Origin of the sequence: Streptomyces calvus, assembly GCF_006782915.1 — a bacterium.
Taxonomy (GTDB): domain Bacteria; phylum Actinomycetota; class Actinomycetes; order Streptomycetales; family Streptomycetaceae; genus Streptomyces; species Streptomyces calvus.
This window is the reverse complement of record NZ_VCNP01000006.1, coordinates 56,361-98,696: the sequence shown is the minus strand read 5'-3', so window position 1 is coordinate 98,696 and position 42,336 is coordinate 56,361. Positions and strand designations below refer to the sequence as shown.

Sequence of the window (42,336 nt, the reverse complement as noted above, 5' to 3'; positions counted from 1 at the left end):
GCCGCCGGGGGGGCGGACCCCCCCGCCGGTCCGCCGCGCCGGATGACACACTGACGCCATGGACGAGCGCACTTTCGACAGGTCGGGCCAGCACGCTTCCGTGATCGGTCTCGGCACATGGCAACTCGGGGCGGACTGGGGCGACGTCGACGACAAGGAGGCCCTCGCGGTACTGGAGGCCGCCGCGGAGTCGGGCGTCACCTTCTTCGACACCGCCGACGTCTACGGCGACGGACGCAGCGAACAGACCATCGCGTCCTTCCTGAGCGGACGGCCCGACCTGCACGTGCTGGTCGCGACCAAGATGGGCCGCCGGGTCGACCAGATCCCGGAGAACTACGTCCTGGACAACTTCCGCGCCTGGAACGACCGTTCGCGCCGCAACCTCGGCGTCGACCGCATCGACCTGGTGCAGCTGCACTGCCCGCCCACCCCCGTCTACTCCACCGACGAGGTCTTCGACGCCCTCGACACCCTGGTGGCGGAGGAACGCATCGCCGCCTACGGCGTCAGCGTGGAGACCTGCGCGGAGGCGCTCACCGCGATCGCCCGGCCGAACGTGGCAAGCGTGCAGATCATCCTCAACCCGTTCCGCATGAAGCCGCTGCGCGAGGTGCTGCCCGCCGCCCGAGCGGCCGGCGTCGGCATCATCGCCCGCGTCCCGCTCGCCTCCGGACTGCTCTCCGGCAAGTACACCAAGGACACCGTCTTCGCCGAGAACGACCACCGCACCTACAACCGGCACGGCGAGGCCTTCGACCAGGGCGAGACGTTCTCCGGCGTCGACTACGCGACCGGCGTCGAGGCCGCCGCCGAGTTCGCCGACCTCGCCCCCGACGGATACACCCCCGCCCAGCTGGCGCTGCGCTGGATCGTCCAGCAGCCCGGCGTCACCACCGTCATCCCCGGCGCCCGCTCGCCCGAGCAGGCCCGCGCCAACGCGGCCGCCGCCCGGCTGCCGGAACTGTCCGGGGCGACCCTCGACGCCATCCGGGACCTCTACGAGCGGCGGATCCGGGAACAGGTGGAAAACCGCTGGTAGCAGCGGACGGACGGCCGTTTCCGGCAAGGACGGCGGCTTTCGGGGAACCCTGGTGTGCGGACGTATCGACGACGCACACCAGGGAGGCACCGTGTCGGACACGGAGCGGGGCGAGAGCAGGCGCCGGGGACGCAACGAGACCGAGGAGGAGAGAGCGGACCGGATGTGGCAGGAACTCATCCAGGAGGTCCGCGTCGCCCAGATGGGCGTGCAGATCCTCTTCGGTTTCCTGCTGACGGTCGTGTTCACCCCGACGTACGCCAAGCTGTCCGACACCGACCAGACGATCTACATCGTGACGGTCGTGCTGGGCGCCTGCGCCACCGGCGCGCTCATCGGCCCGGTGTCGCTGCACCGGCTCGTCTCGGGGCGGCGCATCAAACCGCAGGCGGTGCAGTGGGCCTCCCGGCTCACCCTGCTCGGCCTCCTGCTGCTGCTCGCCACCACCAGCTCCTCCCTGCTGCTCATCCTGCGGGTGGCCACCGACGACGACTTCGTGCCGTACCTGGTGACCGGAGTGGTGTGCTGGTACCTGCTGTGCTGGTTCGGCCTGCCGATGTGGACCCGGTACCGCCACACGTCGCGGTGACGGCGGACGGGCCCGGGGCCGTCCGCCCCGGGCCCGGACTCACCCGGCGAGCACGTCCGCGAGGAAGTCGTCGACCCGGACCTCCTCCTGACCCGGCGCCACCATCCTGCGGGTCTCGTGCAGGAACTCGCCGATCGTCTCCGCCCAGGCGAACACCACCGCGTGGTGCCGGCCGCCGTCGGCACGCGCCTCACCGAGGAACTCCATCCGCAGCTCCCGGCCCACGCCACGGGACTGCGGCGCCAACCGCACGTCCCCGATGCCCACCGGACGGGTCAGCCCCTCGGTGACCATCTCCCGGTCCAGCTGCCAGCGCGCCAGGACCCGTCCGTCGTGACTGAAGACGATGGTGACGGCGAACGGGTCGGACGGGTCGTAGCTCAGGTGGGCGAGCACGGGGAAGCGATCCGTGTCGCCCGCCTGGAGCTCCACCACCAGGGTCTTGTGCACGAACGAGTTCACTACGGGCCTCCGGGAAGTACGACGTAGAGCCCTCTAGTACCCCGCATCCCCACGAGATGCTCAGCCCTACGGGTGAATCACCCACCGCCCCGGCCCGCCCCCGGCGTCAGCCGAAGGCGTCCCGCAGGGCCGGCAGCAGCGTCTTCTCCGACCAGTCCAGGTACCGGAGCTGCGACTCGCCGCCGATCTGCACCAGCGCGATCTCCGTGAAACCGGCCTCCGCGTACGGGCGTACGGCCTCGACGAAGTCCGCCGGGTCACTGCCGCACGGAATGGAGCCGGCGACGTCCTCGGGCCGCACGAACTGCGTCGCCGACGCGAAGGCGTCCGGATGCGGCAGTTCGGAATTGACCTTCCAGCCGTTGCCGAACCAGCGGAACTGGGAGTGGGCGCGTTCGACGGCCGCGTCCCGGTCGGGGTCGTAGCACACCGGCAGCTGCCCCACCCGCGGCTTGCCCCGGCCGCCGTGCCGGTCGAAGGCGTCCAGCAGATCCGCCTTCGGCTCGGTGGCGATCACCAGGTCGGCGAGCCGGCCGGCGAGGGCGCAGGACCGCTGACCGGACACCGCGATGCCGATCGGCGGCGGCTGCTCCGGCAGATCCCACAACCGGGCCGACTCGACGTCGAAGTGGGTGCCCCGGTGGTTCACGTGCCCGCCCTCGAACAGCGCCCGGATGATGTCCACCGCCTCCTCGAGCATCTCGTGCCGCACGTCCACCGACGGCCAGCCGCCGCCCACCACGTGCTCGTTGAGGTTCTCGCCCGAGCCGAGCCCCAGCCGGAACCGGCCCTCCGACAGCAGTTGCAGCGTCGCCGCCTTCTGCGCCACCACCGCCGGGTGGTAGCGGAACGTCGGGCAGGTCACGTACGTCATGAGCGGAATGCGCGACGTGGCCTGCGCGGCCGCGCCCAGCACGCTCCACGCGTACGGCGAGTGGCCCTGCGTGCGCAGCCAGGGGAAGTAGTGGTCCGAGGTCACCGAGAAGTCGAAGCCCGCCGCCTCGGCCCGCACCACGTGGTCGACCAGCTCCCGCGGCCCGGCCTGCTCGGTCATCATCGTGTATCCGATACGCACCATGCCGCCCGGGTCCCCGCGCGCGGCCCGTGGGAAACGAGGGATCACCGCCGCGCGCCCCGGGCAGGATGCCCCCATGACCGTCCGACCGCTGCCCACCGCCGCGCCCGCCGACCGGGGCGTCGACGCCGCCGGCGTCCACGCCTTCCTCGACGCCCTCGAAGCCGACCCGGACATCGAGCCGCACAGCCTGATGATCCTGCGCCACGGCCGGCTGGTGGCCTCCGGTTGGTGGGCGCCGTACACCGCCGGACGTCCCCAGCTGCTGTACTCGCTCAGCAAGAGCTTCACCGGCACCGCCGCCGCCCTCGCAGAGGCCGAGGGCCTGATCGACTTCGACGCCCCGGTGCTGTCGTACTTCCCGGAGTTCGCGGCCGACATCACCGACCCGCGCAGCCGCGCGACACTGGTCCGGCACATCGCGTCCATGGCCAGCGGACACGTACGCGAGACCGTCGACGAGGCATACGGCACCGACCCCGCCGAACCCGTGCGGGGGTTCCTGCTCCAGCCGCCGCAGCGCGACCCGGGCACCGTCTTCGCCTACAACCAGCCCACCACGTACACGCTCGGCGCGATCGTGCAGCGGGTCACCGGCCAGTCCCTCACCGCCTATCTGCGGCCCCGGCTGTTCGAGCCGCTCGGCATCGGCGAGGCGTGGTGGCTGCGGGACCGCACCGGCCGCGAGATCGGCTTCAGCGGACTGCACGCCACCACCGATGCCGTCGCGCGGCTGGGTCAGCTCTACCTGCGGGACGGGGTGTGGCGGGGCGAGCGGCTGCTGCCCGAGGGATGGGTCGCCCGCGCCTCCCGCCCGCACATACCGACCGCCGGGGCGATGGGCGAGCAGGACCGGCAGGACTGGGACCGGGGCTACGGCCACCAGTTCTGGATGTCCCGGCACGGCTACCGCGGCGACGGGGCGTACGGGCAGTACTGCCTGGTGCTGCCCGAGCAGGACGCGGTGATCGCCGCGACGGCCGCGACCGAGCGGATGCAGGAGTACCTGAACCTGGTCTGGCAGCACCTCCTGCCCGCGTTCCGCCCCGGGCCGCTGCCCGGCCGACAGGCCGCGGACGCCGCCCTGCGGGAGCGCCTGGAACGGCTCGCGCTGCCCCCGGCCGACGGCGGCCCCGTGCCGAGCGACCGGGCCCGGGAGTGGTCCGGCGCCGTCTTCACCCCGGACGGCGGAGTGTGCGCGGACCAGCCGGGACTGACCGGGGCCGAGGTCACCGAGGACGCGGACGGCGGCTGGACGGTCACCCTCACCGACGGCGGACGGCGGCTGGACCTGCGGCTCGGCGCGACCGACGGCCGAGGCGGTCGGGACGGGCACGGCTGGACGGTCACCGAAGGGGATCCGGCCACGGCCGTGAGCGGCGGCTGGACCGACGGCGACACCCTCGCCGTGGACGCCGTGTTCCTGGAGACGCCGCACCGCCTCCGGGTGACCTGTACCCTCACCGGCGGCACCTTCACCGCGCACTGGCACACCCGTCCGCTGCACGCGGCACCCCTGCACGCGCTGCGCGCCCCGCGCGGCCCGCGCTGACCGGCGTCTTTCGGCCGGACCTGCCCGGACCCCGCGGCCCCGCCACGCTCCGCATGACAGGCGCTCAGGGCCGGAACGTCCGCAGGAAGGTCCGCAGCGCCTCCCGGCTCCCGGGTTCCGCCCAGCCGTCGGCCGGGGTCGTCCAGCGCAGCGAGAAGCCGCGCCCGCCGCCGAGGAGGAAACCGCGGCCGAAGGTGCGCACCCGGGTGCCGTCGGCCGCCGTGAACCACTCCATGTCGGCGGCCTCGCGGCCCCGGTACGTCGTCGCCCGGATCCCGCCGATCCGCCGGTAGCCGCCGGACCGCCGCAGCAGCGGTTCCACGTCGTCCCGCCACACGGCGACGGCGTCCGTCCCGACGCGCTCGCTGTAGGTGACGGCGAGCCGGCGGGGATCGTCGTCCGCGCCGAAGGTGACGCGGTAGGCGAGGCCGGACACGCCTGAGGTGTCCAGCCGCTGCCAGCCCGCGGGCAGCGCGACGGAGAAGCCCTCCGGAGCGTGCAGGGTGCGGTAGCCGGGCGGGAGGCCCGCCGACCCCGGCGGGCCGGTCGGGGCCGGGGCGGCACCCCGGCCGCCGGGCTCGGGGTCGTCCCGCCCGGAGTCCGGCGGTCCGGACCCGGTCGGCCCGGACGCCGAGGCCGGTGGCGGACCGGACGAGGTGCCGGTCGCGGTGCCGGGCAGCCCGCGCGTCGCGGCGAGCACGAGGGCCGCCACGCCCGCGGCGGCCGGCACGGCCCCGAGCACCACGGCCCGCCTGCTCACCTCCCGGCCCGCACACAGCAGAGCGGGGGAGTGCCCGCCGCGCGGCCGGATGTCCGGCCCCGCCGTCGGGGCGGCACCGGCGTCCTCGCGGACCACACGGGCGAGCGCCTCGCGCACCGCCGCACCGGTGGGCCGCTCCCGCGCCTCCTTGCACAGCAGCCCCTGGACGACCGGCGTGAGCGGCCCGGCCCGCACGGGCGCGCGAAGCGGCAGCCGGTCCACGCCCCTGAGCGTGGCCTCGAACCGGCCCCGGTCCCGGAACGGGGCACGGCCCTCGCACAGCGCGTAGAGGATCGCGCCCAGCGCCCACAGGTCCGCGGCCGGCCCGGCGGGTTCACCGCGGGCCTGTTCCGGCGCGGCGTACGACGGTGCCGTCAGCCGGGGCGCCGGCGTGGTGCCGGTCAGGCCGTACCCGGCGACGACGAGCGGGCCGCCCGGGCGCAGGAAGACCTCGCCGGGGCTCAGCTCGCCATGGGTGAGGCCCCCGGCGTGCGCGGCGTCCAGGACGTCGAGCAGGTCCAGCCCGGTCCGCGCCGCCCGCACCGGGTCGAACGCGCCCTCCCCGGCGAGGACGTCGTCCAACGGCGTGCCGTCGATCCAGGCGGTGACGATCCACAGGAAACCCGCCTCCACGGCCGTCTCGACCACGGTGGCGGTCCGCTCAGGGCACAGCCGGGACACGATGCCGGCCGTTCGCAGGACACGGGACGGCGCGCGGCGCACGGCGTCACCGGCGTCGGGCGGGAGCCCGATCCGGGTGACCAGGAACGGGCGGCCCGTCCGCAGGTCGTCGGCGTACCAGCGGACGCGGTTGGTCTCGCGGTGGGTGATCTCGACCGGCCGGAACCGTCCGGCGACCGGCCGGTCCGTGGAGACGTGCGCCCTGCCCATGGCCATCCCTCGTCGCACCGCTGCTCGACCCTGCACCCCGGAGGTACGGGGGAGAGGCGGGGCCCGTTCAACGAGGCGGCCCGGATCCGTCCCGGCGGCCGCGACGGTCAGCGCAGCCGGAAGTGCTCCGCCCAGGCGATCATGTCGCCGGTGGTGGCGTTGCCGCCGCACACCACCAGCCCGAGCCGCGCACCCTCACCGACCCGCTCCAGCACCCGCCGCGCGGCGGGCAGCAGACAGCCGGCGGCCGGCTCCGCCCACACCTTGGCGTGGTCCGCCAGGTCGAGCGAGCCCCGCACCGCCTCCCGGTCCGGCACCACCAGCACCTCGTGGACCAGCGCCGAGACATGCTCGTACGTCAGCCGCGACACGGCGGGGGCGCTGAGCGTGGAGACGATCGACGTCAGCTTCACGGGGACCGGGCCGCCCGCCGCCAGCGCCTGCGACATCGCCTGCGCGCCCTCCGTCTCCACGCCCCAGATCCGCACCCCGGGCCGCAGGGCCCGCAGCGCCGCCGCCACCCCGGAGATCAGCCCGCCGCCCCCGATGCTCACCAGCACGTCGGTCAGTTCACCGGCGTCCGCGGCGAACTCCAGGCCCACCGTGCCCTGTCCGGCGATCACCACCGGGTCGTCGAAGGGGTGGACCAGGGTCAGCCCTTCCTCTCGGAGCCGGGCCGTCAGGTCGAAGGCGCCGTCCATGTCGTCGGTGAGCCGCACCGACGCGCCGGCCGACTCCGCGATCTCCACGGCCCGCGCCGGCGCCGAACGGGGCATCACGACGGTGGCCTTCACATCGAGGGCGGCGGCCATGACCGCCAGCGCGATGCCGTGGTTGCCGCCGCTGACCGCGACGACCCCGGCGGCCCGCTCGGCCTCGCCCAGCGACAACAGCTTCGCCGCCGCACCGCGCACCTTGAACGAACCGGTGCGCTGCAGCAGTTCCAGCTTGGCCGTGACCGGGACGCCGAGCAGCGCCGACAGCCCGGGGCTCGGCACGGTCGGCGTCCGCACCACATGTCCGGCGATCCGCTCGGCCGCGGTTTCGATGCCGGCGATCTCGATCACGACTGCCACCTCTCCGGCACGGGGCGTGATCCGTGCCCGGACCCACCCTGACCCGCGCCCCGGCCGAGGTCAACATCGTTCAGTGCTGCTGGGCCTTCTGCGGCGTCGCCTCACTGGGCCGGACGACGACATGGCCCTCACCCTGCAGCATCAGCTGCACGGCCTCGCCCGACCCGCCGCGCAGCATCGAGCCCAGTGACTGCGACCGGTGCAGCGAGGTGGTCAGGCCGGCGGTCCAGCCGACGATCGCGTCCGTGTCCACGTGGACCGGGTACTGCGGCGACACCGGGATGACGAGCGGCTCGCCCTCGCAGACCAGTCCCAGCCGGCCGTGCCCGCTGAACACGCTGTTGAACAGGCCGCCACCGGTGATGCCGGCGCCCTTCACCGTGGCGATGCGGTACGACAGCGTGGCGTCGAAGCACAGCACGTTGCGGCCGTTGACGGTGAACTCGTCACCGGACTCGACCTCCACGACGAAGCAGTTCTGCGCCTCGTGAGCGAACCAGGCCTCGCCCTGTCCGCGCACCGCCATCAGCGGCAGCCCCTCGCCGGTCACCGCGCGCTTGAGCATGCCGCCCACGCCCTGGCCCTTGCGTTCGAACTGCAGGTTCCCGCGGTAGGCGATCATCGCGCCCTGGCGGGCGAGCATCTCGCCGTCGACCGTGTAGCGGACGCACTTGGTGTTCTCGACCGTCATGCCCGGCGCCGTGGCGGGCCGGATCATGTGCCGACTGGAAAACAGGTCACCCTTCATGGAGGCATCCTCGCCCGGAGCCCCGGCTTCCGCCAGGACCGCCCGACTTCGCCGGGTACTCGGCCGGCTCCCGTCAGGCGCCGAGGAGTTGCGTCCAGTACGTGCCCGCCCGGCCGCCGCCCGCGAAACCGACGCCGATGTGGGTGAAGTCGGCCTTGAGGATGTTGGCGCGGTGACCGGGGCTGTTCATCCAGCCCTGGACGACCTCGGCGGCCGAGCGCTGGCCGCAGGCGATGTTCTCGCCGATGGTGCGGCGCGTGGAGCCCGCCGCGGCGGCCCGGTCCCAGGGCCGGCTGCCGTCGGGCGCGGTGTGGGAGTAGAAGTCGCGGGCCACCATGTCGGCGCTGTGCGCCTGGGCGGCCGTGGTCAGCAGGGGATCGCGGGACAGGAGCGGCAGCCCGGCCCGCGCGCGCTCCCGGTTGGTGAGGTCGACGACCTCGGCGGCCGTGCGGTCCAGGCCCTCCGGGGTGAGCGGACCGGCCCACAGCGCCGTCCAGTAGGTGTCCCCGAACCCGCCGCCGCCGGCGCCCGCCAGCGCGGCGTGCGTGAACGCCGGGTCGCACACGGTGCGCCGGGCCGTGTCGTGGCGCAGACAGTGGTCGACGAACGCGGAGACGGTGAGCGGGCCGGAGACCAGGTGCTCGCCGACGGCCAGGTACGGGTATCCGGCGGCGACGACGCGCTGGTACACCGAGACACCGTCCACGCCCTCCACGCCGAGGCTCCCGCCCCGCGCCATCATGGCGGCGTGCTCCCGGGCCGCGTCGGCCAGCCGCGCGTCATGGGTGACCGGCGGGGAACCGGCCGCGGCCCGGGCGGAGTTGACCAGCTCGAAGAAGCCGTCACCGGCGGGCGCGGGGGAGGCGGGCGGTGGCGGCGCCACGGGGCGCGGCGGGACGGCGGGGCGCGGCGGGGGCACCGGTCGTGCGGGTGCGGCCACCGTGCCCGGCGGGCCCGGTACGCCCGGCGCACCCGGTGGTCCCGCCACGGCCGGTGCCGTCCCGCCGGCGGCCGCACCGTCGTCCTCCACGTCCACGCCGAAGTCCCGGGCGAGTCCGGCCAGTCCGTCGGCGTACCCCTGGCCCAGCGCGCGCAGTTTCCAGCCGGTGCCGCGCCGGTAGACCTCCGCGAGGAGCAGCACGGTCTCCTGCCGGGGGCGGGGCGGGGCGAACCGGGCCAGCGGGCGCCCGCCGGCGTCGGCGACCCGGAGGACGGGCGCGGGCAGGGCACTCAGCGGGGTGCCGGGTTCGGCGGCGCTGACGGCCACCGTGACCCGGGTGGCGCCGGGGCGCAGCGACGGCGGGTCGACGGTGAGCGTGTCACCGGCGAGCCGGGCTCCCGGGGCGGCCGGCTGGTTGTAGAACACGAAGTCCGCGTCGTCGCGCACCTTTCCACCGTCGTCCGTGATCAGCGCGGAGACGTCGAACGGCCCGGGCACCCGGACGGTCACGGCACCGCCCGGCAGGGGCAGGTTGCCGCCGGGGACCAAGTCGCTCATCACGCCGCCCTGATGTCGTCGTCCACCCACCGGTGAGGGTGTGTCCGGACAACGAGGAGCGGTACGCCGGGGTTCCCGACGTGCGCGCGGTCGCGGCGGCGGCTCAGCGGTGCAGCGCCCGCGCCCAGTCCTCGGGGACCCGGCCGGCCGGGCCGGGCGACGGCTGGTCGGCCGGGTGGCTCAGGGGCGGGGCGAGTTCGTGACCGGACTCGTGCAGTGCGTCGGTGGCGTAGTTCCAGAACCAGTCCTCGCCCGGCTCGTAACTGCGCACCACCGGATGCCCGGTGGCCCGGTAGTGCGCCGTGGCGTGCTGCCCGGGCGAGCTGTCGCAGCAGCCGACGTGTCCGCACTGCGCGCAGCGCCGCAGATGGAACCACCACCCGCCGGCCGCGTCGCAGTCGGCGCAGCCGGGGCCGGTCGGCGGGATGCGGGGGTCGATGGCGTGCTCACCGGTCATGCGGACTCCTCGGGGATGCCGTCGGGTGCGTCGTCGGGGGCCGGGGCGGTGAGCGGGAGCAGCACCTGGAAGCGGGTGTCGCCCGGCTCGGACTCGAAGTGCAGGCTCCCGTGGTGCTTGTCGACCACGATCCGCCAGCAGATGTCCAGGCCCAGCCCGGTGCCCTCGCCGACCGGTTTGGTGGTGAAGAACGGGTCGAAGACCCGGTCGCGGACCTCCGCCGGGATGCCCGCACCGGTGTCGCGGAACTCCACCAGCAGCCGGTCGTGGTCCCGTGCGGTGCGCACCGTCAGCGTGCCCTCGGCGTCCTGGCCGTCCGGGCCGCGCATGGCGGCGACCGCGTTGTCGATCAGGTTGGTCCACACCTGGTTCAGCTCCGCCGGGTACGCCGGGATGCGCGGCAGCGTGCGGTCGTACTCCTTGACCACCTTGATCCGCGGACCGGTCTTCCCGGACAGCATCAGCAGGGTGCTGTCGAGGAGTTCGTGCACGTCGGCGACCTGGAACGGGGCGCGGTCGAGCTGCGAGTACTGCTTGGCGGCGTCCACCAGGTGCGAGATGCGGTTCGTGGAGTCGGCAATCTCGTCCATCAGCAGCTCGGTCTCGACGGTGTAGCCGATCCAGCCGATCGCTCCCGGAAGGGTCTCCTCGTCCACGGCGGCGGCGATCTGCTCCAGCCAGTCCGAGTCGAGCCCGGCCTGCACGAAGACCGGCGCGATCCGCCAGCCCTCGGTGATGCCGTGGTCGTCCAGCCAGTCGGAGAGCGCGTCCTCACGGTCCGCGGCCTCCAGGGGGCCGAGCACGGGCGCCTTGGCGACGCGTTCGGCGGTGCGCTCCTGGAACTCGATCAGGTTCGCCAGCGTCTCGCGGTCGTAGGTGCCCGCGGAGATCATGCGCAGCTTGTGCCGCATCTTGCCCACGCGTTCACGCAGCGTCGCGGTGGCCCGTACGGCCGCCGCGGCCGGGTTGTTCAGCTCGTGCGTCAGCCCCGCCGACAACGAGCCGAGCGCCAGCAGCCGCTCCCGCTGCCCGATCGCCCGCTGGGTGCTCTTCGAACCGAAGAACAGCCCCTCCAGGAGGTGGACCGCCATCGGGAACCACTCCTGCATGATGCTCGCGAACGTGTCCGCGGGCAGCACGAAGAACCGCGTCGGCTCGGTCACCCGCATCGAGATGTTGTAGACCTGCCGCACCCGGTCCCCGAGGTAGGCCTGCATGGCTCCCGCGTACACGCCGCGCTGGGAGGTGCGGCTGACCTCCACGTCGTCGCCGCCGACCCGGCGGGACAGCACGACCGTGCCCTCCAGCATCACGTAGAAGCACGTGGCGGGCTCGCCCTCGGCGTACACGGGCCCGGGGCCGAAGCCCTCCACGCGGCCCTCGGCGCACAGCCGTCCGAGCTGCTCGGGAGCGAGCTTCTCGAACAGGAACAGCGAGCCGATCTCCCGCGGGCTGCACGGCAGGGGCCGCCCGCTCACGACTGCTCCAGATACCGGTGGACGAGCATCACGGCCATGGCTCCCTCTCCGACGGCGGACGCGACCCGCTTGGCGGACTCCGCGCGGGCGTCGCCCGCGACGAACACCCCGGGCACGTTGGTCTCCAGGTGGTACGGCGGCCGGTCCAGTTCCCACCCCGCGGGCGGCCGCCCGTCGGCGGTCAGATCGGGCCCGGCGAGGATGAAACCGCGCTCGTCCCGCAGCACCGTCCCGTCCAGCCAGCCGGTCAGCGGGGCGGCGCCGATGAACACGAACAACCACTGCGCGTCCACGAGTTCACTGCGCCCGCCGGCCGTGTCGCGCAACGTCAGCTGCCGCAGCCGGCCGTCGCCGTGCGCGCCCTCGACGACCGTGCCGCACCGCACCGAGATGTTCGGCGCCTGCTCGATCTGCCGGATCAGGTAGTGCGACATCGACGCCGACAGGTCCGGCCCGCGCACCAGCAGCGTCACCGACTTCGCGAACCGGGCCAGGTACATCGCGGCCTGCCCGGCCGAGTTGGCGCCGCCGACGACGTACACGTCGTGGCCCTGGCAGGCGGCGGCCTCGGTCAGCGCCGAACCGTAGAACACGCCGCAGCCGTTGAGCTCGTCGCAGCCCGGCGCCGCCAACTGCCGGTAGCTCACCCCGGTCGCCAGGATGACGCTGTGCGCGGCGACCGCCGAGCCGTCGGAGAACCGTACGATCCGGGCGGAGCCGTTGACCTCCAGACCCGTCACCTCGCGCGCGGTGAGGATCTCGGCGCCGAACTTCGCCGCCTGCCGGCGCGCCCGCTCGGTGAGCTGGGCCCCCGACACCCCGTCGGGGAAGCCGAGGTAGTTCTCGATGCGCGAGCTCTGGCCGGCCTGCCCGCCGGTCGCCGACCGTTCCACCAGCACCGTCCGCAGCCCTTCCGAGGCCCCGTACACCGCCGCGCCGAGCCCCGCCGGGCCGCCGCCGATCACCACCAGGTCGTAGAAGTCGGCCGTCGGGGTCGTCTCCAGTCCGACCCGGGCGGCGAGGTCCACGGCCTCCGGTTCCACCAACGGCGTCCCGTCCGGTGTGATCACCACCGGCAGCCGCGTCCCGTCCTCGCCCGCGGCGGCCAGCAGCCGTCTGCCCTCCGGCTCCTCGGACGAGTACCAGCGGTAGGGCACCTGGTTGCGGGCCAGGAACTCCCGTACGTCCGAGGAGCGCGCCGACCAGCGGTGGCCGACCACCTTGGTGCTGGGCACGGGGCGGTGGTCGCTCGACCGCCAGGCGTCCAGCAGGTCGTCGACGACCGGGTAGAGCTTCTCCTCCGGCGGGTCCCACGGCTTGAGCAGGTAGTGGTCGAGGTCCACCACGTTGATCGCGTCGATCGCCGCGTCGGTGTCCGCGTACGCGGTCAGCAGCACCCGGCGCGCGCCCGGGTGGATGTCCATGGCCTGTTCGAGGAACTCGATGCCGTTCATGCGCGGCATCCGGTAGTCGGCGAGGATCACGGCCACCGCGTCGCCGCGCAGCTTCAGCTCGCGCAGCGCGTCCAGCGCGGACTCCCCGGACTCCGCGCGCACGATCCGGTACGACGCCCCGTAGCGCCGCCTGAGGTCCCGGGCCACGGCGCGGGACACCCCGGGGTCGTCGTCCACGGTCATGATGACGGTCCGTGCCGTGTCGGCGGCCTGTGCCATACGTCCCCCACGTCCTGCGTTCGGTCCCACGGCACGGCGGGCCCGATGCGTCCGAGGCCGCGCCGGCCCCGGCCATCGTATGGCTGTTCGTGCCCGCGCGCTCGGCCACGGTGGCCGCCGCACCGCGGCTGCCGAGTCACCGCGGGCCCGTGGGGAAGACTGGACCACGCGGAAGAGACACGACCCCCGGGAGGACAGCCGCATGACGCGCCCGATCACGGCAGGGATCGACGGAACCGAGCAGAGCCTCGACGCGCTGGCCTGGGCGGCACGGGAGGCGGTCCGCCGGGGACTGCCGCTCAGGGTGGTGCACGCCTGGCGGGTCGAGGAGCACGACGCGGTGGACACCGGCGACCGCGCGACCCAGGAGCGGTGGGTGCGCGAGTCGGCCGAGTCGGCGGTGCACGCCGTCCGCGAACGGCACCCGGATCTCGCCGTCACCGTGGACGTCCTGGAGGGCGACGCCGTGGACACGCTGACCGGGGCCGCCGCGGACGCGGAGATGCTGGTGCTCGGCTCGCGCGGACACGGGCCGATCGTGGGGTTCCTGGTCGGTTCGGTCGGCCAGCAGGTGATCGTGGACGCCGCGCGGCCGGTGGTGCTGGTCCGCGCCGGTGACCGGCCGTCGAACGAGGTCTCCGGGCACGAGATCGTCGTCGGGCAGGAGGGCCGGCCCGAGGACAGCGCCGCCGCGCTCGGCTTCGCCTTCGAGACCGCCGCCCGGCGCGGCGCCACCGTGCGCGCGGTGCGGGCCTGGACCCTGCCGCCGGTGTTCGCCTACAGCCCCGCCTCGCTCCAGCTCCTCGACGAGGCGGGCGGTCTGGAGCCGTTCGAGCGCAAGGGCCTGGCGGCGGCGCTCGCGCCGTGGCGGGAGCGCTACCCGGACGTCCACGTGGTGGAGCACGTGGAGATGGGCAGCGCCGGCCAGGTGCTGCTGTCGGTGGCGGGCACCGCCCAGCTGATGGTCGTCGGCCGCCGCGCCCGCCGTACGGCCGTGGGCGCCCGGATCGGCTCCGTGGCGCACGGCGTCCTGCACCACGCCGACTGCCCGGTGGCGGTCGTGCCGCCCGCCTGAGCGGGAACGCCCGGGGCCCGGCGGCGTCAGTCGGTGGTCGGCCGCAGGGACTCGCGGACCTTCGGCAGGATGTTCCTGATGTAGTCCTCGACGGCCGTGTCGAGCCCGATGTCGTGCTGCGCCCGCTCGGACAGGTACCAGCGGTGCTCCAGGAGTTCGTGGTAGATCTCCGCGGGATCCATCGGGCCGCGCAGCTCCGGCGGCACGGCCCGCACGGTGGGCCGGAACACCTCCCGCACCCAGCGGTGGGCGAGGACCTCGGGACGGGCGCCCAGGGGATCGTTCGGGGCGTAGTCGTCCTGGGTGGCCATCCAGCTCTCCAGGTCGTTCAGCAGCCGCCTGGCCTGGTTCTCCTCGGCGTCCAGGCCGGTCAGGCGCAGCAGCTGCCGCTGGTGGTGGCCGGCGTCGACGACCTTCGGCACGAAGGTGACCGTGTCGCCGTTGGAGGCGTGCTCGATCTGCATCTCGGCCACGTCGAAACCGAGGTCGTTGAGGCGGCGGATGCGGCGCTCGATGTAGTGGTACTTGCCCGCCGGGTACACGGAGGTGCGGGTCAGCTCCTGCCACAGGCTCTGGTAGCGGCCGCAGATCTCGGTGCCGAACTCGATCGGGTCGACGGAGGGGTGCAGCGCCCCGGACGCCTCCAGGTCCAGCAGCTCGCCGCTGATGTTGACGCGCGCCAGATCCAGGTCGTACTCGCGCTGGCCGACGCTGAGTTCGGGGTGCAGGTCGCCGGTCTCGGCGTCCACGAGGTAGGCGGCGTAGGCGCCCGCGTCCCGCCGGAACAGCGTGTTCGACAGCGAGCAGTCGCCCCACGCGAACCCGGCGAGGTGCAGCCGCACCAGCAGCACCGCGAGCGCGTCCATCAGCCGGTGCATGGTCGCCGGGCGCAGCGTCGTCTCGAACATCGACCGGTACGGCATCGAGCCGCCCAGGTGCCGGGTGATCAGGACGCTCTCCAGGGGCTCGCCCGCGGTGTCGGTGCGGCCGGTGACCACGGCGAGCGGGTCAACCGCCGGGATGCCGATCCGGTCCAGGTCGCGCAGCAGTTCGTACTCGCGCAGCGCGGGCCGCTGGGCGAGTTCCTTCACCGCGATCACCTCGTCGCCGGCGCGCGCGTAGCGCACCACGTGCCGGGAGATGCCGCGCGGCAGCGGCACCAGGTACCGGTCCGGCCACTCCTCCAGCGGCAGGTGCCACGGCAGTTCCAACAGGAGCGCGGGATGCTCCGGGTTGGTGGCGTTGATCTGCAGTGCCATGGCTCGGGTGTCCTCGTCTCGTGGGCGGTCCTCACCTCACCCTATTGCGCCCGCTCCCGCGCCAGCAGCGCCGCGTCCGCCACGGACCCCTCGTGCAGGGGCCCGTGGCCCGGCAGCAGCAGGTCGCCGTGGAGCGTCGCCAGGACGTCCAGCGACTCCAGGGCGGCCGCCCGCTCGTGGTGGAACATGTCCGGCAGCAGCTGCGGACCCCGGACACGGGAGGTGGGGTGACCGCTCACCAGCGCGTCGCCGGACACCACCGCGCCGACGCCGGGCAGGTGGAAGGCGCAGTGGCCGCCGGTGTGCCCGGGCGTGTGCACGGGCACCGGCCGGCCGGGCAGGTCGAGCGGGCCCGGCGCGGGGAACGGCCCGGGCGTGCCGACCGCGACGTCGGCCGTCCCGCCGGCCCGCAGGGCGTGCACCGCCCAGGGCGCCACACCGGGACGCCAGGCGTTGCGCAGTACCCGGCCGACGCCCACCTGGTGCAGGAAGTCCCGCCGGGCGTGCGGCACTTCGGCCTCGTGGGTGAGGACCGGCGTGCCGTGGGCGGCGCGCAGGTACTGGGCGGAGCCCAGGTGGTCGTTGTGGGCGTGGGTGATCAGCACGGCCGTCACCGCCTCCGGTGAACTCCCCACCTGCGCCAGTGAGTCGAGCAGCCGTTCCCGGTCGCCGGGGTAGCCGGTGTCGATCAGCGTGACCGCGTCGCCCTCGGTCAGGATCACCCAGTTGGTACTGGGCCCGTGCACCAGATAGGTGCCGTCCGCGACCTGTCGCACCGCTGCTCGCATCATCGTGCCGCGCTCCGTCGTCCGTCCCGAGGGGAGTGCCGGGAGGAGTTGCGTCGTTCCCGTCCCGGGAGGAGAAGGAAAGCAGACCGCCGGACGGGCGCGGACGCCGGGTCAGTTCACGCCGTGCGGGCGGAACTGGATGCTGATCCGGGGGCCGGTGGCGCGGGTGCTCTTGGGGACGGCGTGCTCCCAGGTGCGCTGGCAGGAGCCGCCCATCACGATGAGGTCGCCGTGGCCCAGCGGGCGGCGCACGGTGTCGCCGCCGCCCGCCGGGCGCAGCAGCAGGTCACGGGGCGCACCCACGGAGAGGATGGCGACCATCGTGTCCTCGCGGGCGCCCCGCCCGATCCGGTCGCCGTGCCAGGCGACGCTGTCCCGGCCGTCGCGGTAGTAGCACAGCCCGGCCGTGGCGAACGGCTCGCCCAGCTCGCCGGCGTAGTGCGCGCTGAGCGCGGCGCGCGCCTCGGCCAGCACCGGGTGCGGCAGCGGGTCGTCCGCGCCGTAGTACGAGAGCAGCCGGGGCACGTCCACGACGTGGTCGTACATCTGGCGCCGCTCCGCCCGCCACGGGACGTGCGCGGCCAGGTGCTCGAACAGTGCCCCGGACCCGCTGAGCCAGCCCGGCAGCACGTCGATCCAGGCGCCGCGGCCCAGCACGGTGCGGCGCACCGCGTCGAGCGGGCCGAGCCGCAGCTCGTCGTCCTGGTCGAAGAGCGATCCCTGCAACGCCCGGGGGTGGTGCGTGGTCATGGGACCAGCGTACTCCTGAATCGAATGTCTGTTCTAGATCGAGTGTGACGGGTCCCGTCGCCCGGCCCTGCGGGAAAACCCGGCCTCGGGCCTGTTCGATACATTGGTGTATCGGATACGTTGCTGTATCGAACGAGGAGCGGAACATGGCGGTGGACGGAAGGGCCGGGCGCGTCACCAGGCGCCGGCTGCGCACGCGCGCGAACCTCCTGGACGCCGCCTTCACCGTCTTCGCCGCCAAGGGCTTCGGGCACGTCTCGATCGAGGAGATCTGCGAGGCGGCCGGCTACACCCGGGGCGCCTTCTACTCCAACTTCACCGGACTCGACGAACTGTTCTTCGCCCTCTACGCCGAGCACGCCGAACTCATCGCGGAACAGGTCTCCGCGGCGCTCGCCCAGGACGGACCCGGCCTCGACGTGCCCGCCGCCGTCGACCGCGTCACCGAGGTGCTGCTGCTCGACCGCGACTGGCTGCTGGTCAAGACCGACTTCCTGGTGCACGCCGCCCGCGACCCCGAGGTGGCGGGCGCCCTGCTGGAGCACCGCGCGCGGCTGCGGGGCGCCATCGCCGACCGGCTGGCCCGGGCCGACGGCCGCGCCGCGCTGCCCGCGGTCCTCGGCGACGCCGAGGGCGCCGCGCACGCCGTGGTCGCCGCCTACGACGGCGTCACCACCCAACTGCTGCTGGACCGGGACGTCGTACGCGCCCGGGCCTGGCTGAAACAACTGCTGACCGCGCTGCTCACCGGATGAAGGAAGGGACGGTCGCCATGGATGCCGACGTCATCGTCGTCGGAGCGGGCCTCGCCGGCCTGGTCGCGGCCCACGAGCTGACCAGCAGGGGCCGCAGGGTCGCCCTGGTCGACCAGGAGAACGCCGCCAACCTCGGCGGCCAGGCCTTCTGGTCCTTCGGCGGACTGTTCCTGGTGGACTCACCGGAACAGCGGCGCCTGGGCATCAAGGACTCCGTCGACCTCGCCTGGAACGACTGGCGGGGCAGCGCGGCCTTCGACCGGCTCGACGACGAGGACAGCTGGGCGGTGCGCTGGGCCCGCGCCTACGTCGAATGGGCGGCGGGGGAGAAGCGCTCCTGGCTGACCGGCCACGGCATCACCTTCCTGCCCACCGTCGGCTGGGCGGAGCGCGGCGACCTGCGCGCCGACGGCCACGGCAACACCGTGCCGCGCTTCCACATCGCGTGGGGCACCGGCACCGGCGTCGTGGAACCGTTCGTCCGCCACGCCCGGCAGGCCTCGCGCGACGGACTGCTCACCTTCCACCACCGACACCGCGTCGACGAACTGGTCGTGGACGGCGGCACGGCGAGCGGCGTCCGCGGCACCGTGCTGGCCGAGGACAACGCGCCGCGCGGCGTCGCCTCCAGCCGCGAGGCGGTCGGCGCGTTCGAACTCACCGCCCAGGCCGTGATCGTCACCAGCGGCGGCATCGGCGCCGACCACGACATCGTCCGCCGGTACTGGCCCGAGCGGCTGGGCACCCCGCCCCGCGCGATGGTCACCGGCGTCCCGGCCCACGTCGACGGGCGGATGCTGGACATCAGCGCCCGCGCGGGCGCCCGGCTGGTCAACCGGGACCGCATGTGGCACTACACCGAGGGCCTGCGCAACTGGGACCCCGTCTGGCCCGGCCACGGCATCCGCATCCTGCCCGGACCGTCCTCCCTGTGGTTCGACGCCCTCGGCCGCCGCCTGCCCGACCCGTGCCTGCCCGGCTACGACACCCTCGGCACGCTGCGGTACCTGCGCACCACCGAGGACATCGCCGGCTACGACCACTCCTGGTTCGTCCTCACCCAGAAGATCATCGAGAAGGAGTTCGCTCTGTCGGGCTCCGAGCAGAACCCCGACATCACCGCCAAGGACCGGGCCGGGTTCCTGCGCGAACGGGTCCTGGGCAAGGGCGCCCCCGGACCGGTGGACGCCTTCCTGCGCAACGGCGCGGACTTCGTCACCGCCGCGACCCTGGAGGAACTGGTCGGGAAGATGAACGCCCTCACCGACGAACCCCTGCTCGACGCGGGCACCCTCCGGCGCCAGATCGAGGCCCGCGACCTGCAACTGGCCAACGCCTACAGCAAGGACGCCCAGATACAGGGAATCCGCAACGCCCGCCGCTACCTCGGCGACCGGCTGGGCCGCGTCGCCGCACCGCACCGCATCCTCGATCCGGCGGCCGGCCCGCTGATCGGCGTCAAGCTGCACATCCTCACCCGCAAGACGCTCGGCGGCATCCAGACCGACCTCGACTCCCGCGTCCTCGGCGCCGACGGCAGCCCGGTCGAGGGACTGTACGCGGCGGGCGAGGTGGCGGGCTTCGGCGGCGGCGGGCTCCACGGCTACAACGCCCTGGAGGGCACCTTCCTCGGCGGCTGCCTCTTCTCCGGCCGTGCGGCGGGCCGGGCCGCGGCCGACCGGACGGCGTGACGCGCGCGGCCCGCCCCTCAGCCGCCGAGGAGGCGGGCCAGCACCGCGGCGTGACTGCGCTCGGGGTGCCTGGACGCGGTCAGCAGCGTCACCGGGCCCTTCCCGGCCAGCTCCCGCACGCGGTCCAGGGCACCGGCCGCCCCGGGAGCGGCCAGCTCGGCCTCGTACCGCCCGCGGAACTCCTCGAACGGCCGGTCCTGCGCGTGGTACCAGCGGCGCAGCCCGGTCGACGGGGTCAGCTCCTTCGGCCACTCGTCCACCCGCGCCGCCTCCTTCGTCAGACCGCGCGGCCACAACCGGTCCACCAGCACCCGCACGCCGTCCTCCGGCTCGGGCGGTTCGTGGACGCGGCGCACGCGCACGCTCATGGTCGGCCCCTTCCGGCGGTGTGCCGCGAGCCTACTGCGGGGCACGGAACCGGGCACGGCGAGCCGTGACCGTGGCGTCCTGCCCGGCCGGACCTGCGGTCCTCACGGTCCTGCCGGTCCGGACGAACCGGCAGGACCGATTCCGTTCGCGCGGAGCGGGTACTACGACCGCCGGACGCCACGTTCGTGGAAGGAGGCCGCTCATGGACGCAACGGACGACCTGCCCGTCGTCGGCTCGCTCGCCGAGCTCACCGCACTGGTCGAGCGCGACCGGGGGCTGTACGTCCGCTGGTCCCGCGGCCCGGCGACCGACCTCGGCGAGGCGTCGAGCGTCGACGACCTCACGGGCGTCTCCATGACCGGCCTGTCGGCGAACCCGCTCGACGTCGAACGGTGGTGGGAGCAGCGGCCGGTGGAACTGTGGGTGGCCCGCCGGCTCTACGACTACGAGCACCTGCCGCGCGAGAAGGGGCCCGGCATCCGCTGCTGGGTGCTCAAGGGCAGCGAGAACGGCCGGGGCCCGGACAACGAGCCGCTGGTCACGGACGTCCACCCGCTGTGCTGGATCGACTCCGCCGTGATCGACGAGGCGAGGAGGGCAGTGGCCCGCCAGGAAGGTGCCTGGGGGCCACTGCGCAGGACCGGCCGCTGAGCTGCGGCGGCAGCGGCCCACCGGGCGGCGGCGGACCACCGCCCAGCGGCTGCTCAGGAGCCGCCGGCGGCCCGCCGGGCCGCGGTGCGCCGCTTCAGCGCACGCCGTTCCGTCTCACTCGTGCCGCCCCACACCCCGATGGACTGCCCCGTCTCCAGCGCCCACTCCAGGCACGGCTCGCGCACCGGGCAGCCCCGGCACACGGCCTTGGCCTGCTCGGTCTGCATCAGGGCCGGTCCGGACGTGCCGATCGGGAAGAAGAGGTCGGGATCCTCGGTCCTGCAGGCAGCGCTGTTCCGCCAGTTGTCCATCGAAAGTCACCTGTGATCGCAGTGGATGAGCACCTCTACGGATGCCTGACTCCTCCTCGGGTCACCGGTCGGCACGCGCCGAAACCGCGGGATCACGCCCCGCGTCGCCGCGCGCGCGTCCGCTGCGCAGGGCCCCGGCCGCCGCCTCGGTGACCGCGTCGGCCACCACCGCCAGGGCGGGGGAGTCCAGCTTCCACTGCTGCCAGTACAGCGGCACGTCCACCGTCCGGTCGGGTGCGAACACCGTGAGACGGCCCTCGCGCAGCAGCGGCACCGCCTGCGCCTCGGGGACCATGCCCCAGCCCAGGCCGGCGGCGACCGCCTCGACGAACCCCTCCGAGGTCGGCACGTAGTGGCGCCGCACGCCCGCCTCGGCGCGACCGTGCGTGAGCCGGCGCACGAAGCCGTCCTGGAAGTCGTCCCGCCGGTCGAACACCACCACGGGCGCCTCGGGAAGCGCCCGGCGCAGCGGCCCGTCGAGGTGCCGTGCGGCGAACTCCGGCCGCGCCACGGGGAGATACCGCATCCGGCCCAGGCGCCGCACGGAGCAGCCCGGCACCGGGTCCGGTGAGGAGGTCACCGCCGCCATCACCGTGCCCTCCCGCAGCAGCGCCGCCGTGTGCGCCTCGTCCTCCCGGCGCAGTTCGAAACTGAGCCGCGCCTCGGGCGGCACGCGGGTCAGGGCCCCGAGGAACCAGGTCGCCAGCGAGTCCGCGTTCACCGCCACCGACACCCGGGTCGGCTCCCCGGCGCCGCTCAGCCCCAGCTCGGCGTACGCGTCCCGCTCCAGCCGGCCCACCTGCCGGGCCAGCCGCACCAGCACCTCGCCCGACTCGGTCGGCCGCACCGGCTTGGTGCGCAGCAGCAGCACCCGCCCGGTGCGCTGCTCCAGCGCCTTCACCCGCTGGCTCACCGCCGACGGCGTGACATGGAGCGCCGCGGCCGCCGCGTCGAACGTCCCCTCGTCCACCACCGCGAGCAGGGTCCGTACCTGGTCCAGAGGAAGGTCTGTCATCACGAACGCTAAGGCTACGTAAGAATCCTTAGCTGTACTGCACGACCGGGGTGGCCGTAGCGTCCTCGTCATGACCAGCGCCCTGACCACCGCCGCCACCGGATTCGGCACCGGCCTCTCCCTCATCGTCGCCATCGGCGCCCAGAACGCCTTCGTCCTGCGCCAGGGCATCCGCCGGCACGCCGTCCTCGCCGTCGTCGGCATCTGCGCCCTGTCCGACGCGGCCCTCATCGCCCTGGGTGTCGGCGGCGTCGGCGCGGTGGTCGTGGCGTGGCCCGGCGCGCTGACGGCGGTCGGCTGGATCGGCGGCGCCTTCCTGCTCGGCTACGGGGCCCTGGCCGCCCGCCGGGTGCTCCGGCCGGGCACCGCAGGCCTGGCCACGGACGGCGAGGCGGCGGGCTCGCGCCGCCGGGCCGTGCTCACCTGCCTCGCCATGACCTGGCTCAACCCGCACGTCTACCTCGACACCGTGTTCCTGCTCGGCTCCGTCGCCGCCGACCACGGCGCGCAGCGCTGGACCTTCGGCCTGGGCGCGGTCCTGGCCAGCGTCTGCTGGTTCGCCGCGCTCGGCTTCGGCGCCCGGCTGCTGAGCCGCTTCCTGGCCCGCCCGGCCGCCTGGCGCGTCCTGGACGGACTGGTCGCCGCCACCATGATCGCCCTCGGCCTCACGCTGATCGCCGGAAGCTGACGGGCGGATCCCGGCGGCCCGGCCGCTGCTGCGATAGTGAACCCCGGCCACAAGTTGTACCCACCAACCAGGACGGTCGTGGACACCAGCGAGAGCAGCACCGAAGCCCAGGCGAAGGACCCGGACCCCGGCCCGCCCCGGCGGCGCGGCCGGCGCCGCTGGGCCATGGACACCCGGCCCCTGCGCCGCCCGGCCTACCGCAGGCTGTGGGCCTCCACCGTCGTCACGGCGGTCGGCAGCCAGCTCACCGCCGTCGCGGTGCCCAAGCAGATCTACGACATCACCGGCTCCTCCGCCTGGGTCGGCGCCGCGAGCCTCGCCGGACTGCTGCCGCTGGTCGTCTTCGCGCTGTGGGGCGGGGCGATCGCCGACGCCATGGACCGGCGCAAGCTGCTGCTGATCACCAACAGCGGCATCGCCGTCACCTCGCTGCTGTTCTGGGTGCAGGCCGCCACCGGTCTGGAGTCGGTGGCCACGCTGATGGTGCTGCTCGCCGTGCAGCAGGCGTTCTGGGGACTGAACGCGCCCGCCCGCAGCGCCTCCATCGCCCGCCTGGTCCCCGCGGAGGAACTGCCCGCCGCGAACGCGCTGGGCTCCACCGTGATGCAGACCGGCCAGATCGCCGGACCGCTGCTGGCCGGGGCGCTCATCCCCGTCATCGGCCTGCCCGAGCTGTACCTCATCGACGCCCTGGCGCTGTGCGTCACCGTGTGGGCCGTGCACCGCCTGCCCGCGCTGCCGCCGCTGACGGCCGTGAAGGCCGGGCGCGCGGGACTGCGCGGCATCGTGGAGGGCTTCCGGTACATCTCCGGACACGCGGTCCTGCTGCTGTCCTTCCTCGCCGACATCGTCGCCATGGTCCTCGGCATGCCCCGCGCCCTGTTCCCGCAGCTCGCCTCGGAGACCTTCGCTCCGTACGGCGAGGGGTTCGCGCTCGGCCTGCTGTTCGCGGCGATCCCGCTCGGCGCGGTGGCCGGCGGCCTGTTCTCCGGGACGTTCTCCCGGGCCCGCCGGCACGGCTGGATGGTCATCGGCGCGGTGGTCGTCTGGGGTCTGGCCGTCACCGGGTTCGGGCTGAGCGGCAGCCTGTGGCCGGCGGTGGCCTTCCTCGCCCTGGCCGGGCTCGCCGACATGGTCTCGATGGTCTTCCGCGGGGCGATCCTGCTGTCGGCGGCGACCGACGAGATGCGCGGGCGGATGCAGGGCGTGTTCACCGTCGTCGTGGCCGGCGGGCCCCGGCTGGCCGACGTGCTCCACGGCACCGCGGGCTCCGCCTTCGGGCCCCGTACCGCCGTGGCGGGCGGCGGGATCCTCGTCGTCGTGGTGATGCTGGCGCTGGCCGCCGCGGCGCCGGCGCGGCGCCGCTACCGCGTGTGAGGCCGGCTTGGGGCCCCTCGCGCCCGGTGTCCGCGGCCCCGCCTACAGCGCCCCGCCGCGCCGGTGCATCGCGTACTGCTCCATCAGCTTGCCGCGTGTCATCTCCAGCCGGTGGGCGAGGACCTCGGCGACGTTGCGCACCAGGACCAGTCCGAGTTGCGGGTCCTCCTCGCAGAGCCGGAGCACGGCCGCCGCGTCGAACTCGTAGGCGCGCACCGGGCTGAAGGCGATGGCGCCGAAGTCCCACTCGTGGGGCGGGAAGAGCCAGGACCAGCCCAGCAGATCGCCCGCGCCGAGGCCCGCGACCGTCACCCGGCGCAGGTCGTTCACCGGCTGGTCCAGCGAGACCGCGCCGGAGCGGATCACCCAGAACCGGTCCGCGGTGCCGCCCGCCTCGAAGATCCGGGCGTCCTCGGGGAAGGACACCTCCCGTGCCAGGGTCATCAGCCGTTCGCGCTGCGCGGGAGGAAGGGCCGTCAGGAGTTTGATCGCTTTGGTCATGAGGCAGGGCTCCTCGCCGGGCGTTCGGTTCCGGGGCTTTCCCTACGTTCATTTCAGCCGCTGCCGCCGTTCGGGGCACCTCGGCGGGCGCGGGTTCTTCGGGGCATGAGAAAGCCCTGGCTGGACGGGGGAAACCAGCCAGGGCCGTAAGCGGTGTCGGAGGACGGGCGTCGACTCCGTCACCACGTATGCATGAACGATAAACCATTCCGCGGGCGTTCCGTCACCCGAAACCCGGTCGCGTGACCTGTTTCACTCCGTGCCGTCGACTGTCCGTCCGTGCCGGTCCGTTTCAGCCGGCGTTCTCGTCGACGACCCGAATCGTGTCGAGGGCGGGATCCGACGGATCCGGCAGGTGCATGCCCCCGTCGAGTCCCGTGCGCAGATACCTCAGCACCGGCTCGGTCAGCCGCTCGCCCGGCAGTACCGCGGGGATGCCGGGCGGATACGGTGTGATCATCTCCGCCGCGACGCGTCCCGCGGCCCGCGACACCGGCACGTCCTCGGCCGGACCGAAGAACGCGTCCCGGGGCAGCAGCGCCTGCTCCATCCGCAGCTCGCCCGGCGGCGGCACCTCCACCCGCGGGGCCCGGGGCAGATGCCGCGCCGCCCGCCCCAGCTCACGCAGCGCCGACAGCAGCTCGCCGGTCGTCTCCCGGTCGTCGCCGTGGGTGATCTGCGCCCCGATGCGCCGGTGGTCGACCAGGTGCGCGTCGATGCCGCGGTGCTCGCGCAGCCAGTCCGCCGCCTGGTAGCCGCTGATGCCCAGCCCGTCGAGGTCGATCACGCCCGGCAGCGGATCGAAGTCGTCCGCCAGCTCCGGACCGCAGAAGTCGTCCCGGTCGTTGACGTGCATGCCGTCGATCTCCTCGATCGCGGCCCGCACCTCCGCGCAGAGCGCCAGCGCCGCGCCCATCAGCTCCTTGCCGCGCAGGGCCATCTGCCGCCGCCAGCCGTCGAGACCCGCGAGGATCAGCACCGAGGGACTGGTCGTCCCGAGCAGGTCGGCGCGCATGCCCAGCAGCGCCGGCGGAACCAGGTCGCCCCGCAGATGGAAGACGGACCCCTGCTCCAGACCGCTGCCCATCTTGTGGATGCTGGTCACACAGATGTCGGCACCCGCGTCCATCGCCCAGGACGGCAGATCGGGGTGGAAGGGCAGATGCGCGCCCCACGCCTCGTCCACGATCAGCGGCAGCGAACGCCGGTGGCACACCTCGGCGACCGCCCGCAGATCGGCGCACGCCCCGTACGGCGTCGGGCTGGTCACCAGCGCCCCGCGCGCGTCCGGATGGGCGTCGAAGGCCCGGTCGAAGTCGTCGGCCGACGGCGGATGCGCGAGACGGCGCCCGGCGTCCCAGCGCGGCTCCACCCACACCGGCTCGATCCCGGACAGGATCAGCCCCGCCACCACCGACTTGTGGGCGTCCCGCCCGATGAGCAGCTTCTCGTGCGGCCCCGCGACCGACAGCATCGCCGCCTTGACCGACAGGGAACTGCCGCACGTGCTGAAGAAGGTGTGGTCGGCGTGGACCGCGTCCGCCATCAGCTCCTGCGCCTCCTGGAGCACCCGGCCCCGGGTCAGCCGGTCGTCCAGACCGCCCGACGCCAGCACGTCGCCCAGGAACACCGAGTCCCCGAGCACCTCCCGGACCGCGGGATCGGCACCACGGGCCTGTTTGTGCCCCGGCGGGGTGAAACCCAGCCGCCCCCTGCGGTGGTAGTCCTCCAGTGCCTCCAGAACCGGTGCCCTGCTGTGATCGACCATGCAGCCCGGGTTCCCGGCACCCGCTCCCGCCAATCCGCACCGCCCCGGCCGCAGGGACGCGGCAGCCCGTTCAGCCCTGCGCCGAGTGCCGGCCCGGCGTCAGGATCTCGTCCAGCACCCGCAGCACCACCCCGTACGCCACCCGGTGCACCTCGGCGTCGCGCGCCGCGCCGGGACCACCGGTGTCCGACCGGTCCAACGCCTCGCCCCGGGCCCGCCACGTCCGCTCCTCCTGCGCGGCCCAGGCCCGCGCCCGCTGGATGCGCCGCAGCAGTTCGTCCGAGTCCACCACATCGGTCATACCGTCCGCGTACCCGCCGTGCGCCGTTCGAACGACTGGTGGCCGGGTCACGGCCGAGAGGTTTGCCGCTACCGGGACAGGTGAGCCGAAAAGGGAGGTCCGAGGCATTTCTGCACCCACCTTCGTTCACTGATCAGGGAGCCGCACGATGCGTGAGCAGTACACCACCGACCCGCACCGCGAGCCGCCGGCCGCGCCACCGTGCCCCTGCCGCCCGGCCGAGGTGCGCGAGGCCGTCGTCCGGGCGGTGTCCGAACGCTGCCGGGACACCCGCACCCGCTGCGACACCGACGCCCTGGCCGACGCCCTGCTCGTCGCCTCCGAACTCACCACCAACGCCATCCTGCACGGCGGCGGCATCACCGACTTCCAGGTCGACGTCAGCGGCCCCGGTGTGCGTCTGTCGGTGAGCGACCGCAGCGACGCACTGCCCGTCGCCCTGCCGCCGACCGACCGGCAGGGACGCAGCCGCCCGGGCGGCCACGGCTGGCCCATCGTCTGCCGCCTGTCCCGCGACATCCGGGTCTCCGACCTGCCCGCCGGAGGCAAGTGCATCACCGCCGTCGTCCCCCTGGCCTGACCCCCGCCACCGCCCCGGCGGATTTCCGCGAAGAAGCGGAGTTTGTTCCACCGGGGGTGGGGCAATCGGAGTTTCGTGCTTCGGACCGGAGGCGCGCCAGCGGGAGTGGTACGGCCGCTGAGGACCCTCCGGGCGTCCCGGCGGCAACCGCCCGCGGTAGATACCTGAAACCACCGTTCGGGAGCGAACCGCATGCTCATTGACCCCCCCACCCATCGTCCCGACACCGACACGACGACCGCCGCGCACCGTCGGCGGCACGACGACGCCCCCGACACCGCTGCCCTCTTCTCCCGCCTGGCCTCCCTGGACGACGGCCCCGAGCGGGACGCGGTCCGCGACGAACTCGTCACCGCGTGGCTGCCCATGGCCCACCGCATCGCCGGCCGGTTCCGCGACCGCGGCGAGTCCGTCGAGGACCTGCGCCAGGTGGCCGCCCTCGGGCTGGTGAAGGCCATCGACCGGTTCGACCCGAGCCGGGGAGCCTTCGAGAGCTACGCCGTTCCGACCATCACCGGCGAGGTCAAGCGGCACTTCCGCGACCGGATGTGGGCGCTGCGCGTGCCCCGCCGGGTGCAGGAACTGCGCAACAAGGTGCGCGTGGCCCGGCGCGAACTCACCCAGAACCCGGGCAGCCCGGAGCCGTCCGTGGCGGACATCGCCGCCCACACCGGGCTCACCGAGGAGGAGGTCACCGCGGGCATGGAGGCGCTGGAGAGCTTCAGCACCCTGTCCCTGGACGCCGAGCTCTCCTCCGACGACGACGGATACAGCCTCGCCGACACCCTCGGCGCCTCGGACACCTCCTACGACGTCGTCATCGACCGCGAGTCGGCCAAGGAGGGACTGCGCCGGCTGCCGGAGCGCGAGCGCGCCATCCTCTACATGCGCTTCTTCGAGGACATGACCCAGAGCCGGATCGCCGACCGGCTGGGAATCTCCCAGATGCACGTCTCCCGCCTCATCAGCCGCAGCTGCGCGCGGGTGCGCGCCGAGGCGATGGGACAGCGCGGCGGCCGGCACGGCACCGGCGGACACTCGACGACGGCCTGAGAACACCCGCCCGGCCCACGAGAGAGACGGCGTGACCACTCCCGCCCGCACCACGACGGAGACGGCGTGACCACGCCCTTCCGCACCACCACCAAGTCGGCGTGACCACGTCCGACCCGGACCACGACAGAACTGAGAGCCAGACACATGCTGAAGCCCCACCCCACCGTGCTGCGCCGCCTCGTCGAGGAGTACGAGACCCTGACGGCGACCGGGACCGGGACGGCGACCGCCGGCGGCCCGACCGCCCCGAACGCGCGGATCAACGACCTGGCCTACACGCTGTGCGTGTCGACCGGCACCCGCGACGTGCGGCACGCCCTCGCCACCGCACGCCGCTGGCTGGCCGGAGCCGACGACCTGCCCGCGGCCGGCCGACGGGACGCCGGGGCGGGAGCGGGCGCACCGGCCGCCGTATGAGCGGCCGCGCGCGGGGAACCCGTAGGTCATGAGCGAACCCGAGTTCCCGCCCGAAGGCCGGCCCGTGGACCTCTACCTCGACCTGCTGCGCGTCCGGATGGACTCGGAGGACTACCGGCTCCTGCTGACGGTGGTGGAGCCGGTCCTCCGGGCGATCGACGAACACCGTCTGGCAGGCCTCGACCTCGCCCTGGACGGCGGGGACGAGGAGCTGCCCCAGGAGGTGCGTGACGAGGCCGCCCTCGTCATCGCCACCGCCGTCACCGGCCGCCTCGACAACGAGGTGGTCGAGCTGGAGGTCGACGAGTCCGGCCCCGTCAGGGTCGTCACCGACGCGGCCACCGCCGCCGACCCCTCCCGCCTCGGCGAGATCGCCGACTTCATCAGGGACCGGAACCGGCAGAACGAGGAGCTGCGCGGCATCGCCGAGGCCAGCGGCCTGCCGACCGACTTCTGAGGCCCCGGCCGGCCGCCGCGCCCACCGCCGGCCGCCCGCCCGTCAGCGCTCGGGCGCCTTCACCCGTACGTCCAGCGGACGCGCCAGGCCCACGACCGCCTCGTCCAGCCGCTCCAGATGACGCAGCACCCGGTCGGTGATCCGGCCGTAGCGGGCGGCGCCGTCGTCGCCGAGCAGTGAGGCGATGCTCGGCCCCGTCTCGACCGCCGTACCGGCCTCCCCGTCCCCGACGCGTGCCGCGATGGCCCTGATGTTGCCCACCGTGCGCCCGGCCGCCCCGCGCAGCCGGGGATCCGCCGCGATCGAGGGATGCGTCGGCAGCAGCTCGGCCGTGGCCGCCAGCGAACGGGCGTGGTACGCACACGTCTCCAGCAGCGCCACTACATAGCGGGCGGTGGTGCGGCGCGCCCGCAGCGGCGTGACCGGATGGGTCAGCGGCTGGGTCGCGGCCCGCAGGTCGCCGAGCGCCTGGTCCAGCTCCCGCGCCCGGTCCAGCAGTTCGTCGGCGGGACCGCCGCTCAGCTGCGCGACCGCCGCCTCGGTCACCTCGGCCAGCCGCTCCAGCACCGTGACCAGCAGCTCGTTGGTGCGCCGGTCGGTGTTCACCGGCAGCACCAGCGCCGCCGCCACCACCCCGCAGGCGGCGCCCAGCGCCGTCTCCTCCACCCGCAGCACCAGCACCTCCCAGCTGTAGGTGTGCAGCAGCGTGTACAGCAGCCCGAGCATCGCGGTCACGAAGAACGACATCAGCGTGTACGACAGCGGCGCCGTGTAGAACATCGCGAAGATCAGCAGCAGCACCAGGACGAACGCCGTCAGCGTGTGCCCGCCCACCAGGCCCGCCAGCACGATGCCCGCGACGACCCCGAAGACCGTGCCCAGCAGCCGCCGGTAGCCCTTGACCAGGATCTCGCCGGTGGAGGCCGTGTTGATGAACACGATCCAGCAGGTCAGCACCGCCCAGTACCAGCGGTCCGTGGACAGCAGCTCACCGCCGACGATCGCCAGCGTCGAGCCCACGGAGACCTGCACCGCCGCCCGCGTCGTGGGCCGCTGCAGCCCCTTGGGCTCCTCCGGCTCGCTCTCCTCGCCGGCGTCGATGGCGGCGTCCTCGGCGTCCAGCTCCTCCCGGGAACGCGCGGTGGTCGGAGTGTCGTCCGACTCGTCCTGCGGACCGTCCAGGGCGATGCGCAGCCCCATGACGGCACGCGCGGTCTCACCCACGGCCCGGAACACGTCCTGCACCGCGGGCGAGGCGGCCGGCAGGTTCTCCTCGTCCCGGTAGCCGAGCAGCCGGTTGCGCACCTGCGCCACCGCCGTCCCCATCACCCCGGTCCGCAGCACCAGCGCGCGCAGCGCCAGCAGGTCCCGGCGCAGCACGGCGGTGGCCTCGTCCGGGCCGGGCAGGCGGCGCACCTCCGGGGCGGGCGCGCCGGGCAGGTGCAGGGTGAGGGTGTCCGCCCGTTCGGTGCTGCGCGCGGACAGCAGCTGCAGACCGAGCCGCTCCGCGGCGATCTCGGCGTCCGCGATCCGGCGCTGCACCAGCCGTGCCGTCGACTCGTCCGGTGTGCCCTCCTCCAGTCGGGTCTGGATCATCAGCGCCGTCTCGTGCAGCCGGGCGTTGCCCTCCCGCACGTCCTCCAGCGCCTTGTCCACCTCGTCCGGCCCGGCGTCGAGCAGCGCCAGCTGCGCGGAGACCAACTGCGCCAGCCGCGCCCGGAACGCCTGCCGCAGCCGCTCCAGCACACCCGCCGAACTCGCCGGGACCACGGCGAACCGCACCAGGGCGCTCGACGCGAACGCCACGGACAGGGCCGCCCACAGCCCGGGCAGTTTCGAGGCCGAGGCACCCACGAACAGCGCCAGGAAGTAGACCTGGAAGCCGATCAGGCCCAGTGCGGTCCCGCGGTCACCGAACCGGCGGCCGTAGACCGCGCAGAAGATCAGGGCGACGAAGAACACGTCCCCGGCGACCACCCGTTCGCTGAGCAGCGCGCCCAGCGACACCGACACCAGCGCCACCGGCAGGCCGAGGGCCAGCGTCACCGCCTGGGCGCCGCGCTGCCGCTCCCGGATGGCGAAGGTGGCGACCATCGCCGCCATGGCCCCGGCCACCAGACGGGTGATACCGAATCCCAGGGAGGCGAGTACGGCCAGCGTCAGCGCGATGGCCCCCACCGTCCGCAGCCCCGCCGTCAGTCGCAAGAGCCCGGGATCCGACGCCGCAAGGCGGTCCCGCAGCCGTGCCCGCACCGAGCGTCCCGCCGCTTTCACCCCGCCGCACTCTCTCCCGTCGCACGCGTTGACCAGGTACCCAGCATCGCATGCCGTGGACCGGAGCGGTCCGCCAGGTCACCGCGCGGCCCGGCCCGCCTCCGCGACGTGCGCCCGCACCTGCTCCGGCGTCAGATACGCGTCCAGGTACTCGAAGTCCCGCAGATTGCCCGGCTTGTGCGCCTGGAACCCGGTCCGGACGAAGTCGTCGCCGGCGACCGCGTTCAGCAGCCAGTTGGTCATCACCCGCGTCTTGGCGACGCCGGTGCGCAGCGCCGACCAGTGGTAGCCGCGGGCCACCGCCTGCGCGGCCAGGCCGTGCAGCTCCACACCGAGCGGCTTGGACACCGCGTCGGTGCCGCCGAGGTCCACCACCAGACCCAGGTCCCGGTGGACGTACGGGCGTCGGGGCAGGCCGCGCAGCGTCGCGATGACGTTCTCCGCGACGTGCCGGCCCTGCCGCAGGGCGTGCTGCGCGGTCGGCGGGCACACCGCGCCGTCGCCCTTGGCCTCGTCGGGCACCGCCGCCGCGTCGCCGAGCGCGAACACCCCGTCGTGGCCCGGCAGGGACATCTCCGCGGTGACCGCGAGCCGTCCCCGCACGGTCTCCGCGCCGAGTGTGGCGATGAGCGGGCTGGCGACCACCCCGGCGGTCCAGATCAGCGTGCGGGTGGGCACCACCCGGCCGTCGGTGAAGGTGACCTCCTCGGCGCCCGCCTTCGCGATGGAGACGCCCAGCGAGATCTCGATGCCGCGCCGGGTCAGGATCTCCTGCGCGCTGCGGCCGAGGTGCTCGCCCAGTTCGGGCATGAGCTTCGGCGCGATGTCGATCAGATGCCACTTGATCAGCGCCGGGTCCAGTCGCGGATAGCGCCGGACGGCGGCGTGCGTCAGCCGCTGCAGGCAGGCCGCGGTCTCGGTGCCGGCGTACCCGCCGCCCACCACCACGAACTGCAGCCGCGAGGCCCGCTCGGCCGGGTCGTGGCTGGCGTCGGCCAGGTCGAGCTGCGAGATGACGTGGTCCCGCAGATAGGCCGCCTCGGCCAGCGACTTCATGCCGAAGGCGTGGTCGGTCAGGCCCGGGATATCGAAGGTGCGGGTGACGCTGCCGGGGGCCAGCACGATGTAGTCGTAGGGCTCGTCGACGGTCTCGCCGTTGATGGTGCGGATGACGCAGACCTTCGCCCGCAGGTCCACGCCGATGGCGCCGCCGGGGATGATCCGGGTGCGGTACCTCTCGCTGCGGCGCAGGGAGAGCGCGACCGACTGCGGGGTCAGCACTCCGGACGCCACCTGGGGGAGCAGCGGCAGATACAGCTGGTAGGAGAACGGCGTCACCAGCGTGAGCTCCGCCTCGTCCGGGGCGAGCCTGCGCTCCAGCCGCCGCACGCACTCCACACCGGCGAAACCGGCGCCCACCACCAGGATTTTCGGTCGTGTCACGGTGTCCATCCCTTCCCGAGGCTCCGGGCGGTCCCTTACGGCCTTCGTGTCTGACGCGTGCCCCTGTTCAGCACCACGATGCCCGCACCGGCCGAGGAACGCACCGGGAAGCCGCGGCCGCCGGACCGCGCGACCGGGTCATCCGTGCAGGTGGCACAGGAGCAGACAGACGTCGTCGTCGCGTTCGGAGTCGCTCAGCAGCGGGTGCAGCAGCCGGTCCGCGGTGCCCTCGAGGTCCCCGTCCAGCTCCGCCGGGCCGAACGAGCCGAGGGCCGCCGCCAGCCGGGCGATTCCCGGGTCGATGCCCCGGGCCCGCCGCTCGACCAGCCCGTCGGTGTAGAGCGCGAGGGTCGAGCCCGGCGCCAGCCGCTCGGTGTGGTCGGCGATCTGCTGTTGCAGCGGGATGCCGAGCATGGCGCCCGGCTTGGCGTCCAGGATGCGCACCCGCCCGTCGGGCAGTCGCAGCACCGGCGGCGGATGGCCCGCGGCCGCCCAGGTCAGCGTGTGCTCGTCCGGATGGAACCGCGCGATGACGGCCGTGGCGAACAGGTCCGGCTGGAGATGGTGCAGGAACCCGTGCAGCCGGGTCAGCAGCCGGCCCGGGCTGCCCCCGTCGACGGCGTAGGCGCGCAGCGCGGTGCGCAGCTGGCTCATCATCATCGCGGCGTGCAGCCCGTGCCCGGTCACGTCGCCGATGACGGTGATCAGGCTGCCGTCGCGCTGCCGGAACGCGTCGTACCAGTCGCCGCCGATGTTCAGCCCGTGCGTGGCCGGCAGGTAGCGCGCGGCCAGTCCGAGGCCCGGCATCGCCGGCAGGTCCGTGAGCAGGGCGCGCTGCAGCGTCTCGGCGATGTCCCGGTTGTGCTCGAAGCGGCGGGCGTTGTCCAGGGCGATGCCGGCCCGCCGGGCGAACTCGATCAGCATGACCGCGTCGTCCGGGGCCCAGCGCTCACCGGGCGGCGACAGCGTCAGCACCCCGAGCGGCGCCCGGCGCGTCACCAGCGGCAGGCACAGCAGCGGCCGGTCGGGCGACAGCGCCGACGGCGGACGGTCGTCCACGCCCGGCAGCCCGCCCGAGTGGTCGGCCGCGTACTGCGGGCGCCCGGTGCGGGCCGCGCGGACCGCCGCCGCCGCGTGGCTCGTGGGCCGGTGCGGTTCGTCCTCGTCGTCGAGCAGCCACACGTCGACGTCACGGGCGTACCGCGGCACCAGCAGCTCCGGCAGCCGGCGCGCGATCTCGTCGTGGTTCAGCGAGGCGTTCAGCGCGGCGCTGGCGTCCGCGAGGAACGTCAGCCTGCTGCGCGCCCGTTCCGCCTCGTTGCGGGCGCGGCGCTCGGCCGCGAACGCCTCCCGCTGGGCGCGGCCCGCCGCGTCCAGTTCCGCGTGCAGCGCCAGCACGCCCTGGTTGGTCTGGTGCAGTTCCTCCCGGTGGAAGGCGACCAGTTCCTCCTGCTCGGCGAGTCTGTCCAGCACCACGGCCGTGTCCTCGTCGGCGCCCAGCAGCGCCTCCGACAGGCCCTCAGGATCCCCGGGCACCGCGTCCGTGCCGGGCACCGGGCCCGGCTCGGGGCACGGCACGGTCGTCGTCCACGCGGCGCGCCCGGCGGCGCCCGCCGCGGGCGAGGGCGTCAGCGCGACGTGCAGCGCCCCCGCGGCCCCGGCCGGTGCGTCGGCCGCGGCGGACGCGTCCAGCGTCAGCAGCCAGGTGCCGCCCTTGGTGAGGCACTGCCGCAGCCGGCCGCTGAGCGCCGTCGCCAGCCGGGCGCGCTCCACGGTGGGCACCCCGTACGCCGCCGCCGTGCGCGCGACGGCGATCCGGGCCCGCGCCGCGTCCGTGACCGTGTGGATCCGCCAGGTGCGCGTCATGGGCGCTCCGGCGGTACGGGGGCCAGCACGGCCACGGCGGTGTCGTCCCGGGCCGGCCGCGCGGCACTGCCGGCGTCCCGGACGGCGACGGCGGCGGTGACGGCCGGGTCGGCCGGCGGCAGCCCCGTGTCCGGGGGAGGCGTCCAGCGGCCCGGCAGGCCGTCGGTGTGCAGGATCAGCAGACTCTGCGGCGACCAGGCGACCACGTCCTCGCGTACGGTGCGGGGCCGGTGCACGCCGACGATTCCGGGCCGCGACAGCAGCGTCCGCCAGCCGTCCGCCTCCCGCAGCCGGGCCGTCACATTGCCGATCCCGGCGAAGGACAACCGGCCGGCCCAGGTGTCGAGCTGGGCCACGGCGACGGCCGCACCCCGGGTGCCGGCCAGCGCCGAGTGGATCCTGCCCAACGCCTCGGCGGGCGGCAGGTGCGCCCACCGGCGCAGCGCGTCGGTCGCGGCGGTCGACGCACGGGCCGCCTCGCCGCCGTGGCCCAGGCCGTCGGCCAGCATCAGCGTGACCCGGTCACCGGACCTGACCCAGGCCCAGGCGTCACCCGAGAAGTCCGCGCCCGCGAACGGGACGTTGACACCGCCGGCCCGCACCGGCGGGATCCCCGGCGGGTCCCCGGCGGTGCCCGCCTCCGCGCCCGCGCCGACGCGGGCCACCGCGACGGTGCCCCGGCCGACCACGCTGTGCAGGTCGAAGTCGTCCGCGAGCCGCCGGCAGGTGCCGAGGCCCGCGCCCAGCGACGCCGTCGTGGTGAACCCGTCGCGCAGGGCGCCGGCCACGTCGGCGATGCCCGGCCCGTGGTCGATCGCGGTGAGCTGCACGGCCCGACCGGGCCGTCCCTCCCTCGGCGCGGGCAGGTCCACCACGTCGATCAGCACCCGGCCGGCCCGCGCGTGCTTGAGGAGGTTGGTGGCGAGCTCGGTCGCCACCAGCGACGCGGCGGCGGTGCGCGGCTCGCCCAGCGCGGCGAGCGCCGCCGCCTCCTCGGCCGCGACCCGCACGTCCCGCACCCGGGTCGAGTCCTGCACCGGCACGTCCCACACCCGGGGCATCAGACGGCCCCGCCCGCCCGCGGCGGCCGCCGCACCCACGACGTCACCCGCACCGTGGTCCCCTTCCCGGGGGCGCTCTCCACGTGGAAGTCGTGCACCAGGCGGCGGGCGCCGCCCAGCCCCATGCCGAGGCCGTCGCCCGAGGTGTAGCCGTCGCTGAGGGCACGGTCGAGGTCGGCGATACCGGGCCCGGTGTCGCTGAACGTCAGCCGCAGCCCGTCGACGCCGCTGCTGCCGACGTGCGACGCCTCCATCAGGCCGCCGCCGCCGTGCACCAGGGTGTTGCGCGCCAGCTCACTGGCGGCGGTCACCAGTTTCGTCTGGTCCACCAGGCCGAAGCCGAGCAGCGCGGCGGCCTGCCGCACATGCTGACGCACCCACACCAGGTCCATGTCCGACCGGATGGGCAGGCGGGCCTCCACACCCGCGGCGGTGTGCATCACGGACTCTCCTCGCGCCTGCCGCCGGAACGGGACGACACGACGGGCTGCGCGAGGAGTTCCAGCGCCGCCTCGGTGGTGAGCGCGGTCCGCAGCCCTGGAAGCGTCAGACCCAGCTCCACCAGCGTGACGGCGACCGCCGGCCGCATTCCGGCCAGCACGGTCCGCGCGGCCAGCAGCTCGGTCTGCGCCGCGATCTCGGCCAGCACCCGCCCCAGGAAGGAGTCGACGATCTCCACCCCGGAGATGTCGATCACGACTCCCGAGACGCCGCTGCGCACGATGGTCTCGGAGATGTCCTGCTGGAGCTGGTGGGCCGTGCTGTCGTGCAGGTCTCCCTGGAGGGTGACCAGCAGAACGTCGCCGAGCCTGAGCACCGGCACATGTCCCGCGACCCGGCGGGCGAAGTCCTCGTTCACCGGCGGCCCGGCCCGTCGGGTGCCGCGTTCACGATGTTCGCCCCCAGCTCGTGCAGGCAGTATCCGAGCGCGTCGGCGAGGCTCGCCCGGGTCTTCACGGTGCCGAGGTCCAGCCCCAGGTGCACGATGGTCTGCGCGATCGCCGGCCGGATGCCCGACACCACGCACTCCGCGCCCATCAGCCGGGCCGCGGCGACCGTCTTCATCAGGTGCTGCGCCACCAGCGAGTCGACCGTCGGCACGCCGGTGATGTCGAGGATCGCGAACCGGGCGTGCTGGTCGACCACCGCGTTCAGCAGGGTCTCCATCACCACCTGGCTGCGGGCGCTGTCCAGCGTCCCGATCAGCGGCACCGCCACGATGCCGTCCCACAGCTTGATCACCGGCGTCGCCACCTCCAGCAGCTGCAGCCGCTGCCGGTCGATCAGCGCCTGCACCTCGGTCAGCGCCGTCTGCATGGCCACCAGGCGCAGCGTGCCCATCAGCACGCTGAGTGTCGTCGCGCACGCGCGCAGCCGCTCGGACGGCTCCTGCTCCAGATCGGCCACCAGCAGGTTCTCCACCGGCCGGGTCAGCGCGGCCAGTTCCGCCGACACCTGGGTGGTGGACAGCCCGGCGCGGGTCCGCGCCGCTCCCATCCGCGCCAGCTGCTCGCGCACCTCGGTGAAGCCCGCCGCGTCCGGGTCCTCGACCCGCTCCGCGTCGGCGACCTGGGCCAGCGCGTCGACGAGCAGCTTGCCCGCCTCCACCGCCTCGTCGCGCGAGACCGTGAACACCGTACGGAACAGGGGCTCGTCCGCCCACCGCTGGGCGATCTGCTCGCGTCGGCGCCGCAGGAAGTCCCTGACCGCATGCGTGGGTGATTCCAGTGCTCCGGCTGATTCGTGCTCCGGCACCTGTCGTACTCCTCGTAGTCGTCGCGGTATCGCGGTTCCGCGGTCGTTGCGCCTGCCGCGCCGGCCCCGGACGCGGACGGCGCACCCGCGTCGGCCCCGGACGCGACAGCGCACCCGCATCGGCCCGGGCGCGGAAAAGCGGAAAAGCGGGAAGCGGAAAGTGGAAAAGGTGAAAAAGGGGGCGGCGGACCGCTCAGTCCTGCGGTTCCTCCGGGGCCGGCGGCGTCCCGTCCACGCGCTCCAGCGCCTCGTCGACGCTCTCCGAGACGGGAACGGTGATGCTCACACCCGTCAGGTCCAGAATCCGGCGCACGGCGGGGGCGGGGGAGATGATGTGCACGCTCCCCGGCAGCTCCCGCGCCTCCTGGTAGACCCGCAGAATGATGTTCATGCCGGAGGAGTCCATGAAAGGGACCGCCGACAGGTCGAGCAGAAAGTGGCGGCGGCCGTGGTGCAGTTGGTTGGCCAGGTGGTGCTGGAACTCGGTCGCCGTGTCGACGTCCAAGTACCCGGCCACCGTGAGGAGGGCCACGTCCTCACGCGGAAGGGACACCTCGACGGACAACGGGTCCTGGGCAATGGGCACGAGTACCTCCAACAGGTGATCAAGCTCTTCGTCGCGCAGCCGCGCGTACCCCCGAATCGCTCCCTCACACCTCGGCCGTGCCCACGGCCCCGGACCCTGCGCTCAGCCGACCCGGATACCCACGATGCAGGTGTCGTCGTCCGTGTCCGACCTGCTGTACGTCAGCAGCCGGTCCAGCCGCTGGTCGAGCGTGCCCGGCGCGGTCGCGGCCGCGGTCAGCAGATGCGTCAGCGACTCCTCCACCGAGCGGTCCCGGCGCTCGACCAGACCGTCCGTGTACATCAGCAGGTTGTCCTCGGCCGCCAGCCGCACCTCGTCCTCCTCGTACGACGCCTCCGGTACGGCACCGAGCAGCAGCCCGCGCACCAACGGCAGCGGAGCGGCCTCGGCGCCGCGCACCAGCACCGGCGGCAGATGGCCCGCCCGGGCCCAGCGCAGCGTGCGCGAGGCCGGGTCGTACAGGCCGCACACCGCCGTGGCGGTGACCCCGCCGGTGAGATGGTGCGCCACGATGTTCAGCCACGACAGCAGCTGCCCGGGACCCGCCCCGGTGACGGCCAGACCGCGCAGCGCGTTGCGCAGGACGACCATGCTGGTCGCCGCCTCTATGCCGTGACCGGCGACGTCGCCCACGCACAGCAGCACCAGCCCGGACGGCAGCACCACCGCGTCGTACCAGTCGCCGCCCACCAACTGCTCGGCCTCCGCGGGCCGGTAGCGCACGGCCACGTCGAGGTCCGGCACCTGCAGCGGCGCCTGCGCCGGCGGCATGATGGCGCGCTGCAGTTGCAGGGCCAGCCGGTCGCGCTCGCTGGCCTGCTGCTCGGTGTGCGCCAGCTGGTCCCGGGTGGCCGCCAGCGCCACCTCCGTCCAGTGCTGGGCCGAGATGTCCTGGTAGGCGCCACGGATGGTGAGCAGCCGGCCGTCGGTGTCCAGGACCGGCTCGGCGACGACCCGGATGTGCCGGGTCACCCCGTCCGGCCGCTGCAGCCGGAACGCGGCCGAGGCCGGACGCCGGTGGTGCAGCAGCGTGCGCAGGAAGCGGCCGATGGTGACCGCGTCGTCCGGGTGGGCGTGCGCGGGCAGCTCCTCCAGCGGCACCGGCAGGCTCGCGTGCGGACGCCCGTACAGGTCGTACAGCTGCCCGTTCCAGGTGATCTCGCCGGTGAGCAGGTTCTCCTCGAAACCGCCGATCCGGCCGAGCCGCTGGGCGTGCTGGAGCAGGCTCGCCAGACGCGCCGTCTCGTCCTCGATGCGCCAGATGAACAGGATGCCCGCGCCGTGCCGGCTGACGCTGATGTCCGCGACCGCCGCCAGCGGCACCTGGTCGACGAGCGCGGTCAGGTTCATGCGCCGGGCCCGGAACGGCTCACCCGTGGCGTACACCCGCTCGATCCGCTGGAACAGCTCGCTGTCCCCGGCGGCCATCGGGTACGCCTCCAGCAGCAGCGCCCCGCTGACCATGCCCCGCGGACGGCCCGCCGGGTCCAGGAAGCGGCTGTTGACGTGCTGGATGCGGAAGTCCACCAGGTTCCCGGCGGCGTCCAGGTGCGGCACCAGGACGAGCGCCGGGTCGTACAGCCCGTCGGCCAGGTCCATCAGCTCCGCCGCGTCCGGCAGCACCGCGGGCCGCTGGTCCGGGCCGCCCGGCGCCGTGTACGTCTCCAGGGTGTGCGCGCACAGCTCGGCCAGGGCCTCCACCTGGCGGACGATCTGCGGCGGCTGCGCGGGCAGCGGCTCCGGCCACACGATCTCCAGCACGCCGTACAGCCTGCCCCCGGTGCCCGCGGGAAGGGCCGCCCGGCCGCCCTCCGGGTAGTGGTGGCGGCCGACGCTGGGCAGCCCCTTGTCGGCCGGCGACCTGAGCCACAGGCCGTCGCGCTCCTCCAGACCGCACCGGGCCACCGTCGCCACGTCCGGCGGCACGTAGTACCAGCGCGCCGCCTCCGCCGGGGAGAAACCGGCGCTGCCCGCCAGGGTGAGCGACCCGTCGGCGGCCGCCGCCCAGATCGCCACGGCGACCGCGCCGAGCGGGCGCAGCGCCTGCTCGAGCAACGACTCGGCCACCGCCTGCGTGTCGTTGGCCGCCAGCGCCCCGCTCTCCGCCGCCCGCAGCCGTACGGCGGCCGGCTCCGGGCCCGCCTCCTCCGCGGCGGCCGTGGCGGCCAGGAAGGCGTCCGTCACCTCGGACATCCGGTCCCGGGCGGCCTGGTTGATGACCTCGACCGCGAACTCCAGCGGACTCGTCCCGGCCTGCTCGGTCAGCTCGGCGAGCTGGCGCGCGGCCTGCGAGGGACCGCACCCCAGGCGTTCGACCAGGATGCCCTTGGCGAGCTCGATCAACGCCCGCCCCTCGGCCTCCGCCTGCGCGGCCCGCACCTCACGGCTGAGCCGTTCCACGGTGGCCGCCAGCCGCCCCACGGGCGAGTCTGCGGACACCCCGGCGGGCCCGGCCGCGCGGCGCTCCGGCCGCGCCGCCCCGCCGTACGGCCGGACCTCCGGCCGCTCCCCGGCGCTCACGCCGGCAGCCAGCGGCGGACGCGGGCGATCAGGTCCTGCGCGTCGACCGGCTTGGTGACGTAGTCGCTGGCACCCGACGCGAGGGCCTTGTCCCGGTCGCCGGGCATCGCCTTCGCGGTGACGGCGATGATCGGCAGCTCGGCGTACCGGGGCATGGAGCGGATCTCGGCCGTGGCCGCGTAGCCGTCCAGCTCGGGCATCATCACGTCCATCAGCACGAGCGCCACGTCCGGGTTGTCCACCAGTCTCTCGATGCCCTTGCGGCCGTTCTCCGCGTGCAGGACGCGGAAGCCGTGCAGTTCCAGGATCCCGCTGAGCGCGAACAGGTTGCGCGCGTCGTCGTCGACGACGAGGACGGTACGGCCGGCGAACGAGCCGTCCACGACGGTCTGCGGAGCCTGCCGCTGCGGCTCGTCCGCGCGCACCAGCGCCAGCACGTCGCCGGGCTCCTCCGCGGCGAGGTGCAGGGTGATGCGCTCGCGCAGTTCGTCGAGGCTGGACAGGAACTCCAGCGCCGTGCCCGCGGCCCGGGCCCGCAGCGTCTCCTCCGCGGCCGCGTCGGCCCGGTGGCCGCTGTGCACCAGCACGGGCACGCTCGCCAGGGCGGCGTCGCCGCGCAGCGCCTCCAGGAACCGCGTCACCTCCTCCTGGGCCATGCCGAGTTCCAGCACCACGCAGTGGCACGGGTCGGCGGCCAGCGCGCCGGCCGCCTCCCGGGCGTCGACGGCGGTGATGACGTCGACCGACAGCCGCGCCCCGCCGTCGCCGCCGCCGTGGGTGACGTCCTGCACGACGCTCTCCGCGACCAGGGTCAGCAGACCCCGGGGCCGCTCCTCCAGGACCAGCAGCCGCCGCGGACGCGGCCCCGAACCCGGGCCCGCCTCGATCGCCTGCGGCTGCCCGGACGGCTCGTTCGCGAGGACCTCGCCCACGATCCGCTCCGGTCCCGGCGCCGGGCTCAGCTGCAGCTCGAACTCCGGCCGCGCCACGGGCAGGAACAGGGTGAACGTGCTGCCCTGGCCGGCGACGCTGTCCACCGTCACCGCGCCGCCGAGCAGGTGCGCGATCTCACGGGTGATGGACAGGCCGAGGCCGGTGCCGCCGTACTTGCGGCTGGTGGTGCCGTCCGCCTGCTGGAAGGCGCCGAAGATCGTCTCCAGGTGCTGCTCCGGGATGCCGACTCCGGTGTCCCGCACCCGGAAGGCCACCACGGGCCCGCCCCGCAGCACACTCCCGGGGACCTCGTCGTCCGCCGCGGGCTCGATCCGCAGCTCCACGCTGCCCCGCTCGGTGAACTTGACCGCGTTGGACAGCAGGTTGCGCAGCACCTGCCGCAGCCGCGAGTCGTCGGTGAGCAGGTCGGCCGGTGCGCCCGGCGCCGTCGTCACCGTGAAGTCCAGGCTCTTCTGCATCGTCATGGGACGGAAGGTGGCCTCGACGTACTCGATGAGCCGCCGCAGCTCCACCCGCTCGGGGCTGACGTCCATCTTCCCGGCCTCGACCTTCGACAGGTCGAGGATGTCGTTGATCAGCTGCAGCAGGTCGGAGCCCGCCGAGTGGATGATCTGCGCGTACTCCACCTGCTTGGGGGTGAGGTTGCGCGAGGGGTTCTGGGCGAGCAGCTGGGCGAGGATCAGCAGGCTGTTGAGCGGGGTGCGCAGCTCGTGGCTCATGTTGGCCAGGAACTCCGACTTGTACTTCGACGCCAGCGACAACTGCT

The 42,336-nt window shown here is 74.1% G+C and carries 41 protein-coding genes (1 of these 41 cut by a window edge); 13 read left to right on the top strand and 28 right to left on the bottom strand.

Annotated features, from left to right (window positions below; translation table 11 throughout):
- Positions 1-58 precede the first annotated feature (58 nt).
- Both FGW31_RS02400 and FGW31_RS02395 read left to right on the top strand, forming a co-directional pair.
- Positions 59-1,042: an aldo/keto reductase gene (locus FGW31_RS02400; RefSeq protein WP_142191619.1), complete on the top strand. Its 984-nt coding sequence runs from the start codon at positions 59-61 to the stop codon at positions 1,040-1,042.
- Between the two features lie 91 nt (positions 1,043-1,133).
- Positions 1,134-1,631 (top strand): DUF6328 family protein, encoded by a 498-nt coding sequence (locus FGW31_RS02395; protein ID WP_142191618.1) that lies wholly within the window; start codon positions 1,134-1,136, stop codon positions 1,629-1,631.
- 39 nt (positions 1,632-1,670) lie between these two features.
- On the opposite strand, the gene FGW31_RS02390 is transcribed toward FGW31_RS02395, so the two are convergent.
- Positions 1,671-2,093: an SsgA family sporulation/cell division regulator gene (locus FGW31_RS02390; protein ID WP_142191617.1), complete on the bottom strand. Its 423-nt coding sequence runs from the start codon at positions 2,091-2,093 to the stop codon at positions 1,671-1,673.
- 106 nt (positions 2,094-2,199) lie between these two features.
- On the bottom strand, positions 2,200-3,171 hold the full coding sequence (locus tag FGW31_RS02385) for an LLM class F420-dependent oxidoreductase (RefSeq protein ID WP_142191616.1): 972 nt from the start codon (positions 3,169-3,171) through the stop codon (positions 2,200-2,202).
- A 73-nt stretch (positions 3,172-3,244) separates the two neighbouring features.
- Between FGW31_RS02385 and FGW31_RS02380 the strand changes: the two genes are divergently transcribed.
- Positions 3,245-4,720 (top strand): serine hydrolase domain-containing protein, encoded by a 1,476-nt coding sequence (locus tag FGW31_RS02380; RefSeq protein ID WP_142191615.1) that lies wholly within the window; start codon positions 3,245-3,247, stop codon positions 4,718-4,720.
- Positions 4,721-4,784: 64 nt separating this feature from the next.
- Here the strand turns inward: FGW31_RS02380 and FGW31_RS02375 are convergent, their stop codons facing one another.
- The 7 genes from FGW31_RS02375 to FGW31_RS02345 form a co-directional block, all read right to left on the bottom strand.
- Positions 4,785-6,371: a serine/threonine protein kinase gene (locus FGW31_RS02375; protein ID WP_182674421.1), complete on the bottom strand. Its 1,587-nt coding sequence runs from the start codon at positions 6,369-6,371 to the stop codon at positions 4,785-4,787.
- A 107-nt stretch (positions 6,372-6,478) separates the two neighbouring features.
- Positions 6,479-7,438: a threonine/serine dehydratase gene (locus FGW31_RS02370; protein ID WP_142191613.1), complete on the bottom strand. Its 960-nt coding sequence runs from the start codon at positions 7,436-7,438 to the stop codon at positions 6,479-6,481.
- Between the two features lie 79 nt (positions 7,439-7,517).
- Positions 7,518-8,195, bottom strand: coding sequence for an AIM24 family protein (locus tag FGW31_RS02365; RefSeq protein ID WP_142191612.1), 678 nt, complete (start codon positions 8,193-8,195; stop codon positions 7,518-7,520).
- Between the two features lie 73 nt (positions 8,196-8,268).
- The gene (locus FGW31_RS02360; protein ID WP_142191611.1) at positions 8,269-9,693 is read right to left on the bottom strand and encodes a CAP domain-containing protein; all 1,425 of its coding nucleotides are present in this window, start codon (positions 9,691-9,693) and stop codon (positions 8,269-8,271) included.
- A 103-nt stretch (positions 9,694-9,796) separates the two neighbouring features.
- Complete coding sequence (locus FGW31_RS02355; RefSeq protein ID WP_142191610.1) at positions 9,797-10,150, bottom strand: UBP-type zinc finger domain-containing protein; 354 nt, start codon at positions 10,148-10,150, stop codon at positions 9,797-9,799.
- Positions 10,147-11,628, bottom strand: coding sequence for an ATP-binding protein (locus FGW31_RS02350; RefSeq protein ID WP_142191609.1), 1,482 nt, complete (start codon positions 11,626-11,628; stop codon positions 10,147-10,149). Before FGW31_RS02350 ends, FGW31_RS02355 begins: the two co-directional genes overlap by 4 nt.
- Positions 11,625-13,301, bottom strand: coding sequence for an NAD(P)/FAD-dependent oxidoreductase (locus tag FGW31_RS02345; protein ID WP_142191608.1), 1,677 nt, complete (start codon positions 13,299-13,301; stop codon positions 11,625-11,627). Before FGW31_RS02345 ends, FGW31_RS02350 begins: the two co-directional genes overlap by 4 nt.
- 202 nt (positions 13,302-13,503) lie before the next feature.
- Between FGW31_RS02345 and FGW31_RS02340 the strand changes: the two genes are divergently transcribed.
- Positions 13,504-14,376, top strand: a complete 873-nt coding sequence (locus tag FGW31_RS02340; protein WP_142191607.1) for a universal stress protein — start codon at positions 13,504-13,506, stop codon at positions 14,374-14,376.
- Between the two features lie 26 nt (positions 14,377-14,402).
- Here the strand turns inward: FGW31_RS02340 and FGW31_RS02335 are convergent, their stop codons facing one another.
- The 3 genes from FGW31_RS02335 to FGW31_RS02325 form a co-directional block, all read right to left on the bottom strand.
- On the bottom strand, positions 14,403-15,635 hold the full coding sequence (locus FGW31_RS02335; RefSeq protein WP_142191606.1) for a DUF4032 domain-containing protein: 1,233 nt from the start codon (positions 15,633-15,635) through the stop codon (positions 14,403-14,405).
- Between the two features lie 41 nt (positions 15,636-15,676).
- Positions 15,677-16,423 (bottom strand): MBL fold metallo-hydrolase, encoded by a 747-nt coding sequence (locus FGW31_RS02330; protein WP_142191626.1) that lies wholly within the window; start codon positions 16,421-16,423, stop codon positions 15,677-15,679.
- Between the two features lie 111 nt (positions 16,424-16,534).
- Positions 16,535-17,173: an alpha-ketoglutarate-dependent dioxygenase AlkB gene (locus FGW31_RS02325; protein ID WP_142191605.1), complete on the bottom strand. Its 639-nt coding sequence runs from the start codon at positions 17,171-17,173 to the stop codon at positions 16,535-16,537.
- 146 nt (positions 17,174-17,319) lie between these two features.
- Between FGW31_RS02325 and FGW31_RS02320 the strand changes: the two genes are divergently transcribed.
- On the top strand, positions 17,320-17,928 hold the full coding sequence (locus FGW31_RS02320; RefSeq protein ID WP_142191604.1) for a TetR/AcrR family transcriptional regulator: 609 nt from the start codon (positions 17,320-17,322) through the stop codon (positions 17,926-17,928).
- Positions 17,929-17,945: 17 nt separating this feature from the next.
- Positions 17,946-19,619 (top strand): FAD-binding dehydrogenase, encoded by a 1,674-nt coding sequence (locus FGW31_RS02315; protein WP_142191603.1) that lies wholly within the window; start codon positions 17,946-17,948, stop codon positions 19,617-19,619.
- A 17-nt stretch (positions 19,620-19,636) separates the two neighbouring features.
- Here the strand turns inward: FGW31_RS02315 and FGW31_RS02310 are convergent, their stop codons facing one another.
- On the bottom strand, positions 19,637-19,987 hold the full coding sequence (locus FGW31_RS02310) for a DUF488 domain-containing protein (RefSeq protein WP_142191602.1): 351 nt from the start codon (positions 19,985-19,987) through the stop codon (positions 19,637-19,639).
- A gap of 203 nt (positions 19,988-20,190) precedes the next feature.
- On the opposite strand from FGW31_RS02310, the gene FGW31_RS02305 reads away from it, so the two are divergent.
- Positions 20,191-20,640, top strand: coding sequence for a DUF6098 family protein (locus tag FGW31_RS02305; RefSeq protein WP_142191601.1), 450 nt, complete (start codon positions 20,191-20,193; stop codon positions 20,638-20,640).
- Between the two features lie 53 nt (positions 20,641-20,693).
- Here FGW31_RS02305 and FGW31_RS02300 read toward each other — a convergent pair whose 3' ends face one another.
- The gene (locus FGW31_RS02300; protein ID WP_142191600.1) at positions 20,694-20,951 is read right to left on the bottom strand and encodes a WhiB family transcriptional regulator; all 258 of its coding nucleotides are present in this window, start codon (positions 20,949-20,951) and stop codon (positions 20,694-20,696) included.
- Positions 20,952-21,012: 61 nt separating this feature from the next.
- A complete protein-coding gene (locus FGW31_RS02295; protein ID WP_142191599.1) occupies positions 21,013-21,966 on the bottom strand; it encodes a LysR family transcriptional regulator ArgP in 954 nt (317 codons plus the stop codon).
- 70 nt (positions 21,967-22,036) lie between these two features.
- Here FGW31_RS02295 and FGW31_RS02290 point away from each other — a divergent pair, with 70 nt between their 5' ends.
- On the top strand, positions 22,037-22,654 hold the full coding sequence (locus tag FGW31_RS02290) for a LysE/ArgO family amino acid transporter (RefSeq protein ID WP_142191598.1): 618 nt from the start codon (positions 22,037-22,039) through the stop codon (positions 22,652-22,654).
- Positions 22,655-22,732: 78 nt separating this feature from the next.
- A complete protein-coding gene (locus FGW31_RS02285; RefSeq protein ID WP_142191597.1) occupies positions 22,733-24,031 on the top strand; it encodes an MFS transporter in 1,299 nt (432 codons plus the stop codon).
- A 42-nt stretch (positions 24,032-24,073) separates the two neighbouring features.
- On the opposite strand, the gene FGW31_RS02280 is transcribed toward FGW31_RS02285, so the two are convergent.
- From FGW31_RS02280 to FGW31_RS02270, 3 genes are all read right to left on the bottom strand, one after another.
- Entirely contained in the window at positions 24,074-24,532 is a 459-nt protein-coding gene (locus FGW31_RS02280) for a cyclic nucleotide-binding domain-containing protein (RefSeq protein ID WP_142191596.1), read from the bottom strand.
- Between the two features lie 292 nt (positions 24,533-24,824).
- Positions 24,825-26,300, bottom strand: a complete 1,476-nt coding sequence (locus FGW31_RS02275) for an aminotransferase class I/II-fold pyridoxal phosphate-dependent enzyme (RefSeq protein ID WP_142191595.1) — start codon at positions 26,298-26,300, stop codon at positions 24,825-24,827.
- 70 nt (positions 26,301-26,370) lie between these two features.
- Complete coding sequence (locus tag FGW31_RS02270; protein WP_142191594.1) at positions 26,371-26,601, bottom strand: hypothetical protein; 231 nt, start codon at positions 26,599-26,601, stop codon at positions 26,371-26,373.
- 148 nt (positions 26,602-26,749) lie between these two features.
- Between FGW31_RS02270 and FGW31_RS02265 the strand changes: the two genes are divergently transcribed.
- From FGW31_RS02265 to FGW31_RS02250, 4 genes are all read left to right on the top strand, one after another.
- Positions 26,750-27,181, top strand: coding sequence for an ATP-binding protein (locus FGW31_RS02265; protein WP_142191593.1), 432 nt, complete (start codon positions 26,750-26,752; stop codon positions 27,179-27,181).
- A gap of 192 nt (positions 27,182-27,373) precedes the next feature.
- Positions 27,374-28,234, top strand: a complete 861-nt coding sequence (locus FGW31_RS02260; protein WP_142191592.1) for a SigB/SigF/SigG family RNA polymerase sigma factor — start codon at positions 27,374-27,376, stop codon at positions 28,232-28,234.
- Between the two features lie 147 nt (positions 28,235-28,381).
- Positions 28,382-28,654: a DUF5133 domain-containing protein gene (locus FGW31_RS02255; RefSeq protein WP_142191591.1), complete on the top strand. Its 273-nt coding sequence runs from the start codon at positions 28,382-28,384 to the stop codon at positions 28,652-28,654.
- A gap of 28 nt (positions 28,655-28,682) precedes the next feature.
- Positions 28,683-29,111, top strand: a complete 429-nt coding sequence (locus FGW31_RS02250) for a hypothetical protein (protein WP_142191590.1) — start codon at positions 28,683-28,685, stop codon at positions 29,109-29,111.
- Between the two features lie 42 nt (positions 29,112-29,153).
- Here FGW31_RS02250 and FGW31_RS02245 read toward each other — a convergent pair whose 3' ends face one another.
- From FGW31_RS02245 to FGW31_RS02200, 10 genes are all read right to left on the bottom strand, one after another.
- On the bottom strand, positions 29,154-31,385 hold the full coding sequence (locus FGW31_RS02245; RefSeq protein ID WP_142191589.1) for an FUSC family protein: 2,232 nt from the start codon (positions 31,383-31,385) through the stop codon (positions 29,154-29,156).
- A gap of 78 nt (positions 31,386-31,463) precedes the next feature.
- Complete coding sequence (locus FGW31_RS02240; protein ID WP_142191588.1) at positions 31,464-32,837, bottom strand: NAD(P)/FAD-dependent oxidoreductase; 1,374 nt, start codon at positions 32,835-32,837, stop codon at positions 31,464-31,466.
- Between the two features lie 129 nt (positions 32,838-32,966).
- Positions 32,967-34,694 (bottom strand): PP2C family protein-serine/threonine phosphatase, encoded by a 1,728-nt coding sequence (locus tag FGW31_RS02235; protein ID WP_142191587.1) that lies wholly within the window; start codon positions 34,692-34,694, stop codon positions 32,967-32,969.
- A complete protein-coding gene (locus FGW31_RS02230) occupies positions 34,691-35,755 on the bottom strand; it encodes an ATP-binding SpoIIE family protein phosphatase (RefSeq protein ID WP_142191625.1) in 1,065 nt (354 codons plus the stop codon). Before FGW31_RS02230 ends, FGW31_RS02235 begins: the two co-directional genes overlap by 4 nt.
- A complete protein-coding gene (locus FGW31_RS02225; protein WP_142191624.1) occupies positions 35,755-36,195 on the bottom strand; it encodes an anti-sigma regulatory factor in 441 nt (146 codons plus the stop codon). Before FGW31_RS02225 ends, FGW31_RS02230 begins: the two co-directional genes overlap by 1 nt.
- On the bottom strand, positions 36,195-36,614 hold the full coding sequence (locus FGW31_RS02220; protein ID WP_142191586.1) for an STAS domain-containing protein: 420 nt from the start codon (positions 36,612-36,614) through the stop codon (positions 36,195-36,197). Before FGW31_RS02220 ends, FGW31_RS02225 begins: the two co-directional genes overlap by 1 nt.
- Positions 36,611-37,510, bottom strand: coding sequence for an STAS domain-containing protein (locus FGW31_RS02215; protein ID WP_142191585.1), 900 nt, complete (start codon positions 37,508-37,510; stop codon positions 36,611-36,613). Before FGW31_RS02215 ends, FGW31_RS02220 begins: the two co-directional genes overlap by 4 nt.
- A 193-nt stretch (positions 37,511-37,703) precedes the next feature.
- Positions 37,704-38,096 (bottom strand): STAS domain-containing protein, encoded by a 393-nt coding sequence (locus FGW31_RS02210; protein WP_142191584.1) that lies wholly within the window; start codon positions 38,094-38,096, stop codon positions 37,704-37,706.
- A gap of 102 nt (positions 38,097-38,198) precedes the next feature.
- The gene (locus FGW31_RS02205; RefSeq protein ID WP_142191583.1) at positions 38,199-40,616 is read right to left on the bottom strand and encodes a SpoIIE family protein phosphatase; all 2,418 of its coding nucleotides are present in this window, start codon (positions 40,614-40,616) and stop codon (positions 38,199-38,201) included.
- Positions 40,613-42,336: the 3' portion of a HAMP domain-containing protein gene (locus tag FGW31_RS02200; protein WP_142191582.1), read on the bottom strand. It continues 2,281 nt past the right edge of the window; the window shows 1,724 of its 4,005 coding nt (coding positions 2,282-4,005); the start codon falls outside the window, past its right edge; the stop codon is at positions 40,613-40,615. Before FGW31_RS02200 ends, FGW31_RS02205 begins: the two co-directional genes overlap by 4 nt.

What these genes read in the sequence shown, in the direction of transcription:
- FGW31_RS02360 (WP_142191611.1), bottom strand. Translation starts at nt 9,693, where the DNA reads ATGAGCGACTTGGTCCCCGGCGGCAACCTGCCCCTGCCGGGCGGTGCC.
- FGW31_RS02400 (WP_142191619.1), top strand. Translation starts at nt 59, where the DNA reads ATGGACGAGCGCACTTTCGACAGGTCGGGCCAGCACGCTTCCGTGATC.
- FGW31_RS02375 (WP_182674421.1), bottom strand. Translation starts at nt 6,371, where the DNA reads ATGGGCAGGGCGCACGTCTCCACGGACCGGCCGGTCGCCGGACGGTTC.
- FGW31_RS02325 (WP_142191605.1), bottom strand. Translation starts at nt 17,173, where the DNA reads ATGACCACGCACCACCCCCGGGCGTTGCAGGGATCGCTCTTCGACCAG.
- FGW31_RS02305 (WP_142191601.1), top strand. Translation starts at nt 20,191, where the DNA reads ATGGACGCAACGGACGACCTGCCCGTCGTCGGCTCGCTCGCCGAGCTC.
- FGW31_RS02290 (WP_142191598.1), top strand. Translation starts at nt 22,037, where the DNA reads ATGACCAGCGCCCTGACCACCGCCGCCACCGGATTCGGCACCGGCCTC.
- FGW31_RS02330 (WP_142191626.1), bottom strand. Translation starts at nt 16,423, where the DNA reads ATGCGAGCAGCGGTGCGACAGGTCGCGGACGGCACCTATCTGGTGCAC.
- FGW31_RS02265 (WP_142191593.1), top strand. Translation starts at nt 26,750, where the DNA reads ATGCGTGAGCAGTACACCACCGACCCGCACCGCGAGCCGCCGGCCGCG.
- FGW31_RS02235 (WP_142191587.1), bottom strand. Translation starts at nt 34,694, where the DNA reads ATGACGCGCACCTGGCGGATCCACACGGTCACGGACGCGGCGCGGGCC.
- FGW31_RS02295 (WP_142191599.1), bottom strand. Translation starts at nt 21,966, where the DNA reads ATGACAGACCTTCCTCTGGACCAGGTACGGACCCTGCTCGCGGTGGTG.
- FGW31_RS02315 (WP_142191603.1), top strand. Translation starts at nt 17,946, where the DNA reads ATGGATGCCGACGTCATCGTCGTCGGAGCGGGCCTCGCCGGCCTGGTC.
- FGW31_RS02240 (WP_142191588.1), bottom strand. Translation starts at nt 32,837, where the DNA reads ATGGACACCGTGACACGACCGAAAATCCTGGTGGTGGGCGCCGGTTTC.
- FGW31_RS02230 (WP_142191625.1), bottom strand. Translation starts at nt 35,755, where the DNA reads ATGCCCCGGGTGTGGGACGTGCCGGTGCAGGACTCGACCCGGGTGCGG.
- FGW31_RS02320 (WP_142191604.1), top strand. Translation starts at nt 17,320, where the DNA reads ATGGCGGTGGACGGAAGGGCCGGGCGCGTCACCAGGCGCCGGCTGCGC.
- FGW31_RS02270 (WP_142191594.1), bottom strand. Translation starts at nt 26,601, where the DNA reads ATGACCGATGTGGTGGACTCGGACGAACTGCTGCGGCGCATCCAGCGG.
- FGW31_RS02355 (WP_142191610.1), bottom strand. Translation starts at nt 10,150, where the DNA reads ATGACCGGTGAGCACGCCATCGACCCCCGCATCCCGCCGACCGGCCCC.
- FGW31_RS02280 (WP_142191596.1), bottom strand. Translation starts at nt 24,532, where the DNA reads ATGACCAAAGCGATCAAACTCCTGACGGCCCTTCCTCCCGCGCAGCGC.
- FGW31_RS02300 (WP_142191600.1), bottom strand. Translation starts at nt 20,951, where the DNA reads ATGGACAACTGGCGGAACAGCGCTGCCTGCAGGACCGAGGATCCCGAC.
- FGW31_RS02255 (WP_142191591.1), top strand. Translation starts at nt 28,382, where the DNA reads ATGCTGAAGCCCCACCCCACCGTGCTGCGCCGCCTCGTCGAGGAGTAC.
- FGW31_RS02340 (WP_142191607.1), top strand. Translation starts at nt 13,504, where the DNA reads ATGACGCGCCCGATCACGGCAGGGATCGACGGAACCGAGCAGAGCCTC.
- FGW31_RS02345 (WP_142191608.1), bottom strand. Translation starts at nt 13,301, where the DNA reads ATGGCACAGGCCGCCGACACGGCACGGACCGTCATCATGACCGTGGAC.
- FGW31_RS02365 (WP_142191612.1), bottom strand. Translation starts at nt 8,195, where the DNA reads ATGAAGGGTGACCTGTTTTCCAGTCGGCACATGATCCGGCCCGCCACG.
- FGW31_RS02275 (WP_142191595.1), bottom strand. Translation starts at nt 26,300, where the DNA reads ATGGTCGATCACAGCAGGGCACCGGTTCTGGAGGCACTGGAGGACTAC.
- FGW31_RS02310 (WP_142191602.1), bottom strand. Translation starts at nt 19,987, where the DNA reads ATGAGCGTGCGCGTGCGCCGCGTCCACGAACCGCCCGAGCCGGAGGAC.
- FGW31_RS02380 (WP_142191615.1), top strand. Translation starts at nt 3,245, where the DNA reads ATGACCGTCCGACCGCTGCCCACCGCCGCGCCCGCCGACCGGGGCGTC.
- FGW31_RS02250 (WP_142191590.1), top strand. Translation starts at nt 28,683, where the DNA reads ATGAGCGAACCCGAGTTCCCGCCCGAAGGCCGGCCCGTGGACCTCTAC.
- FGW31_RS02335 (WP_142191606.1), bottom strand. Translation starts at nt 15,635, where the DNA reads ATGGCACTGCAGATCAACGCCACCAACCCGGAGCATCCCGCGCTCCTG.
- FGW31_RS02225 (WP_142191624.1), bottom strand. Translation starts at nt 36,195, where the DNA reads ATGCACACCGCCGCGGGTGTGGAGGCCCGCCTGCCCATCCGGTCGGAC.
- FGW31_RS02385 (WP_142191616.1), bottom strand. Translation starts at nt 3,171, where the DNA reads ATGGTGCGTATCGGATACACGATGATGACCGAGCAGGCCGGGCCGCGG.
- FGW31_RS02260 (WP_142191592.1), top strand. Translation starts at nt 27,374, where the DNA reads ATGCTCATTGACCCCCCCACCCATCGTCCCGACACCGACACGACGACC.